Raw genomic sequence first — 57,671 nt, 5'->3', positions numbered from 1 at the left:
TGAACGAGATGAATACACACATTGCAACGGCTGCGAGCCAGCAAAGTACAGTAAGTGACGAAGTAAATAGCAACGTACAAGGCATTGCAGACAGTAGCACTTCAATTGTGGAAATCGTAAACCAAGCGCAAGCTTCTTTAGCCATGTTGTCAGAGCAAACTCAACGTTTAGATCATCAGGTCAGTCAGTTCAAAGTATAAGCTTGAGAACAGCAATCTCACTGACGAAATAACCCGCTTCTTAGCGGGTTATTTTTTAGATAAGTGGCGAACCTGACTTGTGAAATTTCGACTATATTTACATTCCTTTCTCACTTTAGTTCGTATACCAGAGTGGGCAAATAACCCTAGACAGCGGTAACAAACTCTGTACAGCGTGATGATGCTTTTATCATCACTTTTGCTGCTTTTTAACCATTGCAATTGCACACAGGAAAATGTGATTTCCAACCCAAAATCTTCAAATTTGAGAACTTCATAACACCTTTACCATAAACGTTTTTCGTAAGCGTATAGAACTGTAAATTTTGTTGTATGTACAACACTGGGTATTTATCATCCTAATTAATTTGTTCTGGATATACATCCGTTAGTCATTATTAAGTCATTCTAGAAGCTTTTAATAAGGAATCTTGAAGGCTTGTCGGTAGATAAGAGAGAAAAATTCATGAGACGTAAAACCACGCTATCTCTGCTGATTGCGTCGAGCCTTTTTGTGGTTGGATGTCAACCTAGCGAAGAAGGATCGAGCCAAGGTGGTGGTCCTGCGCCCGCAACCGAAGTAGAAGTGTTAACAGTGCAGCCAACGCGCCAAGCATTGACAGTAGAGCTGCCGGGTCGTAGCCGAGCATTCAAAGAAGCAGAAGTTCGTCCGCAAGTTACTGGCATTATTTCGGAACGAAATTTTGTTGAAGGTGGATTTGTTGAACAAGGACAGTCGCTATATCAAATTGATGATTCGTCATTTCAGGCGGATTTGCTGAGCGCTGAAGCGGAATTAATCCGTGCGCAAGCTGCGGCAGAGTCGACCTATGCCACGGTGAAGCGTTACAGAACCTTGATCACCAAAAAATCCATCAGCCAACAAGACTTGGATGAAGCAGAAGCGGCATACAAAGAAGCGAAAGCGCAGGTCCTAGTCGCAAAAGCCAAGATCAACACAGCAAAAATCAACTTAGATTATACGCAAGTCAAAGCTCCGATTAGCGGGGTGATCGGTAAATCGAGTGTGACAGCGGGTGCGTTGGTTACGGCTAACCAAGCTGCCAAATTAGCGACCATTCAGCAGCTTGACCCTATCAATGTTGATATTGTGCAATCATCCGCGCAACTGCTGCGTTTGAAAGCATCACTCTCCCAAGGCCATATGCAAGAAGATGACTCTGCGCAAGTTACATTGATGCTTGAAGATGGCAGCACTTACGAACACAAAGGCACAATGAAATTTACTGAGGTCAATGTGAACGAAAGTACGGGCAGCGTGACGCTTCGTGCCGAATTCCCAAACCCTGACGGTTTGTTGCTACCTGGAATGTTTGTTCGTGCGACGGTCATTACTGGTGTCGACCCTGATGCGATTCTGATACCACAAAATACGGTATCTCGTGATGCGACAGGTAAAGCGACAGTGATGACGGTTAATGGCGAGAACAAAGTGGAAGCGAAACCAGTGAAGACTGCCGAAGCGATCAATAGCCAATGGCGCATTATTGATGGTTTGAACGCGGGTGATAAAGTCATTACCGCCGGTTTACAAAAGGTAGGGCCAGGTAGTTCGGTAACTATCCAAAACGGTGAACAGGAGTAATCATGGCACGATTTTTTATCGATCGTCCGGTATTTGCTTGGGTTCTCGCGATTCTAACGATGTTGGCGGGGGTAATGTCATTATTCAATTTACCCGTCTCGCAATACCCAACGATTTCACCGACGACGATCACCATCAGTGCTCGCTATCCAGGTGCATCTGCAAAAACCGTTGAAGACTCGGTAACGCAGGTTATCGAGCAAAACATGACAGGATTAGATTACCTTCGCTACCTATCATCGAGCAGTGATGCATTTGGTAATGCGACAATTACCCTGACGTTTGATAGCGAAGCTGACCCTGATATCGCGCAAGTACAGGTGCAGAACAAACTACAATTGGCATTGACTTCATTGCCGATGGAGGTACAAAACCAAGGTATTGTCGTCAATAAATCCAATACGGCATTTCTCATGGTTGTCGCAGTTTATTCTGAAGATCCTGACTTTACAGAAAACGATATCGGCGACTTTGTTGTAACGAATATTCAAGACCCGATAAGTCGTGTAACTGGCGTAGGACAAGTGCAGGCGTTTGGTGCGCAGTATGCGATGCGAGTTTGGCTGGATCCATTTAAGCTTACGCAGTTCAACTTGACCGCAATCGATGTAGCGAACGCGATCAGTGAACAGAACGCGCAAGTTTCTTCAGGTCAACTGGGTGCGGCACCTGCGCAGGAAGGTCAGTTGTTGAATGCTACGATTTCTTCTGCAAGTCGTTTGAGCAGTGTAGAAGAGTTCCAAGACATCATTCTTAAGTCCGACGCCAGTGGTTCGAATGTTTATTTGAAAGATGTAGCTCGCGTTGAGCGTGGTGCAGAAAGTTATGATATTCGAGGCCAATATAATGGCTTCCCAGCATCGGGGTTAGGTATTTCATTAGGTACTGGCGCAAACGCGCTTGAGACAGCCAATGCGGTGAAAGAGCGTTTAGAACAACTGAGTGCAACGTTCCCAGAAGGGTTGCAGATTGCTTACCCATTTGAAACAACGCCATTCGTCAAAGCCTCGATTCAAGAAGTGGTTAAAACGCTATTAGAAGCCATTCTTCTTGTGTTCTTAATCATGTACCTGTTCTTGCAGAACTTCCGTGCGACGATCATTCCAACGATCGCAGTGCCTGTCGTATTGCTCGGAACCTTCGCTATTTTGTACGCGACTGGATTTAGCGTAAACACGTTAACCATGTTCGCGATGGTTCTGGCTATCGGTTTGCTGGTGGACGATGCCATCGTTGTGGTGGAAAACGTCGAGCGTGTGATGCATGAAGATGGTTTAGAGCCCAAAGAAGCGACCAAAAAATCGATGGGGCAGATCACTGGTGCCTTGATTGGTGTGGGTTTGACGCTTTCAGCGGTATTCGTCCCTATGGCGTTTATGTCTGGTTCTACCGGGGTTATTTACCGTCAGTTCTCGATAACTATTGTGGCGGCTATGACGCTTTCCGTTTTGGTTGCGATAATTCTGACTCCAGCATTGTGTGCTACGTTGCTGAAAAAAGGCGATGCTGAGCTTCTAGAGAAGAAAGGTTTCTTTGGCTGGTTTAACCGCAAGTTTGATGCGATGACAGCTGGCTATGAAACCGGTGTTGCTAAACTTCTAAAACGCACAGGTCGCATGTTGGTTGTATTTTTGGCAATGAGTGCAGGTGCTGGCTGGTTATTTATGAACCTTCCAACGTCATTTTTGCCAGATGAAGACCAAGGCACAGTATTCTCAATGGCTATTTTGCCGCCTAACTCAACACAAGAACAGACGGAAAAAACACTTGAGAAAATGCGTGACTTTTACCTAGTAGACGAAAAAGACAATGTAAAGTCTGTCTTCTCCGTTGCTGGATTTAGTTTCGCAGGCCAAGGCCAAAACATGGGGATGGCATTTATCGGTCTGAAAGATTGGTCAGAGCGTGAAGCGCCGGGTGCTGATGCAGCTTCCATTACGGGTCGAGCGATGGGGTACTTCTCAACCATCAAAGAAGCACTGGTCTTTGCATTTGCACCTCCTGCGATTCAAGAATTGGGTAACTCGACAGGCTTTGATTTCTATCTTCAAGATTCGTTGAACAAAGGTCACGACGCATTAGTTGCGGCTCAAGGTCAACTTCTGGGCATGGCAGCACAAAACCCGAAACTTGTCGGTGTTCGTCCAAACGGTCAGGCAGATGCGCCAATGTACAAAGTGAACATTGACCACGTCAAACTTCGTGCTTTGGATGTCAGTATCAATGACGTAAACCAAATCCTGTCAGCTGCATGGGGCGGGGCTTACATTAACGATTATATTGACCGCGGTCGTGTGAAGAAAGTGATGGTGCAAAGTGATGCGGAATACCGCATGCAGCCAAAAGACTTCGATTCATGGTACGTACGCAACGCTAAAGGAGAGATGGTACCTTTCTCTGCTTTTGCGAGTGGTGAGTGGACCTATGGTTCTCCTCTTTTGCAGCGCTTTGATGGTTTGCCAGCAATGAACATTCAAGGCGGCGCAGCTCCTGGTGTAAGTACTGGTGAAGCCATGGAAGAAATTGAAGCAATGGTAGAAAAGCTACCAGAAGGTTTCACGGTGAACTGGAATGGTATTTCGTATGAAGAGCGCCTTTCCGGAAACCAAGCGCCAATGCTATATGCGCTATCTATCCTCGTCGTATTCTTAGTTCTTGCCGCTTTGTATGAAAGTTGGTCAGTACCTTTCGCCGTGGTGTTAGTTGTTCCTCTTGGTGTGCTTGGTGCTGTGCTTGCGGTAATGACGCGCAGTATGGATAACGATGTGTTCTTCCAGGTGAGCTTATTAACGACGGTCGGCTTGGCAACCAAAAACGCGATTCTGATTGTTGAGTTTGCAAAGGACTACTATGAGAAAGGCGCTGGGCTTATCGAAGCAACCTTACATGCTGTTCGCGTTCGTCTGCGCCCAATTATCATGACATCGCTTGCTTTTGGTTTGGGTGTGGTACCACTTGCTATCAGTTCAGGTGTGGGATCGGCAGGTCAAAACGCAGTGGGTACCGGCGTACTTGGTGGCATGATCAGTGCCACGATATTGGGTATATTCTTCGTCCCAATCTTCTTTGTGGTGGTTGAGCGATTGTTTGATCGACGTGCGAGAAAAGAATCGGAGGCAGAGTTGTCTGAGACTAATCCTAAACCGGCTCAGCAAAGCGAGTAAGACTTGGTTGCTGTAACTAAGTTATACTGGTGATAATAAACACAATAAAAGGGCGCTTCGGCGCTCTTTATTTTATGTTTTCACTTGGTGGTTACCGTCTATGACGCGAGCCTGAAAGACGGCGTGTTGTGTGCAGTATCAGCACAGCCTTTTCGACCGAATGAAAGCCTAAAGAAGAAAAACGACGATGAAAGATCAGAAAATTTCCCCAATTTCCGTTTTGGATCAAAGCCCTATGTTTGTCTGCGGTGTGATGCAGCGCATGTACCGCAATCGTGCCCAAGCCGAGCTCTCTCGGCAAAATTTGATGACACTAGAAATGGCAAGTGCACTGGCCGCTTTAGAAGAATTTCAACCTATGAGCCAGCAAGCGTTAGCTGATGCGGTTCGAACTGAGCGAAGTGTAGCAAAGCGGATGGTGGACAATCTGGAAAAGAGAGGGTTTGTTCAAGTTTCTAAAAGTAAATCGAATCAGCGCCTTAAAATGCTAAGCATGACAAAAGAGGGGGCAAATGCTTTAAAGCAAGTTCATCAAATCATGACGAATTTACAGAAAGAGTTTTTTTCTTGTTTGTCGGAATCTGAAGCGAGTGAATTTTTTCGTCTGGTAAGAAAGCTCACTTTTGCGAATCACGACCAGTAACTGACATCAATGCCGTTTAGCGTCTTTATTTTATCGCAGACCAATTATATTAAGTTGTAGAACTTAAGAAATAGGATGCCCAACGTACAGGTCACGGTAGAAAGCACCGTAGTGAGTGCGATGATATTTGCGGCTAATGTGGCATTGCCCCCCATGGAACGCGCCATGACATAGCTGGCAGCAGCGACTGGAGAGGCGTTCATAAAGAAAAGAATACCTAGCTCAATTCCTCGAAATCCTACTAAGTAAGCTCCCATGGTGATGATGACTGGCGCTACGATGAGCTTGTAACTGCTCGCAAACCAAGATGGACCTTTCTCTTTTCTCATCAAGCTAAAGTCAAGTGAGCCACCCGTACACAACAGCGCCAAAGGCAATGTCATTTTGGACAAGTAGTCTCCTGCGTCAATAACCACATTCGGTACTGGAATAGCGAGTAAATAAAAAGCCATTCCTAGAACAATGGAGATTATGAGCGGATTCCTAGTCAGTGTTCGGCCCATCATCTTTGCTGCTTGCGAGGCAGACGTTGCCCCCTTAGGCGATAAGCAAATTACCGCTTGGACGTTATAAATAAATGTGGTGACCGCGACATAGAGCGCTGCTAGCGCCACACCTTGAGAACCATACGCATTGGCAACGTAAGCGATACCAATAATACCTGTATTTGCTCGGAACCCACCTTGGATGAGAACGCCTTGGTCAGGCGATGCTTTGAACAGAAGTTTGACGGAAAGGTAGGTGAAAATGAAAAACGAAATACTAGCGATGACGCCGAAATTGACGAATCCACTTGCCGCGGAAAAGTCGTGTTCTGAAGCCACAATGCTGACAAATAACATTGCAGGCAAGGTAACTTGAAACACCAGTTTAGAGCCTACTTCGATAAAATTATCGTTGATTAGACCAAAGCGCTTAAAAAGAACGCCAAGTACCAACATCAAACAGATAGGTCCGGTTATCGACAAAGAGAATTGCAACTGATGTAAAACAGCTTCCATGTAAGTATCCGCAGCAAAAGAAAAAAGTGTTCCTGTTGCCTATTAAGCCACAAACCCGGAGGGTAGGACAGTAACGTGATGAAATTTTCTTCTGTTGTAGGTTCCGGAGTCATTTACACTCCAAGTTATGGACGAGGTCCCAATTTAACAAAGCGGTACTGGTCCTACGTGCGATATGTTGGTTAACTCGTTGTCGTGATGCATCCACATGCGTATTAGATGTGAGGGCTGGTCATCGTAGTTATGGATAGGAGTTCATCAATGAAAAGGAAACACAACAAAACTGTACTGTGTGCGTTTGTCTCTGGTTCGGTATTTGGTGCGGTTTTGGTCATTGCGATGTCTTTACCAATGTAATCCTCTTAATTGGCTGTTGGAACACTCACTCTAATTCAGTACAAAACAGATTGAGTTCTGCGGTGTGTGCTGTTAGTTTAAAAAACATGAAAATACACGTTCGCCCTTCATTAACAACCTTCTCTTGGTGGCGCTCTAAATAGAGCGGCGCGGAATACTTACATTCTTAAGCTGCTGGATGGTAGCTAAGAGTGTTTGATCTTTTTATCTCCAGTAGCGATCTATTAAATACTTGGAGACAAATATGAATAGCCATAAAAATACATCTCAGCGTGAAATTATACTTACCGGAGATCTAGCAACAGGTCCATTACACCTAGGGCACTATATTGGTTCATTGCAACAACGAGTCAAATTGCAAACGGAGCACGAGCAAACGATCTTGGTTGCGGACATGCAAGGGCTGACGGATAACGCGCATAACCCATCAAAGGTATCCTCTAATATTCTCAATGTCGTTGCAGATTATTTGGCTGTTGGTATCAACCCCACTCAAACTACGATCACGTTGCAGTCTCAAATTCCAGCGTTAGCCGAGTTGACAATGTATTACAGTAATCTTGTTTCTATCGCACGATTAGAGCGAAACCCCACGGTTAAAAATGAGATTCAAAGTAAAGGCTTTGAACGCTCTATTCCCGCAGGCTTTTTAACGTATCCAATTTCTCAAGCTGCTGATATTACGGGGTTTCATGCGACGCTAGTACCAGTGGGTGATGATCAGCTGCCGATGTTGGAGCAAACTAATGAAATCGTAAGAAAAATAAACCATCTAGGTGGAAAAGAGGTTCTTAGAGAATGCCGTCCATTACTTAGCGATGCACCTCGTTTGCCGAGTACTGACGGTAAAAATAAGATGTCTAAAAGCATGGGGAACGCAATCAACTTAGGGGCCTCCGAAAAGGAGATTTCCGCGGCAGTGAAATCTATGTATACCGATCCCAATCATCTGAAAATTGAGGACCCTGGCCAAGTCGAAGGGAATATTGTATTTATCTACCTCGATGCTTTTCATCCTGATAAAAATTATGTCGAACAGCTAAAAGACCATTATCGACGAGGTGGGTTAGGTGATGGTTTGACCAAGAAAGTGTTAGAAGAATGCTTACAAGAGATGCTTCGCCCTATTCGAGAAAAGCGCGCTATGTATTTGAATGATAAAGCGCAGCTGATTGATATTTTAAAACAAGGTAGTGAGCGTTCTCGCGAGAAAACCGAAAAAGTGCTATTTGATGTGAAAGATGTATTTGGTTTAAATTTGTTCTGAATTAAAAGTAGAGAGTTGAACATAAGGCACGACGGCTGGTTAGCAACGTGCCTTTTTAAGTTCTCAGTCAGTCAAAGCGCATTGTTAAGAAGAAAAAAATTCACGACGAAAATCCGCGACTTCTTGTTGGTAATAGCTTTGCCATTCCGGTTCTGACAAATGTGAATGGCTAGAGGCTCTTTGCGTTCTTAGTTTGGACTCAAGTTGCTGTAATGCTTGTTGATAATCTTTGACTCGTTTTTTTTGCTCTGTAATTTGCTGCTGACGAGCATGAATGTTTTTACTTTCTTCTTTCGTTAAGTAAGTTCGTTCTAGCTCTGCGATGAGCGCCAAGCGATCTGGTAGGCTTATACTATTAGGAATCAGGGTGACCGCACGCTCATATTTTTCCTGGTCGCTTGTTAGCCCGATCGCACCTGCATGTTCTTGCCAGTCAATGGTGAGTTGCTCGAAAGCTCGCAAAAAGTTATCTGGGCTTTGAGTGTCCAGCTTTTGGGCTTCTAAGTTGAAATCGTACAGCGCGAACTCATCCGCGAAAACAACATCAGCCAATTCTCCCCAGATGCTTCTTGCTTCGTTCTTCAGCTGTGCAATACGCGACGCCAGTGATTGTTGCTCATCAAATAACAAATTTCCTACACTCTCTTGCCATTGGCTGCTGAGCTGAGGGTAGTTCGCCAAAAGCTGGAATCGAGCTGAAGATAAATGCGCCTCAAACAAGGCGACCTGCTCTTCACAACTACGGTTCAACATACACTCTTGCCAAAACGTCTCAAGTTGGGCGACAAGTTTCCTGCCTTTGAGTTGAGTTAATCGCTCAGTCGTTATTTGAACTGTGGAAGGGAGCTTAGCTGTTTGTGGTGAAGTATCTGTATCGGGCACGATGCTGCTTGTTTGTGGTGATGTACTGGAGACACTCTGATTTTTTGTCTTAGGGAAAGGAGAGGAAGCGAGCTCTTCTTTTTGAACATCGTGACTGAAAGTTAAAAATATCATGCCCGCCATAATGGCGGACATGATTATCAAAGCGATTTTCTTCATGGCTTGATTGTTGCGCTTACTGGGAAATGGTCAGAAAGGTTATAGTGTTTCCATAAACTCTCTGCGGTTGTGCGCGGCACGTCTACACGGTTGTCATTGAATGATTTCACCCCGTATTCACTACTCACCATAACATAGTCAAGGTATTCCACGTTTTCGCCACCTGATAACGCTTCACCTGCAAAGTTATTGATACGGGGATCAAAGGTTGACTCCGTGTAACCAGAGTACTGAGGTTCGATGGCGCTTAAGTTAGCGATCATTTGTTGGTAGTCACCAGGGAACTTTCTTTTGTTTACGTTAAAGTCGCCGCTGTATACCACAGTTTCGCTTGAAGGAATGTCAAGAGATTGGGCGAGTGCGCGGATTTGTTTGAACTGGCGCTGACGATACTCACGGGCGGTGTCTGTATCGAAAGATGCGGTATGGGTAGCAAACACATGGTAAGCCTGACCACCTTTAATTATTTCCGCATAATTTACGCCTTTATCGGCAAAGCAGTCTGTACCAGAGCAATCGGGAAAGACATATTGCGCTTCATTCACGATAGGGTAGCGACTAACTATGATTACGCCACCATCATGAATATTAACGCCTTCTTTATCTAACATCTTTGTTTGGTAAGGATATTCCTTGGCTAACTCACGTAAGAATGCTTCACGACCGCTGGCAAACACCTCTTGCAGCGCCAAAACATCGTAACCTTTTACATGTTGAGGAATCAGTTCGTAACGATCTCCAATGTGCGATGCAATAGCCGTCAACGCCCAGATGTTATAAGTCATCAACTTAAGGTTTTGTTCTTCATTGTCGACAGACTCCGCTACCTTGCTTGGCGTGATGGTGTAGTAAAGATCATCATATCGAGCGGTACTGTCTGACTTAAATGCCAGTTCGGTTTCTCTCGCACCAAAAGCGTTAGTGTTGGCACGATGAATGTTACGATCATCTTTGAGAGATAACTCGACATCGGCTGCGGATAAGCCGTATTCAATGGTCGAATTGTACCAATGGCCTTCCATTATTTGATTGAGTGTTATGCTTTCACCTTCGGGGCTAGAAACCACCGTTTCAAAACGGTAAGTTTGATTTGATTTCACGCCCTCCCAGCGGTTGAAGCTTAATACAGATTTAGTTTCCCACGGACCAAGTACCTGCACATGTTGTTGCCACTCTTCTCCGTATTGAAGCAAATCACTGCCTTCATGTTTTACTTGAATAGTTAACGGTTGATCAGAGTTATTCGTTAGGTAAACGTCGGTATCTGCAATGCTGGGTAACGCTATCAAGCTACTTGATAAAAGGCTCCACTGCGAAAATTTCATCTTCTTTTTCCATCATTTGAACTAGAGCAATCATTCTTGTTTATAAATATTACTTGCACGTTAAATATGGATGACATCGAAGCCAGTACTGAAAATTGTTATCAGAATGTGATCTTTATTCAATGGTGAGGAGTCGGGGTAGAGAGTTAATGGTTGCTTGAGCGGCTGTAAATAATAGCGATGGTTAACGAATCGCACTCACTGCAATCAAGTTGTCATCTTTGCTCTATAAGTTGTGCGGCGTCATTCATCTAGCCATATGGCTAGAACTCAAATTGATAGATGGAGCACCATGGCTAGAGCAGTAAATCCAACCGATGAAACCATCATTAAATTGTTACAAGAGCAAGGTCTGATTAGAAGTGAAGCAGAAGCGCGTTTAAAGAAAGAGGTGTACCGCTTGCAACCTAATGAGATAGCAAAAGTAAAAAATTATGCCCAGCATTTTGGGATAAATGCGAAAGAAAAGCTCATAGATGAGATCTTGGATCTGCGCCGAGAAGCGCTCATGAAAAGATGTAGACACAATACGGAGCATACGAGCCTATCTCTAAAATAGCATGTGATAAAACTATCAATTACTGGTCAAGATTTGATCTCTCAAGCCGATGTATATAAGAGCGTTCAATGATATCGAGCGCAAAAACAGTGTGTTTTAGAGGTTAAGCTTTCACTTAAGTGAGAGGTTTGGAAAGGCTGCGGGGAGAAAGTGCATGCGTATTAAAGACTTAAGTGTCGTAAAGAAAATATCGGTTAGTTATTTAACCGTTTTTGCCGTGTTTGGTTTAGTGTCAGTAATGTTGGTGCAAGGTTTGTTAACACTGAATAAAGACATCTCAGTGTTAACAGATAAAAGTTTACCTTCTGTTGCGATTTTGAAAGGTATCCAAGTTGATATTACTAAAGTGCGTAAAGATGAGTTCTCTTTATTGCCAAACGCAAATCACCCCAAAATTGGTGAGTGGTTAAAAGGCCTCGACCAATGGCGTTCTGATGTGCAGGCTGGTATTGCAGAATACGAAAAGCTCGACCTTAATAAGCGTGAAACGCAGTCATTTAGCGTTTTTAAAGAAACTTGGAATCAATACATCAAAGAAACGAAGACTTACAATGCACTGCTAAGCCAAGGCGATGCTGAAAGTGCAAATGATGTGATTTTATCGAGTTTCGATACCTACTCAAAAGCGTTGAGCAGCTTGGATGATACCCTCGCGTTGAACGATGAGTTGGTGAATTTGATTGGTGAAGAAGTACAAAGTGAAGCGGCATTTACACAATACAGCGCTGCTGTTGGTGCGCTCGTCGTCGCATTGGTCATGGTAATGTCTGCCATGTTGCTTTCTCGAGTCATTTGCGGGCCTGTTGATCGAGCATTGGAATTCGCTTCTAAAATCGCCAAGGGTCAATTGAATAATCAAATCGACGAAAGTGAATTGAGCAAAGACGAGTTAGGAACGTTGCTTAAAGAGCTTGTCGGTATGCAAACAAACTTACATTCGCTGGTTTCTGAGATTAATGACTCAACGATTCAGCTAACGGCAGCAGTAGAGGAAGTGAGTGCTATTTCTTCTCAGACCGCCTCTGGTATGCAAAATCAACAAATTGAACTTAGCTCGGTGGCTTCTGCGATGACAGAGATGCAAGCTGCTGTAAGTGAAGTGGCACAAAATACCGAAGTTGGCGCAACCTCTGCTTATTCGGCTGCGGAAGTGGCAAAGCAAGGAACGGCGACGTTACAACAAACTATCGCAGTAATTGAGCGTGTATCACATACGATCCAAGAATCAGATGAACTGGCACGTGAGCTTGAATCGAGCTCAAACAATATCAATGTGGTCGTCGATGTGATCCGCGGGATTGCCGAGCAAACAAACTTGTTAGCACTGAACGCCGCAATTGAAGCCGCTCGGGCTGGTGAACAAGGACGTGGGTTTGCTGTTGTGGCAGATGAGGTTCGTTCTCTGGCGCAACGCACTCAAGACTCCACTTCACAAATTGTGGAAATTGTTAATCAGCTACAAGAGAGCAGCAGTAAAATAGGGCATTCAAGCCGTGATTGTCAGGAGGGTATTTCTCAGTGTGTTGAGCAAGTTAATGACGCTGATAGCCAGATAAAAGAAATTGAACATTCTGTCGATAACATAGCGCAAATGAGCACACAAATCGCAACGGCGTGCAGTGAGCAGAATTCTGTATCCGAAGAGCTGAATCGCAGTGTGGAGCATATTAATAGTGCTTCAACAGAGATGGCTGAGGGAGCTTCACAAACGGCTGTGGCTTGTCAGCAGATTAGTAGCCTAGCGCACAACTTGAAAACTCGAATGGGTTCATTCCAGCTCTAGTTGTTGTGTTTCAGCTTTATTCCTAACCTCATTGCTACAATAAATAAGCCGGACGAAATGTCCGGCTTATTTATTCTCTGTCTATATAAGTTCAGAGTATGCTCAACCTTGGGAGAATATGCTCGCTAGGCTGGGATACCACTGTGAAACTTAAAATCTGTATCTGGCGTAGAAATTAAATCTGCCTCTATACGTCCAAAGTAGGCGATGCGCTCGCTGATATCTTTGCCTGCGATTTGCTCCGCTAATACAAGATAATCCTGGTAATGGCGTGCTTCTGAACGTAATAAAGAAATGTAGAACTTTGCGATATCGTCATCCATATGTGGTGCTAGTTTGGCAAAACGCTCACAAGATCGGGCTTCGATGTACGCACCAATGATGAGTTTATCGATCAGCGTTTCTGGCTCATGAGTCTTCATATGCGAAATCAGTCCTTTAGCATAGCGACTTGCTGGAATATTTTTATACTCAATTCCACGACTTTCTATGATCTCTAAAACTTGATAAAAGTGGTGTAACTCCTCTTTTATCAAAAGCACCATCTTATCGATCAAATCTTGGCTGTATGGTGAGTCGGACTTAGCCATGATTGACTTAGAAATATTGCTCTTGCCTTTTAAAGTTTCCAATGAGCCTACGTTACGGTAAGCAAAATCTTCGTAGGGCTTAAACCAGTCAAGTAGAGCATGTGAACTGGATTGGTCAACGGCATACTTACGAATTAAAAACATGGCAGATTGGCCTGCTTTTAGTTCGCACAGTAGGTGGTCTAACAAAATGGTTTGAAGGTTCTCTGGTTTCTTTGCTTCCTCTACCCATTCATCAGGTGTACTGCATTGCAGAAATTGGTTAATGGGAGCAAGAAGATCTTGATAGGCGTCTAGATTCATCATTTTAGTTTTAGTACTTCACATTTTTATTGGGCATATCCGTTGTCTTGCGGATAGAAAAAAGGCTGCAATTGCAGCCTTTTTTGACCTGAAGTGAATGTTACCACTTTTTCTTCTCGCCGAAGAGAGCTTCCATGTCATTGTCACGCTCTTTGTCAGCAATCTGCTGCATTTCGGCATCGCTTTTATCTTGGCGCTTTTTATCTAAGTCACCTAACATCTCTTCAAGCTTTTGTTTCGCTTGAATAGAATAAGGATCGCTCTTAGTGCTCAAAGCATCGATACCTTTACGCAGCAGTTGAAGTGCGGTGCCTGGTTGACCACGAGCGATAGAGTCATTTGCTCTTTTGATGACATTTTCAATGTTGATGCGAATTTGCATCGTTTCCAAGCGCGCATTTTCAGTGACGTAAGTCTGGGTATCCAATCGGCCTTTGTTGTGCTCGTTACGGATAGTGTCGCGAAGTCGTTTAACCAGCTTAAGCATGACGATAGCTTGTTTGTCACTACTCGGCATCTTGAAAGTGGTACTCTCGCCAGTAGGACCATTCTCTTTTAGCTGCGTAATCTGCTGCTTCATATTTTCGATACGTTGAGCAAGTTGCTTGTTCTTCGGGTCCAGCTCATGCATGCTCTCTAGCGCGTCAAGAATACGATTGTTTAGACACAGCAACAGCTCTTTACTAAAAGGGATATGGTGCGCATGACCAATCAACTCTTCAGTACCATCTATCAAGGCTACATATCGCGCTGATTCCTGCCTTTTTGCGGTTTCAACTTTAACCTTATATTGCAACATAATGTTATAGCCTAGGATTAACACCAGTAGGATGGCTACCAAAGCGATTATTAAACCAATATTCATATCTTTGCGTCTGCTTTACTTTTCTGCGGCTAGCGTTAAAGAATACATGAATCTTATCTTACTCGGCACCTTATTTGTTTGATTATTTTGTCTCTCCCACGTTTTAGTTACTGATAGAAGTCACATCATAGAAATTCGGTCATTTATTGGCTCAACTTTGTGCATATTGTTTCTTGCTTGAAGATTATTAGTATGTGATTGAGGTATAAGTTAGAAATTGCTGTTCATTTCGATTTGAACGCGTTATAACTAATTATTATATCGCTCGCTTGAGTGGCCAATAAACTCTCTCATGAATAAGTAAGGGATTACGATGAAACTGCAGCAGCTGAAGTATATTGTTGAGGTTGTAAACCATAATCTGAATGTATCTGCAACGGCGGAAAGCTTATATACCTCTCAGCCAGGTATCAGTAAACAGGTTCGGTTGCTGGAAGATGAGTTAGGCATTCAGATTTTTGAACGTAGCGGTAAGCACTTAACGCAAGTGACGCCAGCTGGTGAAGAAATTGTACGTATCTCGCAAGAAATTCTCGCTCGTGTAGAAAGTATCAAAGCGGTGGCTGGAGAGCACACCCATCCAGAAATGGGGACGCTGAATATCACCACGACACATACGCAGGCTCGTTATGCACTGCCAGATGTCATCAAAGGTTTTACTTCTCGTTATCCAAAAGTGTCGTTACACATGCACCAAGGTACACCGTCACAAATGTCTGAGGCGATAGCTAAAGGCACAGCGAATTTTGCGATTGCGACAGAAGCGCTTCACTTATATCAAGATGCCATCATGCTGCCTTGTTATCACTGGAATCGTTCAATAGTTGTGCCTAAAGACCACCCACTAGCGAAGAAAGACAAAGTAACGATCAGTGATCTTGCCGCTTACCCATTAGTCACTTACGTGTTCGGTTTTACTGGCCGTTCAGAGCTGGATACAGCATTCAACCGCGAAGGTTTAACCCCGCGAGTGGTGTTCACTGCAACTGATGCAGACGTCATTAAAACTTACGTTCGTATGGGTATTGGTGTGGGTGTGATTGCAAGCATGGCTGTGGATGAAGAGCAGGACGGTGACTTGGTTGCAATAGATGCGAGCCATTTGTTTGGCGCGAGCACCACGAGCATCGGCTTCCGCCGTGGTACATTCTTACGCTCTTACATGTTCGATTTTATGGAGCGTTTTGCACCGCACTTAACGCGTCCAGTGGTTGAGCAGGCGATTTCGTTGAAGTCTAATGCAGAAATCGAAGAGATGTTTAAAGACATCGAGCTTCCGGTGAGATAACACTTCATTGATGTTTCGATTCCCTCTACAATGCGCTCGTTGTAGGGGGAGTTATGAAAACGCAATTTCAATTTATTAATGACTGCTTAATCGAAAACCAATCTTTGTGGCGATTCGAGCCTTTTAAAAGCAGCATTCACACATCATTACCTTGGCAGGAGCAACATCCTCGACTGTGCCAATGGCTAGCGTCTCTTACTCCCTCTCAAATCGAAGAATACAAAGCAGCACCAGAACTCGCGTTAAAAGCACTTAGTCCGTTTTTGCCTGAGCTTGAACAACTCGCAGAACTGACTCATTTAGAGCTTTTGTCGTTAAACGGCTTGGAACTCGCTCGTGGTTTAGATAACGGTATTCCGGGACGTAAGTTGGAGCAAATTAGCTCGATGGGTGAAGCTGCAATTCAACAACACTGTGGCGAAGAATGGCTAGAATGGTGCTCAGGTAAAGGTTACTTGGGGCGAATCCTGACAACGCAAACCGATCAGCCTGTAACCAGCTTTGAATACCAACAAGCACTGTGCGATTCGGGGCAACAAGCAGCCAATGAACATCATTGGAAGATGACGTTTATTCAAGGCGACGCGTTTGATAGCAAAGCGAAAGCCGTGTTTAAGCCAACGCAACACGCAGTAGCACTGCATGCATGCGGTGACCTTCACGTTCGTCTAATGCAGTACGGCAGTGAAAATGGGATTGCTGCGATGACCATATCACCTTGTTGTTACCACTTGATTCAGTCGGAACAATACCAGCCGATGTCGGAATCGGGCAGGGCTTCTTCTCTCTCATTGTCTAAGCAAGAACTGCGTATCCCATTACAACAAACGGTGACGGGAGGAGAGCGCGTGCGTCGTCATCGTCAGCAGGAAATGATGTTTCGTCTTGGGTTTGATTTGATCACGCGACAAGCTTTGGGAATGGCAGAGTATCAGCCTGTGCCGAGTATCCGTAAGTCGCAATTAAGTGATGGTTTTGAATCGTTCTGTCGCTGGGCAGCGGAGCAAAAAGGCATTGTTCTTCCTCAAGAAATCGATTTCTCTCATTTTGAAAAGTTAAGCGAACAACGCTTCTGGCAAATGGAGAGAATGAGCTTAGTGCAACTTGTTTTTCAACGTCCGTTGGAGATCTGGCTCGCATTAGATAAAGTGCTTTATCTTGAAGAACGTGGTTACCGTGTTAGATTGTCAGAGTTTTGCCCTAAATCGGTCACACCTAGAAATATTTTAATTTGTGCATATAAGATTTAGTTATTCTTTATAGCCAAACGCTCTATATGAAAAAGCCCACTTATGAGTGGGCTTTTGTAAACAAAACGTGACAAGTTATGTTTTATTTTGTCATTAATTAAACATAGCGATAGCTTGAGTTGGTTCAACGTATTCCAAGTCAAAGCTTTCTGCTACTTCTTTACACGTTACTTTTCCGTGAATAACGTTTAGACCTTCAAGGAAGCCTTTATCTTCTAGAAGTGCTTCGCGGTAGCCTTTATTTGCTAACTTCACGATGTATGGAAGTGTAGCGTTGTTGAGTGCAAATGTTGAAGTGCGAGCAACTGCGCCAGGCATATTTGCTACACAGTAGTGAACCACTTCATCAACGATGTAAGTTGGATCTGCGTGAGTTGTCGCGTGCGAAGTTTCGAAACAACCGCCTTGGTCAATTGCCACGTCAACCACTGCCGCACCAGGCTTCATCTTAGCAATGTGCTCTTTAGTGACCAGTTTAGGTGCTGCTGCGCCAGGAATTAGAACGGCACCGATAACAAGGTCCGCTTCTAGAACATGCTTCTCGATAGCGTCTTCAGTAGAATAAACCACTTTTGCGCGACCTTGGAATTCTTCGTCAAGCTTACGAAGTGTGTCTACGTTACGGTCTAGAATGGTGACGTCAGCGCGAAGGCCAACCGCCATACGAGCAGCGTTTGCACCAACAACGCCACCACCAACGATAACGACTTTTGCAGGTTCAACACCAGGTACGCCGCCTAGGAGCAGACCACGACCGCCGTGCGATTTTTCCAACGTTTGCGCGCCAGCTTGGATAGACATCCGACCTGCCACTTCTGACATTGGTGCTAACAGTGGCAAACGACCCATATTATCTGTTACAGTCTCATAGGCTATACAGACAGCTTTGCTCTTGATTAGCTCATCAGTTTGTGGAAAATCTGGTGCTAGGTGTAAATAAGTAAATAAAATTTGCCCTTCGCGGAGCATTGCTCTCTCTACTGCTTGGGGTTCTTTTACTTTTACAATCATGTCTGCTTGCGCAAATACGTCAGCAGCATGAGGGAGAATGGATGCGCCGACAGCGATGTAATCATCGTCTGAAAAACCAATGCCGGCACCTGCATTGGTCTCAACTAAAACTTGGTGACCATGTGAGATGAGTTCTCTCACGCTAGCTGGGATCATACCAACACGATATTCGTGATTCTTGATTTCCTTAGGTACGCCAATGATCATCCTGTATCCTCTTTCTATAATGGTTGTATTAACTGTTAGTAGGGTGTTATTGTCGAATTAATAACTAGTATAGTTATAGATTTGTAAAATTTGGCACCAAATATTAAAAAGTTGTAGTATATTTTTTTGCAAGGAAGTAATAAGGTGGAATAAAAAATGGCAGACAACTATAAAAAGCCGTCCAAGGAACTAGACCGTATCGACCGCAACATTCTTAATGAGCTGCAGAAAGACGGTCGTATTTCAAACGTTGAGCTTTCAAAACGTGTGGGACTTTCTCCAACGCCATGTTTGGAGCGTGTACGTCGCTTAGAGCGTCAGGGTTATATCACAGGGTATACTGCATTATTGAATCCGCAGTTCCTGGATGCATCACTATTAGTATTCGTTGAGATTACGCTAAACCGTGGTGCGCCGGATGTGTTTGAGCAGTTTAACTCAGCTGTTCAAAAGCTAGACGACATACAAGAGTGTCATCTTGTTTCAGGTGACTTTGACTATCTTCTTAAAACCCGTGTATCAGATATGGGTGCTTACCGCCGACTATTGGGCGATACGTTACTACGTCTACCTGGCGTAAATGACACTCGCACATACGTTGTTATGGAAGAAGTGAAACAATCTAACCAGCTTGTGATCAAAACTCGTTAATTTCTTGCAAAGAAAGCGGTATATGCTTCCGCTTTCGCCAGAGAGTAATTGGGTTTTTCTCCTTGATATGGTTAAATCAATTTACCGAGCGGCTTGATGCCGCTCGGAATGTTTTGCAATTTCCTATTTCATTTCCATATTCAAGTTGATTTATGTTCAAAGAGAACGCAAAGAAAGTCGAAACCATTATCAAAACCAGTGAAGAGCCCCAGTCTTCACGCTTAAATGGCTTCCAACGCTTAAAAGAGTGCTGCTTTATCGTTGGCGTTCTTAGCTCGGTATTGCTTGCGGTTGCACTATTTACCTTCAGTCCGGCCGATCCTTCTTGGTCCCAAACCGCATGGGGAGGGGATATCGATAATGCTGGTGGCCTTTTCGGCGCTTGGCTAGCCGATACTCTATTCTTCACATTTGGCTCTCTCGCTTACCCAATCCCTTTCTTGCTAGCGGCGGCTGCATGGGTGATTTGCCGTAAACGAGGAGAAGATGAGCCAATTGATTTCATGCTATGGGGTACAAGGCTGCTCGGTCTTGTCGTCCTTATTATGACCAGTTGCGGTCTTGCCGATATTAATTTTGATGACATTTGGTATTTTTCATCCGGAGGTGTGGTCGGGGATGTATTGTCTAGCCTCGCTTTACCTACATTGAATGTACTCGGTACCACATTGGTACTGCTGTTCTTGTGGGGAGCGGGCTTTACGCTCTTCACTGGCATCTCATGGCTTAACATCGTGGAATGGCTTGGTGATCGTGCATTAGCACTAATTGCCGCGCTTGCAAATAAGGCAAGAGGTTCAGAGCAGGAAGTTTTAGAACCTCAGCTTGATGAGTTTGTAGAAGATAAAGTCTCTACGCCTAAACATAATGTAGCCTATGAAATTGATGATGAGCCGCTTCCTCATTTAACGGCATACGACGTCGATGAACCGAAAGAATCGGCGCCAACGCATGAGTATCCTATTTATATGCCGCAAGCTAAACCTGATAAGTCTGCGGAACAGGCGATGGTAGAACCGACGCCACCACAACGCAAGGCTACGGTTAATGCTGCGCCAGTTTATGCTGAACCTGAGCCTCAAACACAACCTATCCATACGGTTAACACTGATAACGTTGATCCGCTCTTGGAACGCACCAAGCAACTGAATGTTACGATAGAAGAGCTTGAAGCAGCGGCGCAACAAGCAGATGACTGGGGAACTGAAGAACAGGCAGCCCCATCATTTGCAGACACTTACTCTTCCTATGTAGAGCCACATACAGCTACAGAAGAACCGATCAGTGTTGAACCAGATTATGCGGAGTACGAACAATTTGAAGCAGAGCTAGTACAGCAGCCAAGTATTGAGCATCCTGTACATGAAGAGCCTGCAATTGATTCTGCTGTATTAGATAGCATCACGGCGCAAACAGAATCGAGCCAACATATTGAGCCTACGATCTCTGACTTTGATGTGTTAGATGATGAAGACGAAGTGGAATCTCAGCCTGCACAGCAAGCACAGCCAACAACGCCTCATCAGCAAGTTGCAACACCTTCAACAACATTTGAACCTGCACCTCAAAAAGTGGAGGTGGAAGAGGTCCAAGACAACGACCAAGATGTTACCGCATTCCAAGATATGGTTTCCAATGCGCAAGCCAAAGTCGCTGCAACACAGAACCCATTTTTGGTACAGAAAGAAGAAAACTTGCCAGTTCCGGAAGAGCCACTCCCAACGCTCGAGTTGCTTTATCATCCAGAAAAACGTGAAAACTTTATCGACCGTGATGCGCTAGAGCAGGTCGCTCGATTGGTAGAGAGCAAACTCGCTGACTACAAAATCAAAGCCGATGTGGTTGGTATTTATCCTGGTCCAGTGATCACTCGTTTTGAGCTTGATTTGGCGCCGGGGGTGAAAGTAAGTCGTATTTCTGGTCTTTCAACTGACTTAGCGCGTGCATTGTCTGCGATGGCGGTACGTGTTGTGGAAGTAATCCCTGGCAAGCCTTACATCGGTTTGGAACTGCCAAACATGAGTCGTCAGACGGTCTATTTATCTGATGTCATCAGTAGCCCTCAGTTTGAGCAAGCAACGTCACCAACAACGGTTGTGTTAGGTCAAGACATTGCGGGCGAAGCTGTGGTGGCAGATCTTGCGAAGATGCCACACGTACTAGTAGCAGGTACAACAGGTTCTGGTAAGTCGGTGGGTGTGAACGTGATGATTTTGAGCATGCTGTATAAAGCAGGCCCAGAAGATGTACGCTTCATCATGATTGACCCGAAAATGCTAGAGCTTTCTATTTATGAAGGTATCCCTCATCTTCTTTCTGAAGTTGTGACTGATATGAAAGACGCATCAAATGCTCTACGTTGGTGTGTGGGCGAGATGGAACGTCGTTACAAATTGATGTCGGCATTAGGTGTACGTAATGTGAAGGGCTTCAACGAAAAATTGAAGATGGCAGCAGAAGCGGGCCACCCAATTCATGACCCGTTCTGGCAAGAAGGCGACAGCATGGATACTGAACCGCCATTGCTAGAAAAGCTGCCTTACATCGTCGTTGTTGTTGACGAATTTGCTGACCTAATGATGGTGGTAGGTAAGAAAGTTGAAGAACTGATTGCTCGCTTGGCGCAAAAAGCGCGTGCGGCAGGTATTCACTTAATTCTTGCGACTCAGCGTCCATCGGTTGACGTAATTACCGGTCTAATTAAAGCGAACATTCCAACTCGTGTTGCGTTTACGGTATCGACTAAAACGGACTCTCGTACAATCCTAGATCAAGGCGGCGCAGAATCACTACTTGGTATGGGTGATATGTTGTATCTACCGCCGGGATCAAGTCATACAACTCGTGTTCACGGTGCATTTGCATCAGATGATGATGTTCATGCAGTTGTAAACAACTGGAAAGCGCGTGGTAAACCGAACTACATTGAAGAGATCATCAGTGGAGATCAAACTCCAGAAAGTCTATTGCCAGGTGAGCAAATGGAAGCGGATGAAGATGTAGACCCGCTCTTCGATCAAGTTGTTGAGCACGTGGTTCAATCACGTCGAGGTTCGGTTTCCGGTGTTCAGCGCCGATTTAAGATAGGTTACAACCGTGCCGCCCGTATTGTAGAGCAGCTTGAAGCGCAGGGCATCGTAAGTGCTCCGGGTCATAACGGTAACCGCGAAGTACTGGCACCCGCGCCACCAAAAGATTAATGAACTTGTGTTACTCACCTCAGTCCAACTGAGGTGAGTGGTTCTAATAATAGGTATCTGAATGAAAAAACTATTTTCAGCGAAACTTTTCTCTGCGCTTGTTTTAAGCTTTTCCCTCTTCTCTACTGCGCACGCAGCGTCTCCTAAAGATGAATTAAACAAACGCCTTTCTATGAATGATGGCTTTAGTGCGGATTTCTCTCAGCAGGTTATCAGCCCTGAAGGCGAAATGGTGATGGAAGGAGAAGGTACGGTTGAAATCGCCCGTCCAAGCCTGTTCCGTTGGAGTACAACATTCCCTGATGAGAACCTATTGGTCTCTGACGGTAAGACATTGTGGTACTACAGCCCATTCATCGAGCAAGTGAGCATCTACTGGCAAGAGCAAGCAACAGAGCAAACGCCATTTGTTTTGCTAACGCGTAACCGAGCAAGTGATTGGAATAACTACAAAATATCTCAAAAAGGTGACCAGTTCACTCTCATTCCTACCGCAGTAGACTCCACACAAGGTCAATTCCAGATTAATATTGATGCCAAAGGTGTCGTTAAAGGCTTCAACGTGGTTGAGCAAGACGGTCAAAAAGGTTTGTTCACCTTTAACAACGTGAAGCTGGGTAAACCAAAAGCAGACAGATTCACATTCACAATTCCAAAAGGTGTGGAAGTGGATGACCAAAGGAATTAATTGGTAGTGAGTAATTACACATTAGATTTCTCAGGGGACGAAGATTTTCGTCCCCTTGCTGCTCGTATGAGACCGGAAACGATCGAGCAATATATTGGACAGCAGCACATTTTAGGCCCTGGTAAGCCACTGCGCCGTGCGCTAGAGGCGGGTCACATTCACTCTATGATCCTTTGGGGACCACCAGGCACAGGCAAAACGACATTAGCGGAAGTGGCTGCAAACTATGCCAATGCTGAAGTAGAGCGTGTGTCTGCGGTAACGTCTGGTGTGAAAGAAATCCGTGCTGCAATCGAGAAAGCACGTGAGAACAAAATGGCGGGCCGCCGCACCATCTTATTTGTGGATGAGGTGCATCGCTTCAACAAATCTCAACAAGATGCGTTTTTACCGCATATCGAAGATGGCACGGTTACCTTTATTGGTGCGACGACAGAAAACCCATCGTTTGAGTTAAACAACGCATTGCTGTCACGTGCACGTGTCTACAAGCTAACGTCTCTCGATAAAGATGAAATCTCACTGGCGCTGAATCAAGCGATCAGTGACAAAGAGCGTGGCTTGGGCAATACACCCGCACACTTCGCTGATAACGTATTAGACCGCCTAGCAGAACTGGTAAACGGTGATGCTCGCATGTCTCTCAATTATCTTGAGCTGCTCTACGACATGGCAGAAGACAATGCGCAAGGTGAAAAAGAGATCACGCTTAAGTTGCTTGCGGAAGTAGCAGGGGAGAAAGTCTCTCGCTTTGATAACAAAGGTGATATCTGGTACGACTTAATCTCTGCGGTCCACAAATCCATTCGTGGTTCAAACCCGGATGCGGCGCTTTACTGGGCTGCACGTATGATTGCCGCGGGATGTGATCCTCTTTACATTGCCCGTCGATTACTTGCGATAGCATCGGAAGATGTCGGCAATGCGGACCCTAGAGCCATGCAAGTGGCACTCTCCGCGTGGGACTGTTTTACGCGCGTTGGTCCAGCAGAAGGTGAACGTGCGATTGCACAGGCGATCGTGTACTTAGCGTGTGCGCCAAAAAGTAATGCGGTATACGTGGCGTGGAAACAAGCGCTCACGGACGCTCATAACTTACCTGAATATGAAGTGCCGCATCACCTTCGAAATGCACCAACCAGTTTGATGAAAGACATGGGTTACGGTGCAGAGTATCGTTATGCTCACGATGAGCCTGGCGCTTACGCTGCGGGTGAGCAATATTTGCCACCTGAAATGGGCGATCGTAGGTACTATCAGCCGACAAATCGTGGTCTAGAGACCAAAATCGGCGAAAAGTTAGATTACTTGGCTACTTTAGACGCAAATAGCCCACAAAAGCGCTATGAAAAGTAGGCGTTTTTGGATACATTTGTGCAGTAAATTTTTTTAACGCGTACGCTTGGAAAGTGCGCGTGATTTCACAACAAAAAGCATAGGATTAACAATGCTGGATTCTAAATTACTTCGTACAGAGCTGGATGAAACAGCTGCTAAACTGGCGCGTCGTGGCTTTAAGCTAGACGTAGATACTATTCGTAAACTTGAAGAACAACGTAAGTCCATTCAAGTAGAAGTAGAAAATTTACAATCCACGCGTAACTCCATCTCCAAGCAAATCGGCCAAAAAATGGCGGCTGGCGACAAAGAAGGCGCAGAAGAGATCAAGAAACAAATCGGTACGCTAGGTAGCGATCTTGATGCGAAGAAAGTTGAACTTGAGCAAGTAATGGCTCAACTAGACGAATTCACGCTTTCTGTACCAAACATCCCAGCAGACGAAGTGCCAGATGGCAAAGATGAAAACGACAACGTTGAAATCTCTCGTTGGGGTGAGCCAAAGTCTTACGACTTCGAACTGAAAGATCACGTTGACCTAGGCGAAATGGGCGACGGTCTAGACTTCGCAAGTGCAGTTAAGATCACTGGCGCACGTTTCATCGTGATGAAAGGCCAATTCGCTCGTCTACACCGTGCAATCGCTCAGTTTATGCTAGATCTTCACACTGAAGAGCACGGCTACACAGAAATGTACGTACCTTACCTAGTAAACTCTGACAGCCTATTCGGTACTGGTCAGCTTCCTAAGTTCGGTAAAGACCTTTTCCACACAGAGCCTCTAGCGGAAAAAGTAAACGACGAAGAGCCACGTAAACTGTCTCTAATCCCTACTGCAGAAGTACCTGTAACGAACCTAGTTCGTGACACGATTTCTGACGAAGCGGATCTACCAATTAAGATGACAGCTCACACGCCATGTTTCCGCTCAGAAGCAGGTTCTTACGGTCGTGATACTCGTGGTCTGATCCGTATGCACCAGTTCGACAAAGTTGAGCTAGTACAAATCACTAAGCCAGAAGATTCAATGAACGCACTAGAAGAGCTAACAGGTCATGCTGAGAAAGTTCTACAACTTCTTGAGCTTCCTTACCGTAAAGTGGTTCTATGTACAGGTGACATGGGCTTTGGCGCTCGTAAGACTTACGACCTAGAAGTTTGGGTTCCTGCTCAAGAAACTTACCGTGAAATCTCTTCATGTTCTAACATGTGGGACTTCCAAGCTCGTCGTATGCAAGCGCGTTTCCGTCGTAAAGGCGAGAAGAAACCTGAGCTTGTACACACGCTAAACGGTTCTGGTCTTGCTGTAGGTCGTACAATGGTTGCTATTCTAGAAAACAACCAAGAAGCAGACGGCCGCATTGCGATCCCTACAGTACTTCAGAAGTACATGGCAGGCGCAACGCACATCGGTTAATTCATTAACCACTAGAACACCAAAACCCAGCCTTAGTGCTGGGTTTTTTGTTATCTGCGTCGAGTGAAAATTGATTATTACTAAGCTGCAATAGTGTTTTCGAATTTACCCTAATTATCTTGTTATTTGTAATCGATATAATCATCCACCTTACCACGGTAAGTAGATTTTCTCATTCAAGTAACGAGGAGGGCTTATGGCCGTAGGGTGGGCAAATGACGATAGCGTCAGCCAACAAATTCAAAACACAATAGACGACGAGATTTCCCGTGTTCGTGGCAGTATCACAAGGGGTGAAAGCGCCCATTATTGCGCTGAGTGTGGTGATGAGATCCCAGAAGCACGTCGTTTTGCTATGAAAGGCGTTCGTTTGTGTATCGAATGTCAGTCAACAATCGAATTGGTGTCTCAACGCCAAGCATTGTTCAATCGACGAGCGAGTAAAGACAGTCAACTCCGATAACTTTACTGTTCTAATAAATAATGAGACGGTTTGAGTCTCATACTCAAACCGTTTTCGTATTGAATTGGACTATGAAGCGAAGCAGTCTTTACGTTGCAACGCCGCATCAATCGCGTTAACTAGCTTCTCAATATCTTCCGGCTTGCTGATGAACGGCGGCATCATATAAATCAGTTTGCCAAATGGACGAATCCAAACTCCGTGTTCAACAAACAAGGCTTGGATGGTTTCCATATTCACAGGGCGATGCGTCTCCACTACGCCAATGGCACCTAGCCAACGGGTGTTTTTCACCAACTCGTATTCTTCAAGTTTTGGTAGTAACTCAGAAAACAGCGTTTCAATTTGTTGGGTTTGTTGCTGCCAATTACCTTGCTCAATCAATTCCAAACTTGCGGTGGCAACAGCACAGGCGAGTGGATTCCCCATAAAGGTTGGACCGTGCATAAAACAGCCTGCATCACCACCACAAACGGTGTCTGCTACGTGTTTGCTCGCCAGGGTCGCAGAGAGGGTCATGTAGCCGCCAGTGAGTGCTTTCCCGACACACAGAATGTCTGGTTGAATGTCTGCATGTTCGCAGGCAAACAACTTACCGGTACGACCAAATCCGGTAGCGATCTCATCTGCAATCAATAACAAGCCGTATTTGTCGCAAAGCCTACGCACGCCTTTGAGAAATTCTGGATGGTAGATGCGCATGCCGCCTGCGCCTTGAACGATAGGCTCTAGGATCACCGCAGCAAGTTCTTTATGGTGAGTCTCAATCTTGTGCTCGAAGTCAGTAAGGTCTTCTGGCTTCCATTCATCCCAATAACCACAAGTTGGTGACTCCGCAAAGATATGCTCAGGCAAAAAGCCTTTGTAAAGAGAGTGCATTGAGTTATCAGGATCGGTAACCGACATCGCCGCAAAGGTGTCGCCGTGATAACCGTGTCGCAAAGTAAGAAACTTCGGTCGGCGTTCGCCTTTTGCATGCCAATATTGCAGTGCCATTTTTAAGCTGACTTCTACGGCAACGGAGCCCGAATCGGCAAGGAATACATGTTCAAGATTACTTGGGGCTAGGGATAGCAACTTCTTACACAAACTGATTGCTGGCTGGTGGGTAATCCCGCCAAACATCACGTGAGAGACCTGATCGATTTGCTGGTGAGCGGCTTGATTTAAATGCGGATGGTTGTAGCCGTGGATCGTCGACCACCAAGAAGACATGCCATCGACCAGCTCAGTACCGTCTTCCAATTTAATGTGAACACCATTTGCCGATGTCACTGGGTAGCAGGTCAGAGGTGTCAATGTCGAAGTATAAGGATGCCAGATATGCTGGCGGTCGAAGGCGAGATCCATGTGCGATTCCAATAACAATTAAGATTAAAAAGTAAACGGATGTAAACTTTGTTATTTTGTGTTGTGTTGACAGTTTATCGAGACTCAGTAGACTGTCAACACAACAACAAAAGTGACTAAAGGAATACACGTGGAAGTTCGTCATAACTGGACGCATGCTGAAGTGCGCGATCTCATGGAAAAGCCATTCATGGATCTCCTATTTGAAGCGCAGCTTGTTCATCGTCAATACCAACAAACCAACCATGTTCAAGTAAGCACGCTTCTGTCGATTAAGACGGGTGCTTGTCCAGAAGATTGTAAGTACTGTCCTCAGAGCGCTCGTTACACCACAGACATCGAAAAAGAGCGTCTGATGGAAGTCGAACGTGTACTCGACGCTGCTCAAAAAGCGAAAAATGCAGGTTCGACGCGATTCTGTATGGGCGCTGCGTGGAAGAACCCGAAAGAGCGCGACATGCCGCATTTGACCGATATGATCAAAGGCGTAAAAGACATGGGTTTGGAAACCTGTATGACGTTAGGTATGTTAACGCCAGAGCAGGCGAAGCAGCTGGCAAACGCAGGTCTGGATTACTATAACCACAACCTCGATACGTCGCCTGAGTTTTACGGCAACATCATTACAACACGTACTTACCAAGACCGTTTAGATACTTTGTCTCACGTTCGTGATGCTGGCATGAAGATCTGTTCTGGTGGCATCATCGGCATGGGTGAAAGTGCTAACGACCGAGCAGGTTTGTTGGTTGAATTGGCTAACTTGCCGGTACACCCTGAAAGCGTTCCAATCAACATGCTCGTGAAGGTAAAGGGGACACCACTGGAAGAAGTGGATGATGTTGAGCCTTTCGATTTCATTCGCCTGATTGCGATTGCACGAATCATGATGCCTCAATCAGCCGTTCGTTTATCCGCTGGCCGTGAAAACATGAACGAACAAATGCAAGCGCTGTGTTTTATGGCGGGTGCAAACTCCGTCTTCTACGGCTGCAAGCTTCTGACAACGCCAAACCCTTCTGAAGACAAAGACATGATGCTGTTCAATAAGCTCGGCATTAACAGCCAAGAGGTGTCTCAAAAGCCTGATGAAATCGAAGAAAACGAGTTACTCGATCGCGTCGTAGAGCGTGTTGCTGCTCGTCCAACAAAAGACGACCTTTTCTACGATGCCAGCGTTTAAATCTCGTATCGAGTCCGCCCTTGCTGAGCGTAAAACGCAAGGGTTGAATCGTTCTATGAATGTGGTGTTTGCCGGTAACCAGTCCGTTTTGGAACACGAAGGTAGACGTTACATTAATTTCTCAAGTAATGATTATTTGGGATTGGCTAATGACCAAGCGCTTGTTCGGGCTTGGCAACAAGGTTTAAGCGTATATGGCAGTGGCAGTGGAGCATCGCCAATGGTCACTGGCTTTAGTGCCGCACACAGCAATTTAGAAGCCGCACTGACTGAATGGTTGGGCTATGACAGAGCAATTCTGTTTGGTTCTGGATTCAGTGCTAATCAAGCCTTGTTGTTCACCTTGTTGGAAAAATCAGACGTATTGATCCAAGACCGTTTGAACCATGCCTCACTGATGGAAGCGGGGGCGTTGTCACCAGCTAAGATGAAGCGCTTCAAACACAATGACATCGAGCACCTAAAGTCGCTGATTAATAGCGAAGACAACCATCTAGTTGTGACTGAAGGGGTATTCAGCATGGACGGCGACTGTGCGCCGCTCACCGATATAGCTGAAGTCACTCGCAGTAATGATGCTTGGTTTGCTGTCGATGATGCTCATGGTATTGGCGTTCTTGGTCAATCCGGTGGTGGTTCTTGCGAGTTGGCAACGGTTAAACCTGAGATACTGATCGTTACTTTCGGCAAAGCGTTTGGTATGTCTGGCGCGGCTATTTTATGCGACCACGCAACGGGAGACTTTTTGACTCAGTTTGCTCGTCACCATGTGTATTCCACAGCGATGCCTCCGGCACAAGCCTATGCGCTAACGCATGCGGTTTCTATCGTTCAAGAGCAGTCTTGGCGACGTGAAAAGCTTTCAGAGCTTAGTGAAGTGTATCGAGACTGCCTCAGCGATCTGGAGGGCTTTGTTGAGACTCAGACTTCGATTAAGCCGTTTGTGATTGGTGAATCTGAATTGGCTTTGCGAGTAGCAGGTGCTTGTCGCCAAAACGGTATTTGGGTTACCGCTATTCGCCCTCCGACGGTGCCTAAAGGGACGTCTCGTCTTCGAATCACACTCACTGCCAATCACACTAATGAACAAGTTAAAACGCTTTCAATGGCATTGAAGCAAGCATTAGGAGCGCTGTAATGGATAATGCAACTACCGCATTAGCGCAAACGCTCGCGTTAGAGAGTTTCCATCAAGATAAAGACGCGATTGCCTCTTCGTTTGGTAAAGCAGCAGAAACATACGATAAACATGCGGCTTTTCAACGTGATGTCGGGCATCAGCTGCTTGATAAACTTCCTGAAAACTTGACGGGAAAACGTGTATTGGATTTAGGTTGTGGCACGGGTTATTTCTCCCAACTACTTCAACAACGCGGTGCGGAAGTAGTCTGCGGCGATATCTCTCAAGCCATGTTAGATAAAGCAGAGCAGCGTTGTGGTGCAGTACGAATGCATTACCAAGTTGCTGATGCTGAAAACTTACCATTTGACGATGATAGCTTCGATTACGTGTTTTCAAGTTTAGCGCTGCAATGGTGTACAGATTTAAGTTACCCACTAAAAGAAGTGCGCCGCGTGCTAAAAAATGGTGGGAAAGCGTGGTTCTCTACACTGGTTGATGGATCACTGTATGAGCTGCGTGCATCATGGGAAAAAATTGATGCATATCAACACGTCAATAACTTTCTAACGCTCAATCAGGTAAAAATTGCGTTAGCGCAATCTCGATGTGACAGCCATCAACTAGACTTGACCACCATCACAGTTTGGTACGACTCTGCATTTTCAGTTATGCGTGACCTCAAAGGTATAGGTGCAAATCACGTAAGCGGGCGCTCACACGGTTTAACTAGTCGCGAGACTTTGTTAAAAGTTGAGCATGCGTACCAAGCGTTTAAAAACGATCAAGGTCTTCTACCTGCAAGTTATCAGGTTTGTTTTGGAGTAATACATCTATGATTGATGCTTTTTTTATTGCTGGTACGGATACTGATGTTGGAAAGACGGTAGCGTCTAAAGCCATTTTGCAAGCGATCGCCGCAAAAGGACTAAACACTATTGGTTATAAGCCAGTGGCAGCAGGGAGTGACAAGACTGAAGCCGGATGGCGTAACTCTGATGCTTTACACTTACAAGACGTCGCAACACTCGATGTGGCCTATGATGATGTGAACCCATACGCTTTAGAGTTGCCTGCTTCTCCCCACATTGCAGCGAAGCATGAACATGTCGAAATAAGTTACGATGTTCTGAGTCAAAAACTGGCTCAACATAAGCAGCAAGCCGATGTTGTTCTCGTTGAAGGTGCTGGAGGCTGGCGTGTGCCAGTATCCGATACGGACTGTTTATCTACATGGGTAAAAGAAGAGCAGTTACCTGTTGTACTGGTGGTTGGCATTAAATTAGGCTGTTTGAGCCACGCTTTACTCACAGCGGAGAGTATTAAAGCGGATGGTTTGAATCTTGTTGGCTGGGTGGCAAACCGCGTCAACCCAGGCACAGAGCACTACGCTGACATTATCGAGATGCTAGAAGCACGTATCGATGCACCTAAGCTTGGGGAAATTCCATATATTCCAAGTGCTAAACGTAAAGAGCTAGGCAAGTACATTAATGTAGAGCCGTTGCTAAACACTGACTAATGGTGTTTAGGGTAAAAGACTAAAAAACCAAAGGGCTGCGCAATGCAGCCCTTTCTTGTTGGTGTAACCTAAAAAGTCAGATTACTTATCTTGGCTGAGCCCCATCAATGCTTGTTGTGTTTCTGCAACACGCTGAGACATATGATGATCGGTTGAAATACCAAGTTGTTGCTTTGCCTCGTCCTCTGAGATGCCTAGGTGACAACGCAGTAAATCAATAGCCATCTGATAGTCGTTAGTTTCTACCATGGTTTTTCCCTCAATACATGGAGTTTTTGAGCTCACCCAATGCACTTTTTGCAATGTACTTAGAGTAGCTCTGTTTTGTTCATCTCATTCGAATTTAGCATGTCCATGTAGCCGCACAATAAGACCAAAGTCTATAGCAGAGCTAACGTACTGTTTTTGGTCTATTAAAAAATTTCTAGCTAAGTTGCTAAGAGGTGATAGATTTAACACCAAGATCATCTATCAATAGATGATGGGTAGGTCAGAGCTTATTTCATCATTTTGATAAATGTATATGAACGGAGGTTCCAGCTCCTACCAAAGCATGTTTTGAAATCGCTTGAATCAAATATTTCAGTCTCGAAAACAAATGTTGCAATTTATTGCTTAACCTTGTTTTTATCGCGGATAGACTATATCTATAACGCACGGAACATGAAAATCAACGGAATTGGCTTTTATAGCGATTACCATTTGTTCCTTATAACAATCCGTTTTAAAAAAACGATAAGCTTCCTCGGAGAAAAGTAATGAAGCGAATTATGTTATTCCTAGCAACTAACCTAGCTGTCGTGCTAGTGCTTAGTGTTGTTCTGAATATTGTTTACGCTGTAACTGGAATGCAACCAGGCAGTCTGTCAGGTTTACTTGTAATGGCTGCTGTATTTGGTTTTGGTGGCGCATTTATTTCGTTGATGATGTCAAAGGGTATGGCACTACGCTCGGTTGGTGGTATGGTCATTGAAAGCCCGCGCAACGAAACGGAGCATTGGTTAGTCGAAACTGTGGGTCGTCAAGCTCAACAAGTGGGTATTGGTATGCCAACGGTGGCTATTTATGATTCACCAGATATCAATGCATTTGCGACAGGTGCAAAGCGAGATGACTCTCTTGTCGCAGTTTCTACTGGTCTTTTACACAATATGACTCGTGATGAGGCAGAGGCAGTACTTGCACACGAAGTGAGCCATATTGCAAATGGTGATATGGTCACGATGACGTTGATGCAAGGTGTCGTGAACACGTTTGTTATCTTCCTATCACGCTTTATTGCCAATATCGTGGCATCGAACGATGATGAAGAAGGCCAAGGTACAAATATGATGGTTTACTTTGGCGTATCCATGGTGCTTGAACTGGTATTTGGTTTCCTAGCTAGCTTCTTGACTATGTGGTACAGCCGTCATCGCGAATTCCACGCGGACGCAGGTGCTGCGCGCCTCGTTGGCAAAGAAAAAATGATTGCGGCTCTAGAGCGTTTGAAGGTGAGTCATGAATCTCAACTGGATGGCACCATGATGGCATTTGGTATCAACGGCAAGCAGTCGCTGACTGAGCTACTAATGAGCCACCCTCCGCTAGATAAACGTATTGCAGCGTTGCGAGGCCAGCAATACTAACTATGTCTACTTAAATAATTGTTAATTTGCTGAAAAGGCTTGGTTTTGACCAAGCCTTTTTTTTCGCCGATTGATCGCGTGCGAACTTCATCACGTACTACTTACAGAAATAAAGTTATACAAAATTATTTTTGTACAACTTTGGTGGAATGAACTATCTTGTACATATAATAATTTTGTACAACTTAATGGGCGTGTAGGAGTAAAAAATGGACATACAGTCTGTTGGCAATATCTATCAAAAGCTCAACAAAGCGAACTTACATCTGCTTAAGGATATATATCACCAAGATGTAGTATTTGAGGACGCAGCGCATCGTTTAGAAGGATGGCCAGCACTTTCGGATTATTTCACCTCATTATATGCCAACGTCATCAGTTGTGATTTTGTAATCCATGAGCATCTACAAGTCGGAGATACAGGCTTCCTAACTTGGACAATGGACCTTCAGCATCCCAAACTTCAGAAGGGTGCGCCTATTCTCGTCAATGGTGTTTCGCACCTCAAATTTAGCGAAGGTCAGGTCATTTATCACCGAGACTATTTTGATCTCGGAGAGATGCTCTATGAGCATTTACCGTTACTTGGTTCAGTCGTTAAAACCATCAAGCAGAGGTTAGGACAATGAACAACACCATCTTAATCACAGGCGCCACCTCCGGAATAGGAAGACAGCTTGCCCTAGATTACGCGAACTCAGAATGGAATGTGATTGCTTGTGGTCGGAATCAAGATGTTCTTGCAGAACTGGAGGCAGTTTCCTCTAAAATTCATACATTGCAGTTTGATGTGACAAATTATGAGGAAACTCAGCAGGCGCTCTCTAATTTGCCCTTTACGCCAAACACATGGGTTTTTAACGCAGGCGATTGTGAGTACATGGATGAGGGAGTGGTCGACGCGAAACTCATGGCGCGTGTGATGAACGTAAATGTTGTCGGTGTTGCTAACTGCGTCGAAGGCTGCCAAGTGCATTTAGAGAGAGGGCACCGCATTGTTATTGTTGGCTCTATCGCATCAGAAGTGGCACTGCCTCGTGCTGAAGCTTACGGCGCATCCAAAGCGGCAGTCAGTTATTTTGCACGCACGCTCGCCGTCGACTTGAAAAAGAAAGGGATCAAAGTGGTAACGGTGTTTCCTGGTTTTGTTGAAACGCCGTTGACTGACAAAAACGACTTCGAAATGCCAATGATCATTTCTACTCAGCAAGCGTCGGACTCTATCAGGAATCAGTTAGCCGCCAACAAGACCTATATCTATTTCCCGGCGAGATTTACCAGTATTTTACGTTTTATCTCGTTACTTCCATACAGTTGGCAAGCTCGCCTAACTGCTAAACTCGTATCATAAGAAGGAATAAAAATGAAAACAGCAGGAAGAAAGAAGATAGCGATTGTGGGAACGGGAATCTCTGGCCTTACTTGTGGTTATTACTTGCATAAAGAACATGATGTAACGCTGTTTGAAGCGAACGATTACATCGGTGGCCATACTGCAACCGTTGATGTGATCCTTGATGGTAGAGAATACGCGATAGACACCGGGTTCATCGTCTATAACGACCGTACGTACCCTAATTTCATTAAAATGATGAGCGAGATTGGCGTTGAAGGTCTGCCTACTCAAATGAGCTTCAGCGTCAGAAACGATGGGAACGGACTAGAGTACAACGGCCACACAGTGTCGACATTGTTTGCTCAAAAACGCAACTGGGCAAACCCCAAATTTTATCGATTTATCTTCGAGATACTTCGTTTCAATAAACTTGCCAAGCGCTTCGCTAGCGAGCAATCCACGCACTCTCAGACGTTAGGTGAGTTCCTTGACGAACACAAATTCAGTGCTTTCTTTACCGATAACTACATATTACCGATGGGTGCTGCGATTTGGTCGTCGACTTTAGCTGACATGCGCGCATTCCCTCTTATGTTCTTCTTACGTTTCTTCCTCAACCACGGTCTGCTAGATGTGACTAACCGGCCACAATGGTATGTGATTAAAGGTGGTTCACGATCATACATTCCACCATTGACCAAAGGCTTTGCCGAGAGTATTCGTCTTAATAGTCCTGTCGAAAAAGTGGTTCGCAACGAAAAAGGTGTTGGCGTTCAAGTTCGCGGAGAAACGCATTGGTTTGATGACGTTATCTTTGCTTGTCACAGTGATCAAGCAATGAGAATGCTAGAGGATATCAGCCCAATTGAGCAGGAAATCTTGGGGGATATGACATACCAAGCAAATGAAGTTGTTCTTCATACCGACTCTGCCGTACTACCAAAACGTAAGGCAGCATGGGCATCATGGAACTACCTATTGGAAGGCAGTGAAGAGGAACAGCAACGCCTCCCTTCGCTCACTTATAACATGAACATTCTTCAGCATATTCAATCAGAACACACGTTTTGTGTAACGTTGAACAGTACTGAGCAAATTAACTCAAATAAAGTCTTGCGTTCGTTCACTTATCATCATCCAGTATTCACCAATGAGTCTATTGCAGCGCAGCAGCGCAAAGATGAGATACAGGGCAAACAAAGTACCTGGTTCTGCGGCGCTTATTGGTACAACGGTTTTCATGAAGATGGCGTGCGTAGCGCGCTTGATGTTGTGAAAGAACTAGAAGAAAAGTACCGCGAACAAACTGTGGTTCCTTTCGAAAAAGGCGCAGCGTGATATGGATAGCCAAATGAACAGCCGATTGTTTATAGGCAACGTTCGTCACCGTCGATTCACGCCGGTGAATCATGAGTTGAACTACTCTTTATTTATGCCCGCCATCGATGTAGACGAGCTCGATGCTTTAGAGAAAAAAGTATGGGGTTTTGGTTCGCGTTGGTGGCATTGGGCTCGCTTCAAGCGCAGTGATTACATTGGTGAAGGTAGCGTCAAGTCGGCAGTGCACAGCAAAATTGAAGAACTGACAGGTGTTCGCTGTACCGGCAAGGTAATCGCAGTCTGCCACTTGCGTTATCTAGGACTTTATTTCAGTCCCGTTAATTTCTACTACGTTTATAACGCGGAAGGAGAATGGAAGTATCTCCTCGCAGAGGTGAGTAACACTCCTTGGAATGAACGACATTACTACGTGGTGTCAGCAGATAAAGAAGAAGAAAAGTTTGGTTGGGAACAAGTTAAAGCATTCCATGTTTCACCATTCAACCCGATTGACCAACTCTACCGCTGGAGAATTAAACCTTTGACAGACAAGTTGAATATTCATCTTGAATGTCACAAAGGAGAGAAACACTTTGATGCCACCATGGTTATGAAAGCCAAGCCACTTTCAAGCAAAACCTTATTGAGGTGTTTGATCGTTACACCAATACAAACGGTAAAAGTAATGGTTGGTATTTATTGGCACGCATTAAAACTTTGGGTGAAAGGCGCACCTTTTTATTCTCATCCTAAATATTCAACGCATGAAGAAATAGAAGCCGATACTGAAAAAACAGACAAAAAAAATAAAAAGCACAAGGAGAATTCTGCATGTTAAATACTAGTTCTATGACATTGCCGCGTAAATTGACGACAACGCAAAAAGCGGCTCGCGGAGTTATTTTTCAATGTCTGCAAAAAATGGAAATCGGCTGCTTAACAGTTATTGAAAGTTTTAAGACGGAAACGACAGAGCGAAGCGAGCGTTTTAGTGCGCCAAATGGGGAGTACAGTGGTCAACCTGTTGTCGCTACTATAGAGGTAAAACATCCAGGTTTTTATTCACGGATCTTGCAGGGCGGCAGTATTGCTGCTGGTGAGGCTTATATGGATGGGTGGTGGGATAGCCCCGATTTAACCTCATTAATGAAGCTGATGGCCCTTAACATGCGTGCTCTAGATAAACTCGAAGAGCAAGGCAGTTGGTTGACTAAAATACTGTACAAGTTCAGCCATTGGTCAAACAGAAACTCTGAAGAGAACTCACGTAAAAATATCCATGCGCATTACGACTTGGGTAACAACCTATACGAAGCGTTCCTTGACACCAATATGCTGTACTCGTCGGCGCTTTACAATCATGCGGATGACTCTCTAGAGCAGGCTCAAATCAACAAAATGGATCGTCTATGTCAGCAACTTGAGCTGAAGCCCACTGATCATGTTGTTGAAATTGGCACTGGGTGGGGCGCTATGGCGATTTACATGGCAGAACAATACGGTTGTCAGGTCACCACAACAACGATATCTGAAGAGCAACACGCGTACGCGGAGCAAAAAATCAAAGAGCGTGGCTTAGAAGACAAAATCACTCTACTCAAAGAAGATTACCGAAACCTAACCGGAACTTATGACAAGCTCGTTTCTATTGAAATGATTGAAGCTGTGGGCAAACAATTCCTTCCTTCGTACATTAAGGTCTGTGAGTCTTTATTAAAGTCCGGTGGCGTGATGGCGATTCAAGCGATTACGATTGCCGATCAGCGTTACGATTACTACAGTAACAACGTCGACTTTATCCAAAAGTACATTTTCCCGGGTGGTTTTTTACCGTCGGTAACCTCACTAACCCAAGCCACAACAAAATACAGTGACTTAGTGACGCGAGACTTGTTCGATATTGGTTTGGACTACGCCAAGACGCTGAACGAATGGCACTTACGTTTTAATCGAGCAGAGGGTGAAGTGCGCTCATTTGGCTACGACGACCGCTTTGTGCGTATGTGGCGCTACTATTTGAGCTACTGTGAAGGTGGCTTTTTGGCTCGCACGATCAGTGCAGTTCACATGACGTTTCAACGCCCGTAGTTCGTCATGAAGGTATTTCTTGCTTCGACATGGTTCCAACTCTGCTGGTTTGCAGCGGTGCTTGGAACCTATCAATGGCAATGGGTGACGTTATTCCTTACTTTGGCAACCCTACTATACTGTCTGAAAAGCGATGCATCTTCGCTCAAAAGTATTGGTGTGATTGTCACGAGCGGGCTCGTGCTTGATACGCTCAATCAACAACTCTCGGTATTTGTCTTTCCAACCCCATGGCTGCCAGTCTGGTTATTATGCTTGTGGGTTTTGTTTTCTTGGTATGCCTATCAACTTAAGTCAATTTTGTACCGTTTCCCAAAAACTTACGTATCAATAGTAGGCGGACTCGGAGGAACAGCGAGCTACTTTGCTGGCTATAAGCTCCAAGCCGTTGAATTTGGATTTAGCACTGGCGCTACACTGGCAATGTTGTTTGTCGAATGGTGCGTCATGATGCTATTGATACTCAAGGTGTACGGAAATGAAAAGCTTGAAGAGAGTTTTAACTCAGAGACTGACTAGGCTGCTTGCGTTGGTAATAGTAACTGGCTCTTTTGCTCTGCAAGCTCAACCTGTTGGAAACAGCGAAGCTGCTAGCAACATTGCGAATTGGAAGGGATGGAAAACTGTTGGAGAAGCCCAACTTACTTGGTTCATCTTCGATATTTATCACTCAAGATTAAAAGCGCCTGATGGAAAGTTCATCGTAAGCGATGACGTATCGCCACATCCCCTTGCGTTGGAAATTAATTACAAGAGAGACATCAGTAAGCAACAGCTGCTTGATGTGACGGATGAGCAGTGGGCGAAATTGGGTTTTACTGACTCATATCGAAAAACTTGGATCAGCGAGCTCGATCGTATGTTTCCTGATATTCAAAAAGGTGACGAGCTTACTTATCTAACAGATGGAAAATCTGGTCAGCTGTTTTATAAGCAGGTTGGGGACGTGCAAGTAAAGAACGTTGGCATCATTGAAGACGAACGAATGAACGATGCATTTTTAGCTATATGGTTATCACCCAACACAGAATTTCCGAAACTCCGAAAACAATTGATAGGGCAGGTTAGATAGTGTTTAAACGAATTTGTAAATCAGCGACTTTAGTGGCAGCTGTTTTTCTTTCGGCATGTTCCGCAGACATTGATAATTACCGCTTTTCTACACCGACTTTTGACGTATTCGGCTATTTCGAAGGCGACATAAAGGCGTGGGGGATGGTGCAAGATTATACCGAACAGCAAACCCGTCGCTTTGAAGTCGATATAGTGGGTACTGTAGAAGGTGATACGCTGACGCTGGTGGAAGACTTCGTGTTTGATGACGGAGAGGTGGACCAGCGAATTTGGGTTATCACTAGATTAGAAGACGGTAGTTATGAAGGTAAGGCAGACGATATTATAGGTGTAGCAACAGGGGAAGAGCAGGGCAATGCGCTACAGTGGCAATATGACTTTGAGCTACAAATGGAGGATTCATCAGTGACGGTTGCTTTTGATGATTGGCTTTATCGTCAGGATGACAGACACGTTTTCAATCTAACGAAAATAAAAAAGTTTGGTGTGGAAGTAGGAACAATAACCTTGTTCTTCCAAAAGCAGCCATAACAAATGGGGCTGATCTTCAATTAATAATCCATTCCATATAACTAAAATTATTTTCTCCCGACCTAACTCTCCTAACTAAAAAAGGTTGACGCTTTCGCGTCAACCTTTTAAGTATCTGGTCGTTACAGGAGTATTACAGCTTATCTGTCAGCTCGATTGCTTGACCGATATAGTTCGCTGGTGTCATCTCTTTCAGACGTGCTTTCTCGTGCTCAGGAAGCTCAAGACCGTCGATGAAGTTACGCATTGCTTCGCCGTCTACACGCTTACCACGAGTTAGCTCTTTCAGCTTCTCGTATGGCTTCTCGATGCCGTAACGACGCATAACTGTTTGTACTGGCTCAGCTAGTACTTCCCAGTTCTTGTCTAGTTCAGCAAGAAGCGCTTCACGGTTTACTTCTAGCTTGCTGATGCCTTTAAGTGTCGAAGTGTAAGCGATGATAGCGTAGCCAACACCAACACCAAGGTTACGTAGAACCGTTGAGTCAGTTAGGTCACGTTGCCAACGAGAGATAGGCAGTTTCTGTGCTAGGTGGCCGAATACAGCGTTCGCAAGACCTAGGTTACCTTCTGAGTTTTCAAAGTCGATTGGGTTAACTTTGTGAGGCATTGTTGAAGAACCGATCTCACCAGCAATAGTTTTTTGCTTGAAGTGGCCTAGTGCAATGTAACCCCAAACGTCACGGTCGAAGTCAATCAGGATAGTGTTGAAACGAGCGATAGCGTCGAACAGCTCAGCGATGTAATCGTGCGGTTCGATTTGAGTTGTGTAAGGGTTCCAAGTTACGCCTAGAGACTCTGTGATGAACTCTTCAGAGAACTTGTGCCAATCTAGCTCTGGGTAAGCAGAAAGGTGTGCGTTGTAGTTACCTACTGCACCGTTGATTTTCGCTAGGATCTCAACGTTTTCGATTTGCTTGAATTGACGCTCCATACGGTACGCCACGTTTGCCATTTCTTTACCCATAGTAGATGGAGAAGCAGGCTGACCGTGTGTACGAGATAGAAGAGGAATGTCGCGGTATTCCACTGCTAGTGCTTTGATAGCGTCGATTAGGTTACGGATTTCTGGAAGAATCACGTTCTCACGCGCTTCTTTAAGCATTAGAGCGTGTGATGTGTTGTTGATGTCTTCAGAAGTACATGCGAAGTGGAAGAACTCGTTTACTGCGTGCAGTTCAGGAACGTCTGCTACTTTCTCTTTTAGGAAGTACTCAACCGCTTTTACGTCGTGGTTAGTTGTACGCTCGATCTCTTTGATACGGCGTGCATCTTCTTCAGAGAAGTTTGCAGCAAGGTCGTCTAGGAATTGGTTTGCTTCTGCGCTAAACGCTGGCACTTCTGCAATTTCAGCAGTAGCAGCAAGCTTTTGTAGCCAGCGGATTTCAACGATAGTACGGTACTTTAGTAGACCGTATTCACTGAAAATTTCGCGTAACGCAATTGTCTTGCTTCCGTAACGGCCGTCTACTGGTGAAACAGCAGTCAATGCTGACAGTTCCATGATGTTCTCCTGAATTGGGTTTCTAAATTTCGTGAGCTTTATACCAATAACTGTGGCAATTGTCACGAATATTGCGCAAACGTTTGCGCGAGATTTGTTTTAGTCGAAAAAAATGAGCTCGCGATAAACGCGAGCTGCTTATTTGATATTTTACTACAGACGAGCAAGAAGGATTTGTGCTTGCTCTACCATCTTCTTGCGCCCGAAGATTAGGTGGCGACGCTTACCACCAACTTGACGCCAAAGAACTGCACTACGAATGCCAGATAACAACAGCGCACGAACTTTGTGTTGGCTTGCCGTCTGCTGCAGTACAGATGGCGTGCCCGTTACTTGAATGCGTGGGCCAATAGGGCTAACGACATCCAGATAGATGCTCGCTAAATTGCTGATCATTTGATCGTCTAGTAGCTCAAAGTGCTCTGACTGACGCTTGGCCATTTGAATACGATCACCAAGCTGAGACATAGCATCGTTACGAGAGCTTAACTTACGTTCTAACGCCATTAAACTAATAATGTAACGAGTAATTTCACTGCCTGATGGTGTGCTATCAATCCCTTTAACCAAGCATTCTAGGCCGAGCTTTAGATCGGCTTCGCGACCGAATACGCCAACTGTGTTAGCAGGGTTCGTGCTCAAAATAGCGTTGATTGATGTTTCAAAAGCATCTTGATCACAATGTCCGTTTCTCGCTACCTGTTGAACTAAAGCAACAGCTTGGCAAATCCCAGCGAAAGCGATAGTACGGTCATAAAGTGTATTCGCCACGTAACGACTCCTAAGCTTGAGAATATTTAATGCGTTGCTCGATGATGCCGCCACCTAGGCACACGTCACCTTTGTAGAACACTGCTGATTGACCTGGAGTTACAGCAATTTGTGGCTCGTCAAAGATAACTTTAATGTTTTCATCATCGATAGGGATGATTGTACAAGGAATATCTTCCTGACGGTAACGAGTTTTCACTGTGCACTTCATAACATCGCGAATTGGCTCACGATCTACCCAGTGAAGTTGTGATGCAAGTAGACCTTCTGATTTCAACATTGGATGGTCTTTACCTTGAACGGCAATCAAAACGTTACGTTCTAGATCTTTCTCACCAACGAACCATGGGTCCTCGTTACCACCGCCGCCTTTACGGCCACCAATGTGTAGACCTTTACGCTGACCAAGTGTGTGGTACATCAGGCCTTGGTGTTGACCAATCACTTCGCCTTCTGGAGTCTCGATATTACCAGGCTGAGCTGGAAGGTAGCGACCCAGGAATTCCGTAAACTTACGTTCACCGATGAAACAAATACCCGTAGAGTCTTTCTTCTTCGCCGTGATTAGATCTTGCTCTTCCGCAATGCGTCGTACTTCTGGCTTCTCTAGGTCACCAACAGGGAATAGGCTACGTGCGATTTGCTCGTTGCTTAATGTGTACAGGAAGTAGCTTTGATCTTTGTTGCCATCTAGACCACGTAGCATCTGTGGTTTTTCACCGTTTTCTGGGAAAGAGCGACGCACATAGTGGCCCATTGCAATGTAATCAGCATCAAGTACTTCATCAGCGAATTCTAGGAATGCTTTGAACTTGATTTCTTTGTTACAAAGAATGTCAGGGTTCGGAGTACGGCCCGCTTTGTATTCAGCAAGGAAGTACTCAAATACGTTATCCCAGTATTCGGCAGCAAAGTTGATAGTGTGTAGGTGGATGCCTAGCTTGTCACATACTGCCTGAGCGTCAGCAAGATCTTCTGCCGCTGTACAATATTCTTCGTTGTCATCTTCTTCCCAGTTCTTCATGAAAAGGCCTTCTACTTGGTAGCCTTGCTGTTTTAGAAGATACGCGGAAACAGATGAATCAACGCCGCCGGACATACCGACGATGACTTTCTTTTGGCTGTTATCAGACATTACTAAACACCACTTAAATAAACGGGATGCAGATTCTATCAGAATCCACAGACCGGTGACAGATCCGAGATCGAAATCACAATTCATTTCGCTGAATTTTTCTTCAACAAAGATTCGAACGAGTAATTTCGCAAGTATAGAAGAGGTATATATGGCATAGTTGGCCAAAATCCAAGAGGAAACATCAAATGACAGAAGAAAACCAATTTATGCAAGAAAGTGAGTTGATTGAAATTGTTGAAAATCAGCTCGAAGATGGCAACCCGCTTAAAGTAAAAGAAACCCTTATGCGTTTAATGATGACTGGCACACCACGTGAAGATGCGGTTGCGATGATCGCATGTGCGATGTCAATTGAGATTTTTGATGTAATGAAGAATGAAGGTGAGTTCAACCTAAAGCGTTATAGCGAGCACCTTGAGCAACTACCAGATCTCAGCTTTATGGAAGGTGAATAAGCCACCTAAAAGAAAAAAGTAGTCAGCAAACGTTTGCTATAATCGCTTTTATTGCTGCTTTATTATTAGCGGTATAGAATCCGCTCTCCTTTTCATCCCCTTACTCAGACTGACAATATGAAATTTCCTGGACAACGTAAATCGAAGCACTATTTTCCTGTTCATGCTCGTGACCCGCTGGTGAGCCAAGCACAAGAAAGCAAGAAGATGACGCGCACTCACATCATTGGTATTGACCAAACCTTGGTTGATATTGAAGCAAAAGTTACAACGGATGTGATTGAAAAGTACGGTCTGAGTAAAGGTCACTCTCTGGTTATCGATGACGAAAGAGCAGAAGAGTTATACCAGCAACTGAAAGAAGAGAACTTGATTACCAATGAGTATGCGGGCGGTACAATTGGTAACACGCTACATAACTACTCCGTGCTAGCGGATGATCGCTCCACACTACTTGGAGTGATGAGCCAGGATATTAAGATTGGCAGCTACGGTTACCGTTATCTTTGTAATACATCAAGCCGCATGGATTTGAACTACCTACAAGGTGTAGATGGTGCAATTGGCCGTTGTTTTGCTCTTATCACAGAAGACGGTGAACGTACTTTTGCTATCAGCGAAGGGCAAATGAACCAACTCCATCCTGATAGCATTCCAGAGAAAATCTTTAAAAATGCATCAGCACTTGTACTGACGTCATATCTAGTACGTTGCAAAGACGGCGACCCAATGCCGGAAGCAACAATGAAAGCAATTGAGTACGCGAAAAAGAATGATGTGCCTGTTGTTCTGACTTTAGGCACAAAGTTTGTTATTCAAGATGACCCTAAATATTGGCAAGAATTCATTAGAGATAACGTTTCAGTCGTTGCGATGAATGAAGATGAAGCAGAAGCACTGACGGGGGAATCTGATCCACTTGCTGCGTCTGATAAAACATTGGAGTGGGCTGATCTAGTATTGTGCACGGCGGGTCCTGTAGGTCTATTTATGGCTGGGTATACGGAAGATAGCGCGAAGCGCGAAACTTCTTTGCCATTACTTCCAGGGTCAATTGCTGAATTTAATCGTTATGAATTTAGTCGTCCGGCGAAAAAAGACTCATGCGAGACGCCAATAAAAGTGTACTCGCATATCTCGCCATATATGGGTGGCCCAGAAAAAATTAAGAATACAAATGGCGCAGGTGATGCCGCGTTATCTGCTGTTCTTCATGATATGGCAGCAAATAAATACCATAAAGAAAATGTGCCTAATTCAAGCAAGCACAGTAACGAGTATTTAACTTACTCTTCTTTTTCTCAAGTCTGCAAATACGCAAACCGTGCTAGCTACGAAGTTCTCGTGCAACATTCACCACGATTGTCGCGCGGACTTCCTGAGCGAGAAGATAGCCTAGAAGAAGCATACTGGGAACGTTAATACGAAGCGATTTAATTAACTATTCTGTAACTAAAGTAAAAGGCACATTAAGAAATGTGCCTTTTTTATTTGTAATGGTTTAAATAAAAAAGGCTCCCTATGGGAGCCTTTTAAAAATAGCACGGATTTAGATTAGGAACTCATCCAGAGATTTACCTGCATCAAGTTGCTCTTGAATCGCCGAAGGTGTACGACCTTGGCCAGTCCAAGTTTTCTCATTACCGTTTGAATCTGTGTATTTGTATTTAGCAGGGCGAGGTGCGCGCTTCGCTTTGCCTTTCGTCTTAGTTTCGCCAGATAGCGCAGTAATAAGTGCTTCTACGTCAATACCGTCTTGAGCGATTTTCTCAGCAATCTCTGCAAGCTTAGCTTCTTGCTCTGCTTGTGCTGCGCGTTCTGCTTCTTCTGCTTCACGACGCTCATCTACGACAGTAGTGAGTTTATCTAGAGCTTCTTCCAATTGTTCTAGAGTCAGCTCACGAGAAAATGCACGAAGGCTACGGATATTTAGAAGGGTTTTAGTCAGCTCTGACATAACGATTCCTATTAAAAGGTTAATGTGTTGGGCACTTTTTATCGTTACGATTAAATAATGCCAATCTATAAATAAACAAAGAGTCCTTATATTTAACTTTATCTTTTCCTTATGTGCAAATGCTAAATCAAGATTTTGTTTAAATTTGACTATTTTTTAAAGCAATTAATATTATTACACTCGAAATAAATCATTATTAGATGAGAACTAAAATCAACAATCATTATTGTATAGAGAGAGTGACAGCTTGGTTTTTTATAAAAAAATTTGAGTTATTACTTAAAAATATGAAGCATCCATCTTTAATGCTGTGTCATATATCCTTAATTTATTGATATAAGATAAACCATGATATTTCTAAGGTAGTAATAATGTTTCATAAATAACATGATTGATGTGATTTCAGTTGCACAAAACTTATGGAAGTAGGCAAGGTTTATAAATTATCTCAGTCATTATTTATTTGTTTAATTTAGTTTGATGTGTTGCATTGACTCTCATCATAAGTACAATGGCTGCCACCTGATGCAATATTGCAGACAATTTGTTGTTAATTTGTACAGTTAGTGGTTAATTGTTTGTTGTTGCCGTAGAGGCGCGGTCTCGAAGAGTAGCTATTATTGGGGTGATGCCAATGAATAATAGTGGAAGGCGAAGATTGCCGAAGTAAGTAACTCATCAAAGTTACTTGCTGGGGTTGTATCTGAAAGGAACAACACTGCCATAGTATATATTCACATTAAACTATGGAGCGCTACTGTAGGGTTGGGTGGAGTGTTCGCTTCCCTGTCGCTAAGTTCAACATGAGCACGTATCGTATGCTACGTGACTTGTCTGCAGTAGATCTCTAGCCAAACTTTGGTTTTTGAAGATCATGAATTTAATAGATTTTTCTAGTTCTCCTGTTTCATTGTTGCCACCTATTGTCGCTTTGACTTTGGCGATTTTGACTCGACGTGTATTAGTTTCCTTGGGTGTAGGTATCGTGCTAGGTGCGGTGCTACTTAATAGCTGGTCTATCAGCGACACCGCAGGTTACGTCAGTTCTCAAGTTTCTTCTGTCTTTATTGAAGATGGCGGAATTAACACTTGGAACATGAGCATTGTTGGTTTCCTAATCTTATTAGGTATGACAACAGCTTTATTAACGCTATCTGGCGGTACTCGTGCTTTTGCTGAATGGGCACAATCTCGAGTGAAGAGTAAACGCGGCTCCAAACTTCTTGCCGCCTTTTTAGGCGTATTCATTTTTGTCGATGATTACTTTAATAGCCTTGCTGTTGGTGCGATCTCTCGCCCAGTAACCGATCGCTTTTATGTGTCTCGCGCTAAGCTTGCGTACATTCTAGACTCAACCGCTGCTCCAATGTGTGTAATTATGCCTGCTTCTAGCTGGGGGGCTTACATTATTACTATTATTGGCGGGATCTTAGTCTCACATGGGATCACAGAGTATTCGGCTCTTGGCGCATATGTTCGTCTTATCCCAATGAACTTCTACGCCGTTTTTGCGCTGCTAATGGTGTTCGCTGTTGCGTGGTTTGGTCTTGATATTGGTAAAATGCGTGAGCATGAGATCTCTGCATCGCAAGGTCGTGGCTTTGATAAAGATAAAGAAAATGACTCGCAAGAAGCGCATGACCTAAACGAAGAGCTAGATATCCGTGAAAGTGAAAAGGGTAAAGTGTCAGATTTGATACTTCCTATCGTAACGCTGATTATCGCGACTATCGCTTCAATGCTTTACACGGGTGGCCAAGCATTGGCTGCTGATGGTAAAGAATTTGCGCTTCTTGGTGCTTTTGAAAATACAGATGTAGGTACATCACTAATCTACGGTAGCTTGCTTGGCTTAGCAGTTGCACTGTTTACTGTTGTGAAGCAAGGTCTACCAATGGCTGAGATCACACGTACACTTTGGATTGGTGCTAAGTCTATGTTTGGTGCGATTCTAATCTTAGTATTTGCCTGGACCATTGGTTCTGTTATCGGTGATATGAAGACTGGTACTTACCTTTCGACAATGGCGCAGGGCAACATTAACCCGCACTGGCTACCAGTTATCCTATTCTTGTTGTCTGGCCTGATGGCGTTCTCAACAGGTACTTCATGGGGTACGTTCGGCATCATGCTTCCAATCGCTGGAGACATGGCTGGCGCAACAGACGTAGCGCTAATGCTACCGATGCTGAGTGCGGTTTTAGCTGGTGCGGTATTCGGTGACCATTGTTCACCAATCTCAGATACGACTATCCTGTCATCGACGGGTGCACGTTGTAACCACATTGATCACGTATCAACACAGCTACCTTATGCATTATCAGTCGCGCTTGTTTCATGCGTCGGCTTTATTGCCCTTGGTATGACTGCTTCAATTGCGTTTTCGTTCATTGCAGCGTCGATAACATTCGTTATCGTTTGCGCTATTTTGTCATGGCTTTCAAAGTCTAAAATAGCGTCTTGCCAGAGTGCGTAAGTTGTTTTGAATAGATTCGTTACAGAGGGAAGCTCCGCTAATTTAGCGGAGCTTTTTTTTAACGCGACTTAGGTGAGGGGGGCAATCGCGTTTTTGGGGATAAAAGTCTCGTGTTAAGAGCGAATTGTTTGTGTACCGAGCTCTCCTTGATGGGCTGTAATGGAAAAGCAATCCATCTTCTTCTTAGTTCTAAGCAAAGACTATGCCCATTTTAAGCTTTTGATTTTTAATACAGCAAAATACGCATGGTTGCGATGCAGAGTTAACTAAATGATATCTAAAGAGTTACCTGTTACACAGTGTTACGTTACACCTATACAGTATTTAAACATTTAAGTTGTATTTCTTTATTAATCGATAAAGCGTTGTTCTTGAAATGCCGAGATGACGTGCAGCCGCACTCATATTGTGTTTATTTTCTTCGATAGCTTGCAGTAGGTAGTCGAGATCAATTTGGTCCACAGAAGGGAGCAATTGCCTCTCATTGTTATCAAGGCCCAAGTCAGCGACGAGAAGCGTGTGATCTTCACACATGACAATTGCTCGTTGGATGACATTACGCAGTTCTCTTACGTTGCCTGGCCAACGATGTTTGAGGAGCTTGGCTTTTACCTTATCAGACATTTTTTGTACCTGACCATGAGACAGATCTGCTAGGAAGTGTTCAGATAAAATAATAATGTCTTTTCCACGCTTTCTCAGTGGAGGGATAGTTAATGGCAATATATTAAGCCGATAGAATAGATCTTCACGAAATCCTCCTTGTACGACCTCATTTTTCAAATCCACGTGGCTTGCTGCAATGACCCTACAGTCCACGTCAATGAATTTATCCGCTCCGACTTTATGGATTTGTTTACTCTCCAAAAAGTGAAGGAGGTGGATTTGTAAGTCTGGTGGCATGTCACCAATTTCATCAAGAAATAGGGTGCCTTTATGTGCCTTTTGAATAAAACCTATACGCTCTGAGATTGCGCCTGTAAATGCTCCTTTTTCATGGCCGAAAAGCTCGGATGCAATAAGACCACTTGGAATGGCTCCACAGTTGACTTCCACAAAAGGTGCTGAGTGTCTGTTCGACAATTGATGAATAAGGCGAGCGCAAAGACCTTTCCCAACACCAGTTTCACCCTGAATGAGGACTTCAGCATCACATTGAGCGTACTTTTGTATTGCAGTACGAAGTTCTTGGATACAGGCACTATTGCCGATCAACGGGTATAGTGCCATATCGTCGAAATCTACAGCTTGTTTATTACTACCGTTACGCAGTTTCATTGTTAATCACTATTTTTTGCCCCACTCTAATAATAGTTTTGAATGACTTGTCTCAAACGTGAGTTGCTGTCTCTTTATTGAGAAAAGTGTCAATTAATGGGTTGGGTACGGTCTAAATAGTTGTTTTGGTGAATATTCATACTATTCTTCGCTTTCTTCGTCAGAGTAGAGCTGATTGGAGGTGTTCTTTCCACCAGAGTATTCCATATGGAAAAGAATTTAATTTCATTTAAATCAATGTCTTGTGAAAAATATTTAGAAAATATTCAATTGAGTATTGAAAAATATAGAATCCTTAGTTAGTGTGGTTACTAACAAAGCAACTCAAAAAGAGCCTTAAATAAGTATGCGTAATTTTGTAATGAATATTCATCACCATCATCACCCAATCTAGTCTTTCGGGCGATGTACGCATACCCGGGAGGCAGGAAACTCCCGGAGGTAAAATCAAAGTAAAAGCAGATTTTAAACCCTCGGGAGACTTCAATCTCCCGAGGGTTTTTTAGTTTTATTAGTTTGAAAAATACTTAGATATCAAAATCTTGCATAGGGACAAAGCAATGCAAACACAACGTTTAAGAATCGCAATTCAGAAAAAAGGTCGTCTTAGCAAAGAGAGTCAAGCTCTACTAAAACAGTGCGGCGTAAAGTTCAACGTAATGGGCGAGCGTTTAGTTGTCCATTCTGAAAATATGCCAATTGATTTACTCTTGGTTCGTGACGACGACATCCCAGGTTTAATTATGGATGGCGTGGTTGACCTTGGCTTTATTGGCGAAAATGAACTAGAAGAAGTTCGCCTTGACCGCAAAGCATTAGGTGAACCCTGCGAGTTTGTTCAGCTTCGTCGACTTGATTTTGGTGGCTGTCGTTTATCTATCGCAATCGACAAGGACGAAGAGTACAACGGTCCACAAGACTTAGCTGGCAAGCGTATTGCTACAACGTATCCTCAACTTCTAAAAGCGTACATGGATGAAGCCGGCGTTCCATTCTCTACATGTATGCTGACAGGCTCTGTAGAAGTTGCTCCTCGCGCGGGTCTCGCTGATGCTATCGCTGATTTGGTTTCTACAGGTGCAACACTGGAAGCGAACGGCCTTAAAGAAGCTGAAATTATCTTCAAATCAAAAGCGACATTGATTCAACGCACAGGTGAGTTCGACGCAGACAAAGTGGCGCTAATCGAAAAGCTGTTAACTCGCATGCAAGGCGTACAACAAGCAAAAGAATCTAAGTACATTATGCTTCACGCCCCAGCAGAGAAGTTAGATCAAATTAAAGCACTACTGCCAGGTGCTGAAGATCCAACTGTTCTTCCTCTTTCTGCAGATAAGCAGAAAATGGCTGTTCACTTGGTGAGTTCTGAAAACCTGTTCTGGGAAACAATGGAACAGCTGAAAGAGTTGGGCGCAAGTTCAATTCTTGTTCTACCAATTGAAAAAATGATGGAGTAAGCATCATGAGAACAGTCGTTTGGCAATCATTAAGTGAGAATCAGCAAGACTCTATTTTGGAGCGCCCTGCTATTGCAGAAGGTGCCAATATCACCACTGCTGTGGCCGAAGTTATTGCTAAAGTTCGAGAAGAAGGTGACTCTGCTCTTATTGAGCTGACAGAAAAGTTTGACCGTGTTAAGCCTGAATCCATTCGTGTTTCTTCTCAGGAAATTAAGGCAGCGTCAGAGCGTTTGTCAGAGTCAATGAAGAGCGCACTAGAGCAAGCTTACGCCAATATTTCTAAGTTCCACAAAGCGCAAAAGCCGCAACCGATCAAGGTGGAAACCCAGCCAGGTGTCCTTTGTGAACAAGTAACACGCCCAATTCAAAAAGTGGGTTTGTACATTCCTGGTGGCAGTGCGCCTTTGCCATCGACTGTTTTGATGCTCGGCGTTCCTGCAAAAATTGCAGGTTGTCGTAAAGTCGTTCTTTGTTCTCCACCCCCAATCGCTGATGAGATCCTTTATGTCGCGAAACTGTGTGGCATTGATGAGGTGTATAACGTCGGTGGTGGCCAAGCAGTTGCTGCAATGGCTTATGGCACCGAGACTGTATCGAAAGTAGATAAGATCTTTGGTCCGGGCAACGCTTACGTGACCGAAGCAAAACGTCAGGTAAGTAATGATTTCCGTGGTGCTGCGATTGATATGCCAGCAGGGCCATCAGAAGTGCTTGTGATTGCCGATGAAACCGCAGATGCAGACTTTATCGCTGCGGATCTTTTGAGCCAAGCGGAACACGGTCCTGATTCTCAAGTGGTATTGGTGACTCCTTCTCCTGTGATTGCTGATCAAGTGACGGATGCGGTTCAACGTCAGCTTAAGGAGCTATCTCGTGCAGACATCGCAGAAAAGGCTCTGGCATCAAGCTTGATCATTATTTCCGAGTCGATGACGCAGTCAGTTTCTATTTCCAATTACTACGGTCCTGAGCACTTGATTGTTCAGACTAAGAACCCTCGTGAGCTTCTACCTCTACTTGATAATGCAGGCTCTATCTTCCTTGGGGATTGGTCGCCTGAATCTGCGGGAGATTACGCATCGGGGACTAACCACGTCCTTCCTACTTACGGTTACACACGTACTTATTCAAGCTTAGGTTTGGCGGATTTCTCTAAACGAATGACGGTTCAGGAGCTTTCTGCTGATGGTTTAAAGAACCTTGCACCAACGGTAGTCACGATGGCTGAAGCGGAAGGTCTGGACGCTCACAAACGTGCTGTTACTATCCGCGTAGAAAAATTAGCAAGTAAGTAAGAATAAGAGAGTAATGAGATGGAAAAGCTAGCGCGTAAACAAGTCCAACAGCTTACCCCTTATATGTCGGCTCGCCGAATCGGTGGTACGGGTGACGTATGGCTAAATGCCAACGAATCACCATTTAACAATGAATACAAAACAGACTTTGCTCGTCTTAATCGTTACAGCGAATGCCAACCGAAAGAACTGATTTCCGCTTACGCAGCGTATGCGGGTGTGAAACCAGAACAAACACTGACTTCTCGCGGCGCAGACGAAGGTATTGAGTTATTAATTCGTGCATTCTGTGAGCCGGATGAAGATGCGATTCTTTACTGCCCACCAACTTACGGTATGTACGCCATCAGTGCAGAAACCATCGGTGTAGAGCGCAAAACCGTGCCGCTAACGTCAGATTGGCAACTAGACCTTGCAGGCATCGAAGCTAATCTGGATAACGTGAAACTGGTTTTTGTATGTTCGCCAAACAACCCAACGGGTAACTTGGTTAAGCGTGAGGACATTGTGTCTCTGCTTGAGATGACAAAAGACCGTGCAATCGTGGTGATGGATGAAGCGTACATCGATTTTTGTCCAGAAGCGTCAACGGTAGACCTACTGGCGCAATACCCGAATCTTGCGATTCTGCGTACTCTGTCGAAAGCTTTTGCGCTTGCAGGTCTGCGTTGTGGATTTACGCTTGCGAACGAAGAGCTGATTAATGTACTTCTTAAAGTTATCGCACCTTACCCAGTCCCAGTTCCAGTGGCAGAAATTGCGACTCAGGCGCTTTCGGAAGCTGGTTTAGCACGAGCGAAGTTTCAAGTTCTCGATTTGAATGCAAACCGTGCTTACTTGCAAGTTGGCCTTTCAATGATTCCGGGTTTGGAAGTGTTTGAAGGGTGGGGGAACTACCTATTGGTGAAATTCCCAGATGGCGATGACCTTTTCAAAGCGGCTTGGGATACGGGCATTATTTTGCGTAACTCGCCAATTGAAAACTGTGTGCGTATCAGTGTGGGTAACCGTGACGAGTGCGAAAAAACGCTTGGATTTATCAGAAACTACTACGCATAAATAGAGACAGAATTTATCGCTCTCGCTCAATAGCGGGAGCGCCAAAAGAATAGCAATAAGGAAGTTCGAGTGAGCAAACAACAAAAAATCCTTTTTATTGATCGTGATGGCACCTTAATTGTCGAGCCGCCGATTGATTTTCAAGTAGACCGTTTAGATAAACTAAAACTGGAACCATTTGTTATCCCAAGCCTGTTGTCGTTGCAGGATGCAGGATACCGCCTAGTGATGGTCACGAACCAAGATGGTTTGGGTACAGACAGCTACCCACAAGCTGATTTTGATGCACCGCACAACATGATGATGGAGATCTTTGAGTCTCAAGGTGTGAAGTTCGATGACGTACTGATTTGTCCTCACTTTGATGAAGACAACTGCTCTTGCCGTAAGCCTAAATTGGGCTTGGTAAAAGAGTACCTTCAAGGTGGCAAAGTGGATTTCCAAAACTCTGTTGTGATTGGCGATCGTCAAACCGATCTTCAACTTGCAGAAAACATGGCAATTCGTGGCATTCAATACAACCCAGAAACCATGGGTTGGAAACAGATCCTGAAAGATCTGACGGTGAAAGCGCGCGTGGCTGAAGTGGTCCGCACCACAAAAGAAACAGACATCAAAGTATTAGTTAACCTTGATGAGCATGGCGGCAATGACATCTCAACTGGTCTTGGTTTCTTCGACCACATGCTGGATCAAATCGCGACGCACGGCGGGTTCCAAATGGTGTGCAAGGTGGAAGGTGACCTACACATTGATGATCACCATACGGTAGAAGACACCGCTCTTGCGTTGGGTCAAGCGCTGAAAGAAGCACTAGGTGACAAGCGTGGTATTGGTCGCTTTGGCTTTAGCCTGCCAATGGATGAGTGTTTGGCACAATGTGCACTAGATCTGTCTGGTCGTCCTTACCTTAAGTTCGACGCGCAATTCAGCCGTGAGCAAGTGGGTGATCTTTCAACAGAGATGGTGGTTCACTTCTTCCGCTCTCTGACTGACACATTAGCATGTACGTTGCACCTTTCTTCTGCGGGCAACAATGATCACCACATCATTGAAAGCCTATTTAAAGCGTTTGGCCGTACTTTGCGCCAAGCAATCAAAGTAGAAGGCACTGAGCTACCAAGTAGTAAAGGCGTGCTTTAAGGCTAACCTTAACAAGGAGAAAAACAGTGACAGAACAGAAAGTTGTCATTATCGATACTGGCTGTGCCAACGTTTCTTCGGTGAAGTTTGCCATTGAACGCCTAGGATATGACGTAACGATTTCAAAAGATCCGCAAGTCGTATTATCGGCTGACAAGCTATTCCTACCGGGTGTGGGAACCGCCAGCGAAGCGATGAAAAACCTAGAAGAGCGTGACCTGATCAGTTTAGTAAAACAGGTAGAGAAGCCGCTGTTGGGTATCTGTTTAGGCATGCAACTTTTGGGCAAAGTGTCTCAAGAGAAAGGGCAGAAAGCCGACGAGTTAGTTGAGTGTCTTGGACTTTGTGATGGCGAAGTGAAGTTGTTACAAACCGGCGATTTACCGCTGCCGCATATGGGGTGGAATACAGTGTCTGCAAAAGCAGGTAACCCACTTTTCAAAGGTATTGAAGAAGGTGAGTACTTCTACTTCGTGCACAGCTTTGCGATGCCTGTTGGAAATTACACGATTGCGGAATGTGAATACGGCAACCCGTTCACAGCAGCAGTACAAAGCGGTAACTACTACGGCGTGCAATTCCACCCTGAGCGTTCTTCAAAAGCGGGCGCGAAGCTTATTCAAAACTTCTTAGAATTATAATAGGGATTTAGTGTGATTATTCCAGCTCTTGATTTAATTGAAGGACAGGTGGTTCGCCTTTATCAAGGTGATTACGGCCAAGTAACCGAGTACAAAGTCGACCCAGCAGAGCAGTTCAACTTGTACCACCAAGCAGGTGCTAACTGGTTGCACTTGGTGGATTTAACTGGCGCGAAAGACACGACAGCACGCCAGCTTGATTTGATTGCAAAGCTACTAGCAAGTACACCAGCAAACATCCAAATCGGTGGTGGTGTGCGTACAGAGCAAGACGTTATTGATCTGTTAGAAGCCGGTGCTCAGCGTGTTGTTGTTGGTTCTACAGCAGTAAAACAGCCAGAGCTTGTGAAAGGTTGGATGGAAAAATACGGCTCGGAGAAAATCGTTCTCGCGCTAGACATCAACATCGACCAAGACGGCACACGTAAAGTAGCGATCTCTGGTTGGCAAGAAGATTCAGGCGTGACTATCGAAGCTCTGATCAACGATTACCTGACGGTAGGTTTGCAGCACGTGCTTTGTACGGACATTTCTCGTGACGGTACGCTAGAAGGCTCAAACGTAGAGCTTTATGTCGACCTATGTAAACAGTACCCACAAGTGCAGTTCCAATCTTCAGGCGGCATCGGCTCATTAGCGGATATCGAAGCACTAAAAGGCAGCGGTGTGGCTGGCGTGATTGTTGGTCGCGCGCTGTTAGATGGTAAGTTCACAGCAGAGGAGGCATTTGCATGCTGGCAAAGCGAATAATTCCATGTCTTGATGTCCGTGATGGACAAGTGGTAAAGGGCGTTCAGTTCCGCAATCACGAGATCATTGGCGACATCGTTCCTCTGGCACAGCGTTATGCGGAAGAAGGCGCTGACGAGCTTGTGTTCTACGATATTACCGCTTCAAGTGATGGGCGTGTCGTTGACAAAAGTTGGGTCGCTCGCGTTGCTGAAGTGATTGATATTCCCTTCTGTGTCGCTGGTGGTATTAAATCAGCGGAAGATGCAGCGCGCATTCTTGAGTTTGGTGCAGACAAAGTGTCTATTAACTCACCTGCATTGGCTAACCCGCAACTGATTACTGACCTTGCTGATAAGTTTGGTGTGCAATGTATCGTCGTTGGTATCGATTCATACTACGACAAAGAGACAGGCAAGTATCAGGTTTACCAGTTTACTGGCGATGAAGAACGCACCAAAGCAACTCAATGGGAAACACGTGATTGGGTGCAAGAAGTACAAAAGCGTGGCGCTGGTGAAATCGTACTGAACATGATGAACCAAGACGGCGTACGTAACGGTTACGATATTGAACAACTTAACATGGTGCGTGAAGTGTGTAACGTGCCATTGATTGCATCGGGTGGGGCAGGTGCTATGGAGCATTTCGCAGAAGCCTACCAAAAAGCAAATGTGGATGGCGCGCTTGCCGCATCGGTATTCCACAAACAAGTCATCAATATTGGTGAACTAAAGCAGTATTTGAAACAACAAGGCATTGAGGTACGACTATGAGTGTGAAAGCCGCCGAAGTAAGTTCGCTAGCTGAGCGAATCAACTGGGAAAAGGTGGATGGTCTGGTACCTGCTATCGTACAAGATTTCCAATCAAGCCAAGTGCTGATGATGGGTTATATGAACCAAGATGCGTTGGCAAAAACGGGCGAAACAGGTCAAGTGACGTTTTTCTCTCGTACCAAGCAGCGTCTTTGGACGAAAGGTGAGACTTCTGGCAACGTATTGCAATTGGTGAACATGCAGCTCGATTGCGATAACGATACGCTGCTGGTGAAAGTGAATCCCATTGGTCCTACGTGTCACTTGGGTAACACAACTTGCTGGGATGTGGACCCTCAAGAGGAGTCACAAATGGTGTGGCTTCATCAACTTGAGCAGCTATTGGCTGCCCGCAAGAGTGCCGACCCAGATTCCTCTTATACTGCCAGTCTTTATGCCCGTGGCACCAAGCGTATTTCGCAAAAAGTGGGCGAAGAAGGCGTTGAAGTCGCGCTTGCGGCGACGTCGGGCGATAAGGCGGAGTTAGTGTGTGAATCTGCGGATTTGATTTACCACTTAATGGTATTGCTTCAAGACCAAGGCTTATCGATGAATGACGTAGTGAACAAACTGAAAGAGCGTCATAAGTAAGCTTGCGATAAGTGAAAGCCCCTATGCTCTCGAGCCTAGGGGCTTTTTACTTTAGTGTTCTTGATTCGGGGCAAAAACCGGCAACAGTGCTGGTGGCGATTAGATTCTGAATCACGCTCGTCCCTCGCTGTTCAGAATGACGGTATATTTTCTAATGGTACTTGCAGTAGAGTTATTTACTTCAAATAGGTACATATATTAACGTCACTCCAACGAACCTAGGCGAAGTCAAGAATCCAATTAAATCGAGCTCAATAAGCTAGGAGTGGATGATCTTACCCACAACACTTCTTAAATTTCTTACCGCTTCCACAGATACACGGGTCGTTACGACCTACTTTTAGGCTACTCACTGGTTGGTTTAGGCGAGGATCTTGTTCTGGTTCTTCTTCTAGCTCTTCTTCTGGAAACGTGCCGTCAATGTAGTACCAAAGCCCATTTTCTTTTACAAAGCGAGAACGCTCTGTCATGCAGTAGCGTTTGCCGTCTTCATCAAAATAAGCGCTAAACTCTACAAAGCCTTCATTGTCATTACTGCCAGCTTCTGTTTTTACAACTTCAAGTTTGCACCAATCGCTGTCGATAGATTGGGCAATGTCTTCACGTTGCTCTTCTGCATTACAGCTTGGGTGGTACGTGTTCACCACGTAATCGACTAGACCTAACACATGCGCACTGTAACGAGAGCGCATTAACTGCTCTGGAGTGGTGACGTCAGCGTGGTTATTGTGGGCAATTTCACAACACTGTTGGTAGGTGCGGTTAGATCCGCAAGGGCAAGAAGAAGCCATAAAATGAAATCTCGATTAATTAAGCGGTAAAAACAAACAACCTCACAATTGCGAGGCTGGAGGTGAGGCATTATAGCGATTTAGGGCGTTTGAGACAGCAGTTCTTGAGCCCATTCCGTCGATTGATTAAAAGCGTCTGCTAATTGAGGTTCGGTTAATTTAAGAACGGTGCAATATCGCTCGGCTAACTCCCAGTC

Annotated in this window: 54 protein-coding genes, 1 riboswitch and 1 other annotated feature (2 of these 56 only partly in view); of the genes, 39 read left to right on the top strand and 15 right to left on the bottom strand. The window is 44.7% G+C overall.

Annotated elements, in window-relative coordinates:
• The 4 genes from UQW94_RS17215 to UQW94_RS17200 form a co-directional block, all read left to right on the top strand.
• Positions 1–200, top strand: the 3' end of a protein-coding gene (locus UQW94_RS17215) for a methyl-accepting chemotaxis protein (RefSeq protein ID WP_262902145.1). Its footprint begins 1,438 nt before the window's first position; the window shows 200 of its 1,638 coding nt (coding positions 1,439–1,638); its start codon lies off the left edge, out of view; it ends in the stop codon at positions 198–200.
• A 466-nt stretch (positions 201–666) separates the two neighbouring features.
• Positions 667–1,806, top strand: coding sequence for an efflux RND transporter periplasmic adaptor subunit (locus UQW94_RS17210; protein WP_053349487.1), 1,140 nt, complete (start codon positions 667–669; stop codon positions 1,804–1,806).
• A 2-nt stretch (positions 1,807–1,808) separates the two neighbouring features.
• Positions 1,809–4,970, top strand: a complete 3,162-nt coding sequence (locus UQW94_RS17205; protein WP_104978956.1) for an efflux RND transporter permease subunit — start codon at positions 1,809–1,811, stop codon at positions 4,968–4,970.
• Positions 4,971–5,157: 187 nt separating this feature from the next.
• A complete protein-coding gene (locus tag UQW94_RS17200) occupies positions 5,158–5,613 on the top strand; it encodes a MarR family winged helix-turn-helix transcriptional regulator (protein ID WP_017635039.1) in 456 nt (151 codons plus the stop codon).
• A gap of 44 nt (positions 5,614–5,657) precedes the next feature.
• Here the strand turns inward: UQW94_RS17200 and UQW94_RS17195 are convergent, their stop codons facing one another.
• Positions 5,658–6,614 (bottom strand): AEC family transporter, encoded by a 957-nt coding sequence (locus UQW94_RS17195; RefSeq protein WP_005388415.1) that lies wholly within the window; start codon positions 6,612–6,614, stop codon positions 5,658–5,660.
• Between the two features lie 601 nt (positions 6,615–7,215).
• On the opposite strand from UQW94_RS17195, the gene trpS reads away from it, so the two are divergent.
• Positions 7,216–8,238 (top strand): tryptophan--tRNA ligase, encoded by a 1,023-nt coding sequence (trpS, locus tag UQW94_RS17190; protein ID WP_322142435.1) that lies wholly within the window; start codon positions 7,216–7,218, stop codon positions 8,236–8,238.
• An 84-nt stretch (positions 8,239–8,322) separates the two neighbouring features.
• On the opposite strand, the gene UQW94_RS17185 is transcribed toward trpS, so the two are convergent.
• Together UQW94_RS17185 and UQW94_RS17180 are read right to left on the bottom strand one after the other, a co-directional pair.
• Positions 8,323–9,279 carry an ATP-dependent dsDNA exonuclease gene (locus tag UQW94_RS17185; RefSeq protein WP_206954037.1) on the bottom strand — a complete coding sequence of 319 codons (957 nt, stop codon included), beginning with the start codon at positions 9,277–9,279 and terminating at the stop codon, positions 8,323–8,325.
• Positions 9,276–10,604 (bottom strand): sphingomyelin phosphodiesterase, encoded by a 1,329-nt coding sequence (locus UQW94_RS17180; RefSeq protein WP_322142434.1) that lies wholly within the window; start codon positions 10,602–10,604, stop codon positions 9,276–9,278. Before UQW94_RS17180 ends, UQW94_RS17185 begins: the two co-directional genes overlap by 4 nt.
• Before the next feature lie 292 nt (positions 10,605–10,896).
• On the opposite strand from UQW94_RS17180, the gene UQW94_RS17175 reads away from it, so the two are divergent.
• Positions 10,897–11,163, top strand: a complete 267-nt coding sequence (locus UQW94_RS17175; protein WP_005388970.1) for a hypothetical protein — start codon at positions 10,897–10,899, stop codon at positions 11,161–11,163.
• 154 nt (positions 11,164–11,317) lie between these two features.
• Positions 11,318–12,946 carry a methyl-accepting chemotaxis protein gene (locus tag UQW94_RS17170; protein WP_047100808.1) on the top strand — a complete coding sequence of 543 codons (1,629 nt, stop codon included), beginning with the start codon at positions 11,318–11,320 and terminating at the stop codon, positions 12,944–12,946.
• Positions 12,947–13,071: 125 nt separating this feature from the next.
• Here UQW94_RS17170 and miaE read toward each other — a convergent pair whose 3' ends face one another.
• Together miaE and UQW94_RS17160 are read right to left on the bottom strand one after the other, a co-directional pair.
• Positions 13,072–13,842 carry a tRNA isopentenyl-2-thiomethyl-A-37 hydroxylase MiaE gene (miaE, locus tag UQW94_RS17165; RefSeq protein WP_322142433.1) on the bottom strand — a complete coding sequence of 257 codons (771 nt, stop codon included), beginning with the start codon at positions 13,840–13,842 and terminating at the stop codon, positions 13,072–13,074.
• 97 nt (positions 13,843–13,939) lie between these two features.
• Positions 13,940–14,704: a hypothetical protein gene (locus UQW94_RS17160; protein WP_005378247.1), complete on the bottom strand. Its 765-nt coding sequence runs from the start codon at positions 14,702–14,704 to the stop codon at positions 13,940–13,942.
• Between the two features lie 313 nt (positions 14,705–15,017).
• Here UQW94_RS17160 and cysB point away from each other — a divergent pair, with 313 nt between their 5' ends.
• Both cysB and UQW94_RS17150 read left to right on the top strand, forming a co-directional pair.
• The gene (gene cysB / locus UQW94_RS17155) at positions 15,018–15,992 is read left to right on the top strand and encodes an HTH-type transcriptional regulator CysB (RefSeq protein ID WP_005388967.1); all 975 of its coding nucleotides are present in this window, start codon (positions 15,018–15,020) and stop codon (positions 15,990–15,992) included.
• A 53-nt stretch (positions 15,993–16,045) separates the two neighbouring features.
• Positions 16,046–17,242: a methyltransferase gene (locus UQW94_RS17150; RefSeq protein ID WP_171342743.1), complete on the top strand. Its 1,197-nt coding sequence runs from the start codon at positions 16,046–16,048 to the stop codon at positions 17,240–17,242.
• Positions 17,243–17,335: 93 nt separating this feature from the next.
• Here the strand turns inward: UQW94_RS17150 and ald are convergent, their stop codons facing one another.
• Positions 17,336–18,460 carry an alanine dehydrogenase gene (ald, locus tag UQW94_RS17145; protein ID WP_005378241.1) on the bottom strand — a complete coding sequence of 375 codons (1,125 nt, stop codon included), beginning with the start codon at positions 18,458–18,460 and terminating at the stop codon, positions 17,336–17,338.
• A gap of 156 nt (positions 18,461–18,616) precedes the next feature.
• On the opposite strand from ald, the gene lrp reads away from it, so the two are divergent.
• The 6 genes from lrp to UQW94_RS17115 all read left to right on the top strand — a co-directional run bounded on the left by lrp (position 18,617) and on the right by UQW94_RS17115 (position 26,217).
• Entirely contained in the window at positions 18,617–19,111 is a 495-nt protein-coding gene (lrp, locus tag UQW94_RS17140; protein ID WP_005378234.1) for a leucine-responsive transcriptional regulator Lrp, read from the top strand.
• A 152-nt stretch (positions 19,112–19,263) separates the two neighbouring features.
• Complete coding sequence (locus tag UQW94_RS17135; protein WP_137281846.1) at positions 19,264–22,311, top strand: DNA translocase FtsK 4TM domain-containing protein; 3,048 nt, start codon at positions 19,264–19,266, stop codon at positions 22,309–22,311.
• Positions 22,312–22,372: 61 nt separating this feature from the next.
• Positions 22,373–22,999, top strand: coding sequence for an outer membrane lipoprotein chaperone LolA (gene lolA, locus UQW94_RS17130; protein WP_104978964.1), 627 nt, complete (start codon positions 22,373–22,375; stop codon positions 22,997–22,999).
• Positions 23,000–24,355: a replication-associated recombination protein A gene (locus tag UQW94_RS17125; RefSeq protein WP_038889531.1), complete on the top strand. Its 1,356-nt coding sequence runs from the start codon at positions 23,000–23,002 to the stop codon at positions 24,353–24,355. It begins immediately after the preceding gene.
• 91 nt (positions 24,356–24,446) lie between these two features.
• Positions 24,447–25,754, top strand: a complete 1,308-nt coding sequence (serS, locus tag UQW94_RS17120; protein ID WP_005378225.1) for a serine--tRNA ligase — start codon at positions 24,447–24,449, stop codon at positions 25,752–25,754.
• Positions 25,755–25,950: 196 nt separating this feature from the next.
• Complete coding sequence (locus UQW94_RS17115) at positions 25,951–26,217, top strand: DksA/TraR family C4-type zinc finger protein (protein WP_258473571.1); 267 nt, start codon at positions 25,951–25,953, stop codon at positions 26,215–26,217.
• Positions 26,218–26,286: 69 nt separating this feature from the next.
• Here UQW94_RS17115 and bioA read toward each other — a convergent pair whose 3' ends face one another.
• Positions 26,287–27,567, bottom strand: a complete 1,281-nt coding sequence (gene bioA, locus UQW94_RS17110) for an adenosylmethionine--8-amino-7-oxononanoate transaminase (RefSeq protein ID WP_322142432.1) — start codon at positions 27,565–27,567, stop codon at positions 26,287–26,289.
• 130 nt (positions 27,568–27,697) lie between these two features.
• Here bioA and bioB point away from each other — a divergent pair, with 130 nt between their 5' ends.
• Genes bioB through bioD form a run of 4 tightly spaced genes read left to right on the top strand, consistent with a single transcriptional unit; the run spans position 27,698 to position 31,392 of the window.
• Entirely contained in the window at positions 27,698–28,750 is a 1,053-nt protein-coding gene (gene bioB, locus UQW94_RS17105; RefSeq protein ID WP_025521177.1) for a biotin synthase BioB, read from the top strand.
• Entirely contained in the window at positions 28,737–29,888 is a 1,152-nt protein-coding gene (gene bioF / locus UQW94_RS17100; protein ID WP_167415119.1) for an 8-amino-7-oxononanoate synthase, read from the top strand. The genes bioB and bioF overlap by 14 nt, the downstream gene beginning before the upstream one ends.
• On the top strand, positions 29,888–30,709 hold the full coding sequence (gene bioC, locus UQW94_RS17095; RefSeq protein WP_005388087.1) for a malonyl-ACP O-methyltransferase BioC: 822 nt from the start codon (positions 29,888–29,890) through the stop codon (positions 30,707–30,709). Before bioF ends, bioC begins: the two co-directional genes overlap by 1 nt.
• Positions 30,706–31,392 (top strand): dethiobiotin synthase, encoded by a 687-nt coding sequence (gene bioD / locus UQW94_RS17090; RefSeq protein ID WP_005388086.1) that lies wholly within the window; start codon positions 30,706–30,708, stop codon positions 31,390–31,392. The genes bioC and bioD overlap by 4 nt, the downstream gene beginning before the upstream one ends.
• A gap of 81 nt (positions 31,393–31,473) precedes the next feature.
• Here the strand turns inward: bioD and UQW94_RS17085 are convergent, their stop codons facing one another.
• The gene (locus UQW94_RS17085) at positions 31,474–31,641 is read right to left on the bottom strand and encodes a hypothetical protein (protein ID WP_005378215.1); all 168 of its coding nucleotides are present in this window, start codon (positions 31,639–31,641) and stop codon (positions 31,474–31,476) included.
• Positions 31,642–32,150: 509 nt separating this feature from the next.
• On the opposite strand from UQW94_RS17085, the gene htpX reads away from it, so the two are divergent.
• The 9 genes from htpX (at position 32,151) to UQW94_RS17040 (ending at position 39,369) form a co-directional block, all read left to right on the top strand.
• Positions 32,151–33,020 (top strand): protease HtpX, encoded by an 870-nt coding sequence (htpX, locus tag UQW94_RS17080; protein WP_005388085.1) that lies wholly within the window; start codon positions 32,151–32,153, stop codon positions 33,018–33,020.
• Between the two features lie 209 nt (positions 33,021–33,229).
• Complete coding sequence (locus tag UQW94_RS17075; protein ID WP_322142431.1) at positions 33,230–33,649, top strand: nuclear transport factor 2 family protein; 420 nt, start codon at positions 33,230–33,232, stop codon at positions 33,647–33,649.
• Positions 33,646–34,371, top strand: a complete 726-nt coding sequence (locus UQW94_RS17070; RefSeq protein WP_322142430.1) for an SDR family oxidoreductase — start codon at positions 33,646–33,648, stop codon at positions 34,369–34,371. Before UQW94_RS17075 ends, UQW94_RS17070 begins: the two co-directional genes overlap by 4 nt.
• 12 nt (positions 34,372–34,383) lie before the next feature.
• A complete protein-coding gene (locus UQW94_RS17065) occupies positions 34,384–35,694 on the top strand; it encodes an NAD(P)/FAD-dependent oxidoreductase (protein ID WP_322142429.1) in 1,311 nt (436 codons plus the stop codon).
• 1 nt (position 35,695) lies between these two features.
• Positions 35,696–36,514 carry a DUF1365 domain-containing protein gene (locus UQW94_RS17060; RefSeq protein WP_258509580.1) on the top strand — a complete coding sequence of 273 codons (819 nt, stop codon included), beginning with the start codon at positions 35,696–35,698 and terminating at the stop codon, positions 36,512–36,514.
• Complete coding sequence (locus tag UQW94_RS17055; RefSeq protein ID WP_005378204.1) at positions 36,508–37,764, top strand: SAM-dependent methyltransferase; 1,257 nt, start codon at positions 36,508–36,510, stop codon at positions 37,762–37,764. Before UQW94_RS17060 ends, UQW94_RS17055 begins: the two co-directional genes overlap by 7 nt.
• Positions 37,765–37,770: 6 nt before the next feature.
• The gene (locus tag UQW94_RS17050) at positions 37,771–38,283 is read left to right on the top strand and encodes a DUF2878 domain-containing protein (RefSeq protein ID WP_213965344.1); all 513 of its coding nucleotides are present in this window, start codon (positions 37,771–37,773) and stop codon (positions 38,281–38,283) included.
• A complete protein-coding gene (locus tag UQW94_RS17045) occupies positions 38,243–38,836 on the top strand; it encodes a chalcone isomerase family protein (RefSeq protein ID WP_053349498.1) in 594 nt (197 codons plus the stop codon). The genes UQW94_RS17050 and UQW94_RS17045 overlap by 41 nt, the downstream gene beginning before the upstream one ends.
• Complete coding sequence (locus tag UQW94_RS17040) at positions 38,836–39,369, top strand: DUF3833 domain-containing protein (protein WP_195723104.1); 534 nt, start codon at positions 38,836–38,838, stop codon at positions 39,367–39,369. Before UQW94_RS17045 ends, UQW94_RS17040 begins: the two co-directional genes overlap by 1 nt.
• 133 nt (positions 39,370–39,502) lie before the next feature.
• Here the strand turns inward: UQW94_RS17040 and purB are convergent, their stop codons facing one another.
• The 3 genes from purB to mnmA form a co-directional block, all read right to left on the bottom strand.
• Positions 39,503–40,873 carry an adenylosuccinate lyase gene (gene purB, locus UQW94_RS17035; protein ID WP_005378198.1) on the bottom strand — a complete coding sequence of 457 codons (1,371 nt, stop codon included), beginning with the start codon at positions 40,871–40,873 and terminating at the stop codon, positions 39,503–39,505.
• 153 nt (positions 40,874–41,026) lie between these two features.
• Positions 41,027–41,644 carry a high frequency lysogenization protein HflD gene (hflD, locus tag UQW94_RS17030; protein WP_005378194.1) on the bottom strand — a complete coding sequence of 206 codons (618 nt, stop codon included), beginning with the start codon at positions 41,642–41,644 and terminating at the stop codon, positions 41,027–41,029.
• Positions 41,645–41,654: 10 nt separating this feature from the next.
• Positions 41,655–42,779, bottom strand: coding sequence for a tRNA 2-thiouridine(34) synthase MnmA (mnmA, locus tag UQW94_RS17025; protein ID WP_005378192.1), 1,125 nt, complete (start codon positions 42,777–42,779; stop codon positions 41,655–41,657).
• Between the two features lie 188 nt (positions 42,780–42,967).
• Between mnmA and UQW94_RS17020 the strand changes: the two genes are divergently transcribed.
• The gene (locus UQW94_RS17020) at positions 42,968–43,237 is read left to right on the top strand and encodes a hypothetical protein (protein WP_171345320.1); all 270 of its coding nucleotides are present in this window, start codon (positions 42,968–42,970) and stop codon (positions 43,235–43,237) included.
• Positions 43,238–43,354: 117 nt separating this feature from the next.
• Positions 43,355–44,659 (top strand): inosine/guanosine kinase, encoded by a 1,305-nt coding sequence (locus UQW94_RS17015; protein WP_005378187.1) that lies wholly within the window; start codon positions 43,355–43,357, stop codon positions 44,657–44,659.
• 127 nt (positions 44,660–44,786) lie between these two features.
• Here the strand turns inward: UQW94_RS17015 and UQW94_RS17010 are convergent, their stop codons facing one another.
• Positions 44,787–45,194: an H-NS family nucleoid-associated regulatory protein gene (locus tag UQW94_RS17010; protein WP_005378185.1), complete on the bottom strand. Its 408-nt coding sequence runs from the start codon at positions 45,192–45,194 to the stop codon at positions 44,787–44,789.
• 582 nt (positions 45,195–45,776) lie between these two features.
• Positions 45,777–45,959, top strand: a riboswitch (Lysine riboswitch).
• A gap of 109 nt (positions 45,960–46,068) precedes the next feature.
• On the opposite strand from UQW94_RS17010, the gene tet(35) reads away from it, so the two are divergent.
• Positions 46,069–47,670, top strand: coding sequence for a tetracycline efflux Na+/H+ antiporter family transporter Tet(35) (gene tet(35), locus UQW94_RS17005; RefSeq protein ID WP_213871566.1), 1,602 nt, complete (start codon positions 46,069–46,071; stop codon positions 47,668–47,670).
• Positions 47,671–47,994: 324 nt separating this feature from the next.
• On the opposite strand, the gene UQW94_RS17000 is transcribed toward tet(35), so the two are convergent.
• Positions 47,995–48,948: a sigma-54 dependent transcriptional regulator gene (locus UQW94_RS17000; protein WP_322142428.1), complete on the bottom strand. Its 954-nt coding sequence runs from the start codon at positions 48,946–48,948 to the stop codon at positions 47,995–47,997.
• Positions 48,949–49,317: 369 nt separating this feature from the next.
• Positions 49,318–49,455 (top strand) — a sequence feature (His leader region).
• A 53-nt stretch (positions 49,456–49,508) separates the two neighbouring features.
• Between UQW94_RS17000 and hisG the strand changes: the two genes are divergently transcribed.
• From hisG to hisIE, 8 genes are all read left to right on the top strand, one after another.
• Positions 49,509–50,405, top strand: coding sequence for an ATP phosphoribosyltransferase (hisG, locus tag UQW94_RS16995; protein ID WP_005378180.1), 897 nt, complete (start codon positions 49,509–49,511; stop codon positions 50,403–50,405).
• A 5-nt stretch (positions 50,406–50,410) separates the two neighbouring features.
• Complete coding sequence (hisD, locus tag UQW94_RS16990) at positions 50,411–51,703, top strand: histidinol dehydrogenase (RefSeq protein ID WP_033905089.1); 1,293 nt, start codon at positions 50,411–50,413, stop codon at positions 51,701–51,703.
• Positions 51,704–51,721: 18 nt separating this feature from the next.
• A complete protein-coding gene (gene hisC / locus UQW94_RS16985; protein WP_322142427.1) occupies positions 51,722–52,762 on the top strand; it encodes a histidinol-phosphate transaminase in 1,041 nt (346 codons plus the stop codon).
• A gap of 69 nt (positions 52,763–52,831) precedes the next feature.
• The gene (gene hisB / locus UQW94_RS16980; protein ID WP_132936561.1) at positions 52,832–53,905 is read left to right on the top strand and encodes a bifunctional histidinol-phosphatase/imidazoleglycerol-phosphate dehydratase HisB; all 1,074 of its coding nucleotides are present in this window, start codon (positions 52,832–52,834) and stop codon (positions 53,903–53,905) included.
• Between the two features lie 26 nt (positions 53,906–53,931).
• Complete coding sequence (gene hisH, locus UQW94_RS16975; protein ID WP_322142426.1) at positions 53,932–54,546, top strand: imidazole glycerol phosphate synthase subunit HisH; 615 nt, start codon at positions 53,932–53,934, stop codon at positions 54,544–54,546.
• A 12-nt stretch (positions 54,547–54,558) separates the two neighbouring features.
• Complete coding sequence (hisA, locus tag UQW94_RS16970) at positions 54,559–55,296, top strand: 1-(5-phosphoribosyl)-5-[(5-phosphoribosylamino)methylideneamino]imidazole-4-carboxamide isomerase (RefSeq protein WP_182016147.1); 738 nt, start codon at positions 54,559–54,561, stop codon at positions 55,294–55,296.
• A complete protein-coding gene (gene hisF / locus UQW94_RS16965; RefSeq protein WP_004749837.1) occupies positions 55,278–56,051 on the top strand; it encodes an imidazole glycerol phosphate synthase subunit HisF in 774 nt (257 codons plus the stop codon). The genes hisA and hisF overlap by 19 nt, the downstream gene beginning before the upstream one ends.
• Entirely contained in the window at positions 56,048–56,683 is a 636-nt protein-coding gene (gene hisIE / locus UQW94_RS16960; protein ID WP_005533681.1) for a bifunctional phosphoribosyl-AMP cyclohydrolase/phosphoribosyl-ATP diphosphatase HisIE, read from the top strand. Before hisF ends, hisIE begins: the two co-directional genes overlap by 4 nt.
• Positions 56,684–56,958: 275 nt before the next feature.
• On the opposite strand, the gene UQW94_RS16955 is transcribed toward hisIE, so the two are convergent.
• Positions 56,959–57,474 carry a YchJ family protein gene (locus UQW94_RS16955; protein ID WP_033905094.1) on the bottom strand — a complete coding sequence of 172 codons (516 nt, stop codon included), beginning with the start codon at positions 57,472–57,474 and terminating at the stop codon, positions 56,959–56,961.
• 80 nt (positions 57,475–57,554) lie between these two features.
• Positions 57,555–57,671, bottom strand: the final stretch of a protein-coding gene (locus UQW94_RS16950) for an EAL and HDOD domain-containing protein (RefSeq protein ID WP_005378158.1). 1,098 nt of this gene lie beyond the right edge of the window; only the last 117 of its 1,215 coding nucleotides appear in the window; the start codon falls outside the window, past its right edge; the stop codon is at positions 57,555–57,557.

This window comes from Vibrio sp. PBL-C16, assembly GCF_034321865.1.
GTDB classification, from domain to species: domain Bacteria; phylum Pseudomonadota; class Gammaproteobacteria; order Enterobacterales; family Vibrionaceae; genus Vibrio; species Vibrio alginolyticus.
Note: the sequence above shows the minus strand (reverse complement) of the source record. Positions and strands in the feature narration are given on the sequence as shown.

Coding starts and splice junctions, on each gene's coding strand:
- trpS (WP_322142435.1), top strand. CDS start 7,216: ATGAATAGCCATAAAAATACATCTCAGCGTGAAATTATACTTACCGGA.
- UQW94_RS17050 (WP_213965344.1), top strand. CDS start 37,771: ATGAAGGTATTTCTTGCTTCGACATGGTTCCAACTCTGCTGGTTTGCA.
- purB (WP_005378198.1), bottom strand. CDS start 40,873: ATGGAACTGTCAGCATTGACTGCTGTTTCACCAGTAGACGGCCGTTAC.
- UQW94_RS17205 (WP_104978956.1), top strand. CDS start 1,809: ATGGCACGATTTTTTATCGATCGTCCGGTATTTGCTTGGGTTCTCGCG.
- UQW94_RS17160 (WP_005378247.1), bottom strand. CDS start 14,704: ATGAATATTGGTTTAATAATCGCTTTGGTAGCCATCCTACTGGTGTTA.
- bioC (WP_005388087.1), top strand. CDS start 29,888: ATGGATAATGCAACTACCGCATTAGCGCAAACGCTCGCGTTAGAGAGT.
- UQW94_RS17085 (WP_005378215.1), bottom strand. CDS start 31,641: ATGGTAGAAACTAACGACTATCAGATGGCTATTGATTTACTGCGTTGT.
- UQW94_RS17180 (WP_322142434.1), bottom strand. CDS start 10,604: ATGAAATTTTCGCAGTGGAGCCTTTTATCAAGTAGCTTGATAGCGTTA.
- UQW94_RS17185 (WP_206954037.1), bottom strand. CDS start 9,279: ATGAAGAAAATCGCTTTGATAATCATGTCCGCCATTATGGCGGGCATG.
- UQW94_RS17045 (WP_053349498.1), top strand. CDS start 38,243: ATGAAAAGCTTGAAGAGAGTTTTAACTCAGAGACTGACTAGGCTGCTT.
- serS (WP_005378225.1), top strand. CDS start 24,447: ATGCTGGATTCTAAATTACTTCGTACAGAGCTGGATGAAACAGCTGCT.
- UQW94_RS17020 (WP_171345320.1), top strand. CDS start 42,968: ATGACAGAAGAAAACCAATTTATGCAAGAAAGTGAGTTGATTGAAATT.
- UQW94_RS17060 (WP_258509580.1), top strand. CDS start 35,696: ATGGATAGCCAAATGAACAGCCGATTGTTTATAGGCAACGTTCGTCAC.
- hisF (WP_004749837.1), top strand. CDS start 55,278: ATGCTGGCAAAGCGAATAATTCCATGTCTTGATGTCCGTGATGGACAA.
- UQW94_RS17010 (WP_005378185.1), bottom strand. CDS start 45,194: ATGTCAGAGCTGACTAAAACCCTTCTAAATATCCGTAGCCTTCGTGCA.
- UQW94_RS17210 (WP_053349487.1), top strand. CDS start 667: ATGAGACGTAAAACCACGCTATCTCTGCTGATTGCGTCGAGCCTTTTT.
- UQW94_RS16955 (WP_033905094.1), bottom strand. CDS start 57,474: ATGGCTTCTTCTTGCCCTTGCGGATCTAACCGCACCTACCAACAGTGT.
- lrp (WP_005378234.1), top strand. CDS start 18,617: ATGGCAGACAACTATAAAAAGCCGTCCAAGGAACTAGACCGTATCGAC.
- UQW94_RS17170 (WP_047100808.1), top strand. CDS start 11,318: ATGCGTATTAAAGACTTAAGTGTCGTAAAGAAAATATCGGTTAGTTAT.
- hisD (WP_033905089.1), top strand. CDS start 50,411: ATGAGAACAGTCGTTTGGCAATCATTAAGTGAGAATCAGCAAGACTCT.
- UQW94_RS17055 (WP_005378204.1), top strand. CDS start 36,508: ATGTTAAATACTAGTTCTATGACATTGCCGCGTAAATTGACGACAACG.
- hisC (WP_322142427.1), top strand. CDS start 51,722: ATGGAAAAGCTAGCGCGTAAACAAGTCCAACAGCTTACCCCTTATATG.
- UQW94_RS17065 (WP_322142429.1), top strand. CDS start 34,384: ATGAAAACAGCAGGAAGAAAGAAGATAGCGATTGTGGGAACGGGAATC.
- UQW94_RS17015 (WP_005378187.1), top strand. CDS start 43,355: ATGAAATTTCCTGGACAACGTAAATCGAAGCACTATTTTCCTGTTCAT.
- UQW94_RS17175 (WP_005388970.1), top strand. CDS start 10,897: ATGGCTAGAGCAGTAAATCCAACCGATGAAACCATCATTAAATTGTTA.
- miaE (WP_322142433.1), bottom strand. CDS start 13,842: ATGATGAATCTAGACGCCTATCAAGATCTTCTTGCTCCCATTAACCAA.
- hisG (WP_005378180.1), top strand. CDS start 49,509: ATGCAAACACAACGTTTAAGAATCGCAATTCAGAAAAAAGGTCGTCTT.
- mnmA (WP_005378192.1), bottom strand. CDS start 42,779: ATGTCTGATAACAGCCAAAAGAAAGTCATCGTCGGTATGTCCGGCGGC.
- bioA (WP_322142432.1), bottom strand. CDS start 27,567: ATGGATCTCGCCTTCGACCGCCAGCATATCTGGCATCCTTATACTTCG.
- UQW94_RS17135 (WP_137281846.1), top strand. CDS start 19,264: ATGTTCAAAGAGAACGCAAAGAAAGTCGAAACCATTATCAAAACCAGT.
- UQW94_RS17000 (WP_322142428.1), bottom strand. CDS start 48,948: ATGAAACTGCGTAACGGTAGTAATAAACAAGCTGTAGATTTCGACGAT.
- ald (WP_005378241.1), bottom strand. CDS start 18,460: ATGATCATTGGCGTACCTAAGGAAATCAAGAATCACGAATATCGTGTT.
- bioD (WP_005388086.1), top strand. CDS start 30,706: ATGATTGATGCTTTTTTTATTGCTGGTACGGATACTGATGTTGGAAAG.
- UQW94_RS17200 (WP_017635039.1), top strand. CDS start 5,158: ATGAAAGATCAGAAAATTTCCCCAATTTCCGTTTTGGATCAAAGCCCT.
- hisIE (WP_005533681.1), top strand. CDS start 56,048: ATGAGTGTGAAAGCCGCCGAAGTAAGTTCGCTAGCTGAGCGAATCAAC.
- cysB (WP_005388967.1), top strand. CDS start 15,018: ATGAAACTGCAGCAGCTGAAGTATATTGTTGAGGTTGTAAACCATAAT.
- UQW94_RS17115 (WP_258473571.1), top strand. CDS start 25,951: ATGGCCGTAGGGTGGGCAAATGACGATAGCGTCAGCCAACAAATTCAA.
- lolA (WP_104978964.1), top strand. CDS start 22,373: ATGAAAAAACTATTTTCAGCGAAACTTTTCTCTGCGCTTGTTTTAAGC.
- UQW94_RS17150 (WP_171342743.1), top strand. CDS start 16,046: ATGAAAACGCAATTTCAATTTATTAATGACTGCTTAATCGAAAACCAA.
- bioF (WP_167415119.1), top strand. CDS start 28,737: ATGCCAGCGTTTAAATCTCGTATCGAGTCCGCCCTTGCTGAGCGTAAA.
- UQW94_RS17195 (WP_005388415.1), bottom strand. CDS start 6,614: ATGGAAGCTGTTTTACATCAGTTGCAATTCTCTTTGTCGATAACCGGA.
- UQW94_RS17075 (WP_322142431.1), top strand. CDS start 33,230: ATGGACATACAGTCTGTTGGCAATATCTATCAAAAGCTCAACAAAGCG.
- UQW94_RS17070 (WP_322142430.1), top strand. CDS start 33,646: ATGAACAACACCATCTTAATCACAGGCGCCACCTCCGGAATAGGAAGA.
- htpX (WP_005388085.1), top strand. CDS start 32,151: ATGAAGCGAATTATGTTATTCCTAGCAACTAACCTAGCTGTCGTGCTA.